48 protein-coding genes and 1 pseudogene (2 of these 49 only partly in view) are annotated in these 57,671 nt (G+C 54.7%); 22 read left to right on the plus strand and 27 right to left on the minus strand.

Translation table 11 applies throughout. The features are described 5' to 3' along the window. Positions 1–14, minus strand: partial view of an ADP-glyceromanno-heptose 6-epimerase gene (gene rfaD / locus LRM19_RS13525; RefSeq protein WP_008502707.1) — the 5' end (the start) only. The gene continues 919 nt to the left of window position 1, outside the view; the window shows 14 of its 933 coding nt (coding positions 1–14); the start codon lies at positions 12–14; its stop codon lies beyond the left edge, outside the window. Between the two features lie 215 nt (positions 15–229). Between rfaD and kbl the strand changes: the two genes are divergently transcribed. Continuing rightward, positions 230–1,426 carry a glycine C-acetyltransferase gene (kbl, locus tag LRM19_RS13530; RefSeq protein WP_024906617.1) on the plus strand — a complete coding sequence of 399 codons (1,197 nt, stop codon included), beginning with the start codon at positions 230–232 and terminating at the stop codon, positions 1,424–1,426. Positions 1,427–1,435: 9 nt separating this feature from the next. Then, entirely contained in the window at positions 1,436–2,464 is a 1,029-nt protein-coding gene (tdh, locus tag LRM19_RS13535) for an L-threonine 3-dehydrogenase (RefSeq protein WP_111964308.1), read from the plus strand. 27 nt (positions 2,465–2,491) lie between these two features. Here the strand turns inward: tdh and LRM19_RS13540 are convergent, their stop codons facing one another. Together LRM19_RS13540 and LRM19_RS13545 are read right to left on the minus strand one after the other, a co-directional pair. After that, entirely contained in the window at positions 2,492–3,406 is a 915-nt protein-coding gene (locus tag LRM19_RS13540) for a hypothetical protein (RefSeq protein ID WP_115876699.1), read from the minus strand. Positions 3,407–3,421: 15 nt separating this feature from the next. After that, positions 3,422–4,627: a glycosyltransferase gene (locus LRM19_RS13545; protein WP_271369145.1), complete on the minus strand. Its 1,206-nt coding sequence runs from the start codon at positions 4,625–4,627 to the stop codon at positions 3,422–3,424. A 205-nt stretch (positions 4,628–4,832) separates the two neighbouring features. Between LRM19_RS13545 and LRM19_RS13550 the strand changes: the two genes are divergently transcribed. After that, a complete protein-coding gene (locus tag LRM19_RS13550) occupies positions 4,833–5,633 on the plus strand; it encodes a glycosyltransferase family 2 protein (protein ID WP_271369146.1) in 801 nt (266 codons plus the stop codon). Between the two features lie 3 nt (positions 5,634–5,636). Here the strand turns inward: LRM19_RS13550 and LRM19_RS13555 are convergent, their stop codons facing one another. Genes LRM19_RS13555 through gpmM form a run of 3 tightly spaced genes read right to left on the minus strand, consistent with a single transcriptional unit; the run spans position 5,637 to position 9,410 of the window. Next, positions 5,637–6,569 (minus strand): divergent polysaccharide deacetylase family protein, encoded by a 933-nt coding sequence (locus LRM19_RS13555; RefSeq protein WP_115876696.1) that lies wholly within the window; start codon positions 6,567–6,569, stop codon positions 5,637–5,639. A gap of 3 nt (positions 6,570–6,572) precedes the next feature. Beyond that, complete coding sequence (gene envC / locus LRM19_RS13560) at positions 6,573–7,832, minus strand: murein hydrolase activator EnvC (protein WP_240741467.1); 1,260 nt, start codon at positions 7,830–7,832, stop codon at positions 6,573–6,575. A 33-nt stretch (positions 7,833–7,865) separates the two neighbouring features. Beyond that, positions 7,866–9,410 (minus strand): 2,3-bisphosphoglycerate-independent phosphoglycerate mutase, encoded by a 1,545-nt coding sequence (gene gpmM / locus LRM19_RS13565; RefSeq protein ID WP_271369147.1) that lies wholly within the window; start codon positions 9,408–9,410, stop codon positions 7,866–7,868. Between the two features lie 246 nt (positions 9,411–9,656). Here gpmM and LRM19_RS13570 point away from each other — a divergent pair, with 246 nt between their 5' ends. The 5 genes from LRM19_RS13570 to cysE all read left to right on the plus strand — a co-directional run bounded on the left by LRM19_RS13570 (position 9,657) and on the right by cysE (position 12,766). Next, entirely contained in the window at positions 9,657–10,088 is a 432-nt protein-coding gene (locus LRM19_RS13570) for a rhodanese-like domain-containing protein (protein ID WP_023309913.1), read from the plus strand. A gap of 11 nt (positions 10,089–10,099) precedes the next feature. Further along, positions 10,100–10,351: a glutaredoxin 3 gene (grxC, locus tag LRM19_RS13575; RefSeq protein ID WP_023309914.1), complete on the plus strand. Its 252-nt coding sequence runs from the start codon at positions 10,100–10,102 to the stop codon at positions 10,349–10,351. A 32-nt stretch (positions 10,352–10,383) separates the two neighbouring features. Further along, positions 10,384–10,851: a protein-export chaperone SecB gene (secB, locus tag LRM19_RS13580; RefSeq protein ID WP_003860835.1), complete on the plus strand. Its 468-nt coding sequence runs from the start codon at positions 10,384–10,386 to the stop codon at positions 10,849–10,851. Continuing rightward, a complete protein-coding gene (gene gpsA, locus LRM19_RS13585) occupies positions 10,851–11,870 on the plus strand; it encodes an NAD(P)H-dependent glycerol-3-phosphate dehydrogenase (protein WP_115876693.1) in 1,020 nt (339 codons plus the stop codon). Before secB ends, gpsA begins: the two co-directional genes overlap by 1 nt. Positions 11,871–11,944: 74 nt before the next feature. Further along, positions 11,945–12,766, plus strand: coding sequence for a serine O-acetyltransferase (cysE, locus tag LRM19_RS13590; RefSeq protein WP_008502718.1), 822 nt, complete (start codon positions 11,945–11,947; stop codon positions 12,764–12,766). On the opposite strand, the gene trmL is transcribed toward cysE, so the two are convergent. The 10 genes from trmL to LRM19_RS13640 form a co-directional block, all read right to left on the minus strand. Then, on the minus strand, positions 12,763–13,236 hold the full coding sequence (trmL, locus tag LRM19_RS13595) for a tRNA (uridine(34)/cytosine(34)/5-carboxymethylaminomethyluridine(34)-2'-O)-methyltransferase TrmL (protein ID WP_127729143.1): 474 nt from the start codon (positions 13,234–13,236) through the stop codon (positions 12,763–12,765). The two genes, cysE and trmL, sit on opposite strands and share 4 nt — an antisense overlap. A 45-nt stretch (positions 13,237–13,281) precedes the next feature. After that, entirely contained in the window at positions 13,282–14,622 is a 1,341-nt protein-coding gene (locus LRM19_RS13600) for an MFS transporter (RefSeq protein ID WP_136195900.1), read from the minus strand. Between the two features lie 184 nt (positions 14,623–14,806). Continuing rightward, entirely contained in the window at positions 14,807–15,994 is a 1,188-nt protein-coding gene (gene lldD / locus LRM19_RS13605) for a quinone-dependent L-lactate dehydrogenase (protein WP_023334042.1), read from the minus strand. Further along, positions 15,991–16,764 (minus strand): transcriptional regulator LldR, encoded by a 774-nt coding sequence (gene lldR, locus LRM19_RS13610; RefSeq protein WP_023294814.1) that lies wholly within the window; start codon positions 16,762–16,764, stop codon positions 15,991–15,993. Before lldR ends, lldD begins: the two co-directional genes overlap by 4 nt. Beyond that, positions 16,761–18,416, minus strand: coding sequence for an L-lactate permease (gene lldP, locus LRM19_RS13615; RefSeq protein ID WP_032644436.1), 1,656 nt, complete (start codon positions 18,414–18,416; stop codon positions 16,761–16,763). The genes lldR and lldP overlap by 4 nt, the downstream gene beginning before the upstream one ends. 279 nt (positions 18,417–18,695) lie before the next feature. Further along, complete coding sequence (locus LRM19_RS13620; RefSeq protein WP_271369148.1) at positions 18,696–24,260, minus strand: DUF3320 domain-containing protein; 5,565 nt, start codon at positions 24,258–24,260, stop codon at positions 18,696–18,698. A 265-nt stretch (positions 24,261–24,525) separates the two neighbouring features. Further along, positions 24,526–24,888, minus strand: a complete 363-nt coding sequence (locus LRM19_RS13625) for a YibL family ribosome-associated protein (RefSeq protein ID WP_008502724.1) — start codon at positions 24,886–24,888, stop codon at positions 24,526–24,528. Between the two features lie 58 nt (positions 24,889–24,946). Next, complete coding sequence (gene mtlR / locus LRM19_RS13630; protein ID WP_115876689.1) at positions 24,947–25,537, minus strand: mannitol operon repressor MtlR; 591 nt, start codon at positions 25,535–25,537, stop codon at positions 24,947–24,949. Further along, positions 25,534–26,682: a mannitol-1-phosphate 5-dehydrogenase gene (gene mtlD / locus LRM19_RS13635; protein ID WP_115876688.1), complete on the minus strand. Its 1,149-nt coding sequence runs from the start codon at positions 26,680–26,682 to the stop codon at positions 25,534–25,536. The genes mtlR and mtlD overlap by 4 nt, the downstream gene beginning before the upstream one ends. 99 nt (positions 26,683–26,781) lie before the next feature. Then, positions 26,782–28,689, minus strand: a complete 1,908-nt coding sequence (locus tag LRM19_RS13640) for a PTS mannitol transporter subunit IICBA (protein WP_045337118.1) — start codon at positions 28,687–28,689, stop codon at positions 26,782–26,784. Between the two features lie 657 nt (positions 28,690–29,346). Between LRM19_RS13640 and LRM19_RS13645 the strand changes: the two genes are divergently transcribed. The 6 genes from LRM19_RS13645 (at position 29,347) to aldB (ending at position 36,499) form a co-directional block, all read left to right on the plus strand. Then, positions 29,347–29,703 carry a DUF3302 domain-containing protein gene (locus LRM19_RS13645; protein WP_024906600.1) on the plus strand — a complete coding sequence of 119 codons (357 nt, stop codon included), beginning with the start codon at positions 29,347–29,349 and terminating at the stop codon, positions 29,701–29,703. A 2-nt stretch (positions 29,704–29,705) separates the two neighbouring features. Further along, positions 29,706–30,842 (plus strand): HlyD family secretion protein, encoded by a 1,137-nt coding sequence (locus LRM19_RS13650; RefSeq protein ID WP_115876687.1) that lies wholly within the window; start codon positions 29,706–29,708, stop codon positions 30,840–30,842. A gap of 90 nt (positions 30,843–30,932) precedes the next feature. Further along, on the plus strand, positions 30,933–31,541 hold the full coding sequence (locus LRM19_RS13655; protein WP_271369149.1) for a glutathione S-transferase: 609 nt from the start codon (positions 30,933–30,935) through the stop codon (positions 31,539–31,541). 103 nt (positions 31,542–31,644) lie between these two features. Next, positions 31,645–33,030, plus strand: coding sequence for an L-seryl-tRNA(Sec) selenium transferase (selA, locus tag LRM19_RS13660; protein ID WP_271369150.1), 1,386 nt, complete (start codon positions 31,645–31,647; stop codon positions 33,028–33,030). After that, on the plus strand, positions 33,027–34,874 hold the full coding sequence (gene selB, locus LRM19_RS13665; protein ID WP_271369151.1) for a selenocysteine-specific translation elongation factor: 1,848 nt from the start codon (positions 33,027–33,029) through the stop codon (positions 34,872–34,874). The genes selA and selB overlap by 4 nt, the downstream gene beginning before the upstream one ends. An 86-nt stretch (positions 34,875–34,960) precedes the next feature. After that, positions 34,961–36,499: an aldehyde dehydrogenase AldB gene (gene aldB / locus LRM19_RS13670; protein ID WP_111964324.1), complete on the plus strand. Its 1,539-nt coding sequence runs from the start codon at positions 34,961–34,963 to the stop codon at positions 36,497–36,499. On the opposite strand, the gene LRM19_RS13675 is transcribed toward aldB, so the two are convergent. Beyond that, complete coding sequence (locus LRM19_RS13675; protein WP_111964325.1) at positions 36,496–37,461, minus strand: LysR family transcriptional regulator; 966 nt, start codon at positions 37,459–37,461, stop codon at positions 36,496–36,498. The genes aldB and LRM19_RS13675 overlap by 4 nt on opposite strands. A 117-nt stretch (positions 37,462–37,578) precedes the next feature. Here LRM19_RS13675 and LRM19_RS13680 point away from each other — a divergent pair, with 117 nt between their 5' ends. From LRM19_RS13680 to LRM19_RS13690, 3 genes and pseudogenes are all read left to right on the plus strand, one after another. Next, positions 37,579–38,319, plus strand: coding sequence for a MipA/OmpV family protein (locus tag LRM19_RS13680; RefSeq protein ID WP_133293532.1), 741 nt, complete (start codon positions 37,579–37,581; stop codon positions 38,317–38,319). Positions 38,320–38,403: 84 nt separating this feature from the next. Next, a pseudogene (locus LRM19_RS13685) lies at positions 38,404–38,591 on the plus strand (IclR family transcriptional regulator domain-containing protein); the annotation flags it as partial. 3 nt (positions 38,592–38,594) lie between these two features. After that, positions 38,595–39,050, plus strand: coding sequence for a 4Fe-4S dicluster domain-containing protein (locus tag LRM19_RS13690; RefSeq protein ID WP_271369152.1), 456 nt, complete (start codon positions 38,595–38,597; stop codon positions 39,048–39,050). On the opposite strand, the gene LRM19_RS13695 is transcribed toward LRM19_RS13690, so the two are convergent. The 5 genes from LRM19_RS13695 to LRM19_RS13715 all read right to left on the minus strand — a co-directional run bounded on the left by LRM19_RS13695 (position 39,034) and on the right by LRM19_RS13715 (position 45,799). Next, entirely contained in the window at positions 39,034–40,752 is a 1,719-nt protein-coding gene (locus tag LRM19_RS13695) for a ShlB/FhaC/HecB family hemolysin secretion/activation protein (protein WP_271369153.1), read from the minus strand. The genes LRM19_RS13690 and LRM19_RS13695 overlap by 17 nt on opposite strands. A gap of 90 nt (positions 40,753–40,842) precedes the next feature. Next, the gene (locus tag LRM19_RS13700) at positions 40,843–41,679 is read right to left on the minus strand and encodes a collagen-like triple helix repeat-containing protein (RefSeq protein WP_271369154.1); all 837 of its coding nucleotides are present in this window, start codon (positions 41,677–41,679) and stop codon (positions 40,843–40,845) included. 29 nt (positions 41,680–41,708) lie between these two features. After that, positions 41,709–42,011 carry a hypothetical protein gene (locus LRM19_RS13705; RefSeq protein ID WP_115876677.1) on the minus strand — a complete coding sequence of 101 codons (303 nt, stop codon included), beginning with the start codon at positions 42,009–42,011 and terminating at the stop codon, positions 41,709–41,711. 317 nt (positions 42,012–42,328) lie between these two features. Beyond that, on the minus strand, positions 42,329–43,585 hold the full coding sequence (gene avtA, locus LRM19_RS13710; protein ID WP_271369155.1) for a valine--pyruvate transaminase: 1,257 nt from the start codon (positions 43,583–43,585) through the stop codon (positions 42,329–42,331). A 183-nt stretch (positions 43,586–43,768) separates the two neighbouring features. Further along, positions 43,769–45,799, minus strand: a complete 2,031-nt coding sequence (locus LRM19_RS13715) for an alpha-amylase (protein WP_271369156.1) — start codon at positions 45,797–45,799, stop codon at positions 43,769–43,771. Positions 45,800–46,113: 314 nt separating this feature from the next. Between LRM19_RS13715 and LRM19_RS13720 the strand changes: the two genes are divergently transcribed. Continuing rightward, complete coding sequence (locus LRM19_RS13720; RefSeq protein ID WP_111964332.1) at positions 46,114–46,938, plus strand: protein bax; 825 nt, start codon at positions 46,114–46,116, stop codon at positions 46,936–46,938. Between the two features lie 39 nt (positions 46,939–46,977). On the opposite strand, the gene xylR is transcribed toward LRM19_RS13720, so the two are convergent. The 4 genes from xylR to xylF all read right to left on the minus strand — a co-directional run bounded on the left by xylR (position 46,978) and on the right by xylF (position 51,955). After that, positions 46,978–48,156, minus strand: coding sequence for a D-xylose utilization transcriptional activator XylR (gene xylR, locus LRM19_RS13725; RefSeq protein ID WP_021242460.1), 1,179 nt, complete (start codon positions 48,154–48,156; stop codon positions 46,978–46,980). Between the two features lie 33 nt (positions 48,157–48,189). Next, entirely contained in the window at positions 48,190–49,371 is a 1,182-nt protein-coding gene (gene xylH / locus LRM19_RS13730) for a xylose ABC transporter permease XylH (RefSeq protein ID WP_133293538.1), read from the minus strand. Then, a complete protein-coding gene (locus LRM19_RS13735) occupies positions 49,349–50,890 on the minus strand; it encodes a xylose ABC transporter ATP-binding protein (RefSeq protein ID WP_115876672.1) in 1,542 nt (513 codons plus the stop codon). Before LRM19_RS13735 ends, xylH begins: the two co-directional genes overlap by 23 nt. A 72-nt stretch (positions 50,891–50,962) precedes the next feature. Then, positions 50,963–51,955 (minus strand): D-xylose ABC transporter substrate-binding protein, encoded by a 993-nt coding sequence (xylF, locus tag LRM19_RS13740; protein ID WP_111964335.1) that lies wholly within the window; start codon positions 51,953–51,955, stop codon positions 50,963–50,965. 371 nt (positions 51,956–52,326) lie between these two features. Here xylF and xylA point away from each other — a divergent pair, with 371 nt between their 5' ends. The 4 genes from xylA to LRM19_RS13760 all read left to right on the plus strand — a co-directional run bounded on the left by xylA (position 52,327) and on the right by LRM19_RS13760 (position 56,728). Then, on the plus strand, positions 52,327–53,649 hold the full coding sequence (xylA, locus tag LRM19_RS13745) for a xylose isomerase (protein WP_271369174.1): 1,323 nt from the start codon (positions 52,327–52,329) through the stop codon (positions 53,647–53,649). A 61-nt stretch (positions 53,650–53,710) separates the two neighbouring features. Further along, positions 53,711–55,165 (plus strand): xylulokinase, encoded by a 1,455-nt coding sequence (gene xylB, locus LRM19_RS13750; protein ID WP_271369157.1) that lies wholly within the window; start codon positions 53,711–53,713, stop codon positions 55,163–55,165. Between the two features lie 103 nt (positions 55,166–55,268). Next, positions 55,269–55,808 (plus strand): isochorismatase family protein, encoded by a 540-nt coding sequence (locus LRM19_RS13755; protein WP_115876670.1) that lies wholly within the window; start codon positions 55,269–55,271, stop codon positions 55,806–55,808. Beyond that, positions 55,808–56,728, plus strand: a complete 921-nt coding sequence (locus tag LRM19_RS13760) for a GlxA family transcriptional regulator (RefSeq protein ID WP_271369158.1) — start codon at positions 55,808–55,810, stop codon at positions 56,726–56,728. Before LRM19_RS13755 ends, LRM19_RS13760 begins: the two co-directional genes overlap by 1 nt. On the opposite strand, the gene LRM19_RS13765 is transcribed toward LRM19_RS13760, so the two are convergent. Then, on the minus strand, positions 56,721–57,671 hold the 3' portion of the coding sequence (locus tag LRM19_RS13765; RefSeq protein WP_271369159.1) for an acyltransferase. Its footprint extends 45 nt past the window's final position; the window shows 951 of its 996 coding nt (coding positions 46–996); its start codon lies off the right edge, out of view; its stop codon occupies positions 56,721–56,723. The genes LRM19_RS13760 and LRM19_RS13765 overlap by 8 nt on opposite strands.

Here is a 57,671-nt window from a genome sequence, read left to right on the forward strand (position 1 = left end):
GTAACGATGATCATAACTGTAACCTTTGAAGTGTGGAGCCCGGGGACAATCCCGGACGCTAATGTCTCTATCATATCATTAGTATGGCTGCCCTTCAGCCATTCACCTTCACAGCGCAGGGGTACGCGTGATTTATGCTGCAAAAACGACAAGAGATGACGTGTCATCTCGTCATGAACTATAGGTTTGGGTAATATGTCCCGAAATTTGCCGAGTCTGGAGAATTGCAATGCGTGGTGATTTTTACAAACAGTTAAACAGCGACCTCGACACCGCACGTGCGGAAGGGTTGTTCAAGGAAGAGCGTATTATCACGTCTGCCCAGCAGGCGGACATCACCGTTGCCGACGGCAGCCATGTGATCAACTTTTGTGCGAACAACTACTTAGGTCTCGCAAATCACCCTGAGCTGATTGCCGCTGCAAAAAACGGCATGGACACCCACGGTTTCGGCATGGCCTCCGTACGCTTTATCTGCGGTACGCAGGACAGCCACAAACAGCTTGAGCAAAAGCTGGCGAGCTTCCTCGGAATGGAAGACGCGATTCTTTACTCCTCCTGCTTTGACGCCAACGGCGGTCTGTTTGAGACCCTGCTCGGTGCAGAAGATGCGATTATCTCCGACGCCCTGAACCACGCTTCCATCATCGACGGCGTACGCCTGTGTAAAGCGAAGCGTTTCCGCTACGCCAACAACGATATGGTTGAGCTGGAAGCGCGCCTGAAAGAGGCTCGTGAAGCGGGTGCTCGCCACGTGCTGATCGCCACCGACGGCGTGTTCTCCATGGACGGCGTGATCGCCAACCTGAAGGGCGTGTGCGACCTGGCGGATAAATACGACGCGCTGGTGATGGTCGATGACTCTCATGCGGTCGGTTTTGTCGGCGAAAACGGCCGCGGTTCCCACGAATACTGTGACGTGATGGGCCGCGTGGACATCATCACCGGCACGCTGGGCAAAGCGCTCGGCGGCGCGTCCGGCGGCTATACCGCCGCGCGTAAAGAGGTGGTCGAGTGGCTGCGTCAGCGCTCCCGTCCGTATCTGTTCTCCAACTCCCTGGCGCCGGCGATTGTTGCCGCCTCCATTAAAGTGCTGGAGATGGTGGAGTCCGGCGCTGAGCTGCGCGACCGCCTGTGGTCCAACGCCCGTCTGTTCCGTGAAAAAATGAGCGCCGCAGGGTTTACCCTGGCCGGTGCCGACCATGCGATCATCCCGGTGATGCTCGGCGATGCGGTCGTCGCGCAGCAATTTGCCCGCGAACTGCAGAAAGAAGGGATTTACGTCACCGGGTTCTTCTTCCCGGTGGTGCCAAAAGGTCAGGCGCGTATCCGCACCCAGATGTCTGCGGCGCATACGCCTGAACAAATTGAACGTGCGGTAGAAGCCTTTACCCGCATTGGTAAACAGCTGGGCGTAATTGCCTGAGGACGTGTGATGAAAGCGTTATCCAAACTGAAAGCGGAAGAAGGGATTTGGATGACCGACGTGCCGGAGCCGGAAGTCGGTCATAACGATCTGCTGATCAAAATTCGTAAAACGGCCATCTGTGGTACTGACGTTCACATCTATAACTGGGACCAGTGGTCGCAGAAAACCATCCCGGTACCGATGGTTGTCGGTCACGAATATGTCGGCGAAGTGGTGGGTATCGGCCAGGAAGTAAAAGGCTTCAAAATTGGCGACCGCGTCTCCGGTGAAGGCCATATTACCTGCGGCCACTGCCGTAACTGCCGCGGCGGGCGTACTCACCTGTGCCGTAATACCATCGGCGTGGGCGTGAACCGTCCGGGCTGCTTCGCGGAATATCTGGTGATCCCGGCCTTTAACGCGTTCAAAATCCCGGACAATATTTCTGACGATCTGGCCTCCATCTTCGACCCGTTTGGCAATGCGGTGCACACGGCGCTCTCTTTCGACCTGGTTGGTGAAGACGTGCTGGTCTCCGGCGCGGGCCCAATTGGCATTATGGCGGCAGCCGTGGCGAAGCACGTGGGTGCGCGCAACGTTGTGATCACCGATGTAAACGAATACCGTCTGTCGCTGGCGCGCAAAATGGGCGTCACCCGTGCGGTGGATGTCTCGAAAGAGAGCCTGAGCGACGTGATGGAAGAGCTGGGCATGACCGAGGGCTTTGACGTGGGTCTGGAGATGTCCGGCGCGCCACCGGCGTTTCGCACCATGCTCGACACCATGAACCACGGCGGTCGTATTGCGATGCTGGGTATTCCGCCATCGGATATGTCTATCGACTGGAACAAGGTCATCTTCAAGGGGCTGTTCATTAAGGGCATCTATGGCCGCGAAATGTTCGAGACCTGGTACAAGATGGCGGCGCTGATCCAGTCCGGTCTGGATCTGTCCCCGATTATCACGCACCGTTTCTCCATCGATGAGTTCCAGCAGGGCTTTGACGCGATGCGTTCCGGCCAGTCAGGGAAAGTGATCCTGAGCTGGGATAAGTAATCAAAAAGGGGCCTGAGGCCCCTTTTTTTATTGATTCTTTTTCTCTTCGTCCGTCAGGTAGCGCACCTTGCGGGTGTAGTCCTGACCTTTGAACAGCAGTTTGTTATCCGGTGATTCAAGATACTTTTGCCATTCTGAGAGAGGGAAACCGCCGTGCGCGCCAATCACCTCTTTCGGGACTACGGCTTCCTGCCCGCCGATCTTCTTGGAGACCGGCCAGTTCATCCAGTCACCCAGGTTAACCGTTTTTAAATCCAGCATGTCCAGCAGCGCGGCGAGCGGCAGCTGATCGGTCGGCGGCTGCGTGTCGTCCATCAGTTCCCAGGTATCCTGGAACAGCGTCAGCCACAGCGGGCAGATACGGCGCCAGGTTTTTTTAGTTGCCGCAAGAAACGCGCCGTTAACATGATCGACCAGATAAGGGCGCACCGTCTCCTTGTAATACGCCGGCACTTTCTCCGCAGGCGCACCGTCCAGCTTGGCAATCATTTTACCCTGACGGAAGCTGGAGTAGATGTGCATATCGGCCATGTTGATCTCTGGCATCTTCAGCAAATTGAGATCGGAATCGATCATCAATATCCCTTCACCGCGAGCCTGTAGCGGGGCGTTAAGCTTCACCAGACGGCTGAGGTAGATCTGCTTATAGCGGTAACTTTCCTCACGAACGGGAAGGTTAAGCGTCACTACGCGGGTTTTAGGCGGCAGTATCCCAAAGGCAGATTCGGGTTGATCGCTGACGATGACGATTTCGCTCACCCCGGTGGCATAACGTTCCGCGAAGGTGGCAGAGAGTAATGCTTCTTCGACGAAATCTGCGCCGGTACACGGAATCACAATAGAGTCCACCGCAGCAAGCGCGCCCGTCATGGGAAGAGAGCTGTAAGGAATGTTGTGTCGCCCGGTGATATGACGATAGCGAGCATTAAGAAATTTAAACATAGTTATCTCGTTTGGTCAGCGCGCGCCAAGCACGGCTTCGACACCGCTGACGTAGTTTTCAATGGCGTAGTTATTACAGACGTTCTGGTAAGCAGCTGCCGCCAGTCGAGCCCGCAGTTCCGCGTCTGCCCAGATATTGTCCAGATGCTGTGCAAGTTGTGGAACATCGCTCCAGGGGAAGAGCAGACCTGTCGAATCATGGTCAATCAATTCTGCCGTGCCGGTCACCTGAGAGCCAATCACGGGGATATTGAGAAGCATCGCTTCCAGCACCACGCGCGGTAGCCCTTCGCTTTTTGAGGCGAGGATAAAGGCGTCAAACGTAGCGAGGTAATCAAACGGGGTGTTCTGAAAACCGGTGAAGATGACGTGATGTTCAATGCCCAGCGCTCGGGCCTGTTCCGCTAAAGCGCGGCGTTCGGCACCTTCGCCGACCAGCACCATTTTCCATTTCGCCTGCGGATGCTTCTCGCTGAACTGTGCCAGCGCCTCCAGCGTGTGGTGGTTGGCTTTGCGAGGGATTAACGACCCGATACTGCCGAACACAAACGTGTCGTCATCAATATTCAGGCGCTGGCGCATCGCACGCCGGTCAGGTAAAGGCTGGTGGATGTCGATGGCATTATTGACCGTCGTACACAGTTCGGGCCGGACGCCATGCTGAAGTAACACGCGTTCAACGCCGTGCGAGACGGCGATGATTTTTGTGGCATGGGCATTAACCAGCTTTACCAGAGGTGGGGTCAAAACAGGTTCAATGCGGCAGTGTTGGATCACCCGCGCCTGCAGGTTCGCCGCCGCCAGATAGCCTTCTTCATTTGAGCCAGGCTGGTTATTCATATAGAGCGTATCGAAACCGCCCTGCGAGAAAAGAGTTTCGATCTTGCTGACGTTAGGCCTGATGCGCCACATAATATCCACGTGACGCGTTAATGCCTTGCGGGCGCTGCGCGAGAAAAACAGCAGGCTACGTCCCGCTTCCTTCAGCAATTTGGCCCAGACCGGCTGCTGGCGTTGAGGGATAACGATGAGTGGGATCCCGATGCCGTTGAGCACCTGGCCAATCGTCTCACCTTCAGCACGACTATAATCACTGTAAAAACAACAGGTAATATCGAATTTATCGCGATTGATTCGCTTCAGGAGCTCAAGCATACTGTTGGTGCCTCCCCCCCATTCTTTACCCGTATCCAGGAGGAGAATTTTACTTTTGTGCGGCATGTCTGAATCCGTGTGCTACCCTTCATCTTACAGCATTATAAAGAATCTGTTGAAATAAAATAGATTTTTCTATTTTATTGCGCTTCAGGATTAGAGAAAATTTCAAGCGCGTTTATTTTAAAAGTGTGATTCAGGACTTTAACCATCTCTACTCATTTATATAGTATTAATAATATTAATTTAGGCTGCTATTGAGAGTGGGAAAATGTTTAAAATAACGGTCTGCTTATTAACGTTTAATTCTGAGAGATTGTTGCATGATGTTATTCCGCCTCTTTCAAAAATAGCGGATGAAGTCGTTGTGGTTGATTCAGGTAGTACGGACAAAACACGATATATTTGTGAAAGCTTTGGACTGCTCCCGGTCTATAAAAAATTTGTCTGGCATGGCGAGCAGATGAACCATGCCATATCCTTAGCCAGCAATGACTGGGTCCTGTGCATCGACAGCGACGAAATTCTTGATCAGGAAACGGTTAATGCCGTTTTAACGTTAAAAGCAGGCGATGAGCCAGACCCGGGAATGGCATGGCAAATATGCCGCCACTGGTTTGTTCTGGGTGAGGAAGTCCGGACGATTTATCCCGTTTCATCCCCTGATTATCCTGTGCGTCTTTTTAACCGTAACCAGTCCCGGTTTAATAACCGACCGGTAGACGATCAGGTCGAAGGTTTTCTCCGTTGTGAACGTATTCCGGGTTATGTAAAACATGATACGTTTCCCACGCTGCACGAGCTTTTTAATAAATTAAATTGTTATACAACCCGCCTGGTTCAACATCAAAAAATACGGCCCTCTGTTGGGCGCGGCGTAATCAGCGCCATCGGTGCTTTTTTCAAATGGTATCTTTTTAGCGGCGCCTGGCGTAAGGGCAAAGTGGGGGTGGCAACGGGACTGTATGCCACAGCCTATAGCTTTTTGAAGTATTTCAAATCCTGGTATCAGCATCAGGAAAAAAAAGAGTCCGTTGCTAACGAGCAGACGGACTCTCAGATTGCGAAATAAGCGTCAGGCTTTCTTACCCCATCCCTGCCACTGCTGCTGGACGTATTTCACCAGCGTACTGTTACTGATGCTGTCTCCGATGACGGAGAAGAAGCGGGTCGCATAGACCGGTTCAAGCGGCTGCTTCGGTACACAGCGCTTCACGCCGCGGAACGGATTACGCGGCGCTGTCGGGACGGGCTGCGCAGAATTCGGTGTAGAGGTATCCACCTGCGGCTCATTCAGTAGATCGCTCGGCCGTACCAGCGTGATATCGGAAGGCAAGGTCGGCAGCATCTGCTGCAGGACGCGAACGGTAGACGGGTGCGGGTGACCGATGGCGATGGCTGAGCCATTGCGGCGGGCCAGCTGTACCGCGCGATTAAACTGCATGCGGATATCGGCTTCGTTCTGGGTATCATCCAGGAACACCTTGCGCTTAATCACCTTTACGCCCGTTCCCTGAGCGGCACGCATCGCCTGGCTGTTGCCGATGGTCATGCTGTCGAGGAAGTAGAGGTTGTAACGCTCCAGCGCCTGCATCACTTTGAGCATCCCGTACAGGCTTGACGTCATCGCGCTGCCCATATGGTTGTTCAGCCCTACGGCATACGGCACTTTGTTGTAGGCGTCACGGATGATGCGCTCGATTTCCTCGCTGCTCATGTCCGGGCGCAGGGTATCTTTTTCCAGCGGCTGCTTGCTGAGAGGTGCCATTGGCAGATGGATCAGCACCTGATGGCCGCTGCTGTGTGCTTTGGTCGCCATCTCACGCGCGTGGGGCGCATTTGGAAGGACGGCGACAGAGATGGCCGACGGCATCGCCAGCACCTGATTTTCATAGTGCGGACGATAACCGAAGTCATCAATCACGATAGCGAGTTTACCTGCGTATACCGGTGCAGCCAGCGCCAGCGCGCTGACGACGGAGAAAACCATTCGACGAAATTGAAGCAAAACTTATCTTCCCAACCACGGCTGTGGATTGACCGCCTGACCCTGGCGACGAATTTCGAAATAGAGTGACGGGCGGCCCTGACCGCCACTGCTGCCCACAAGGGCGATGGGTTGGCCGGCGCGCACCTGCGTGCCGACGCTGACCAGCGCGCTCTGGTTGTAGCCGTAAAGGCTCATATCACCTTTACCGTGTTCGACCACCACAACCAGTCCGTAACCCTGCAGCCAGTCGGCCAGAATCACGCGGCCATCGGCGATGGCTTTCACTTCGCTACCTTCAGACGCACCGATAACGATCCCTTTCCAACGTAGCTCACCCTGCAGCTGTTCGCCATAGCGATGCAGAATTGAACCACGAACGGGCCAGAAAGCCTGGCCGCGAGGAGAACCCAAACCGCCGGTACGCGACATCAGGGAACGTTCGCTCTCGCTTGGCTTGTAGGTGGTGCCTTTGCGGGACGCTTCCTGCTGCTTGTCGCGAACGGCCTGCGCCTCGCGCGCTTCTTTTTCGGCACGCGCTTTCGCCGCGGCTTCCGCACGGGCGATGCTGTTACGCAGTTTTGATTCGTTGGCGCGCATTTCGCTGAGCTGGCTCTGTCCTTCCTGAATAGAGGATTCAAGGCCGGAAAGGGTTTTCTTACGCTCGTTGCGCGCCTGCTCGAGCTTTGCCTGCTGGGCCTGCTGATCGTAGAGCAGCGTCTGCTGCTGGCTCTGCTTCTCTTCCAGCTCGGCTTTTTGCGTGGAAACTTCTTCGCGCGTCTGTCTCAGCTGCGCGATAGTCTCCTGGCGCGCCTGGTTGAGATAGCCAAAGTAGGCCTGCAGGCGCTGGCCGCGCTGGCTCTCTTCGCCGCTGAGGATCAGCTGGAGTCCGGTATGTTCACCCTGGCGGAATGCGGCATCAAGCTGTGCGGCAAGATTGCGCTCCTGCGCATCGCGCTGGCGTTCCAGTTTGGCAATCGACGCGTTCATCTCGTCGATCTGCTTGTTCAACAGGGCGAGGGTGTTTTGCGTTTCACGCAGTTTACGCGCGGCGGCGGAGATCGCCTCTTCCTGTTGCTTTAGCTGGGCAAGAAGTGCGGATCGCTGCTGTTGCTGCTGGCGTACCGCACGCTCTTTGGCGGCGATATCGGCCTGAATGGATTTCAGCTGGTCGCGGTCATCCGCGTGGGCGGATGCGGCGCACAGCAATACGCCAGCGCTGAGTGCGCTGGCGTAAAACAGAGGTCTGACTGATAACCTAAGCGGCTTCACGACCCATGTGATTGAAAAAATCGCCTTTCCCCTCATGGGGAGCGATTATTCCACGATGAACAGCGGCTTACCAGTCATCTCTTCAGGGATCGGCATACCCATCAGCGACAACATGGTTGGCGCGATGTCAGAAAGCTTGCCACCCTCCACTGCTTTCAGTGATTTATCACCCACATAAATCAGCGGAACGGGCAGGTTGGTGTGGGCGGTATGCGCCTGGCCAGTCGCCGGGTCGCGCATCTGTTCAGCGTTACCGTGATCTGCGGTGATCAGCAGCTGGCCGCCAACGGATTCAACAGCTTTCGCAACCTGATCAACGCAGTGATCCAGCGCTTCAACCGCTTTCACTGCCGCTTCCATCACCCCGGTATGACCCACCATGTCGCCGTTCGGGTAGTTACAGATGATGGTGTCGTATTTACCGCTCTCGATGGCCGCAACCAGTTTTTCCGTCAATTCTGCAGAGCTCATTTCTGGCTGCAGATCGTAGGTGGCGACTTTCGGTGAGTTGATCAGAATGCGGTCTTCGCCTTTGAACGGCTCTTCAACGCCGCCGTTAAAGAAGAAGGTCACGTGCGCGTATTTTTCAGTTTCGGAAATACGCAGCTGCGTTTTGTCGTTCTTCGCCATCCACTCACCGAAGGTGTTTGCCAGCGAGGCCGGTGGGTATGCGCACGGCGCTTTGATGTCTGCCGCATATTCGGTCAGCTGGATGAAGTCGATGTTTACCACTTTCTTGCGGGCAAAACCGTCGAAGTCGCTGTTGACGAAAGCACGGGTGATTTCGCGCGCGCGGTCAGCGCGGAAGTTCATGAAGATCAGCACGTCGCCATCTTCCATGGCGGCGTCGGCCTGACCTTCAGCGCGAATGACGGACGCTTTGACGAATTCGTCGTTTTCATCACGAGCATAAGCTGCTTCCAGCGCTTCAACGGCGGTCGCGAACTGGAATTCACCTTTTGCCAGGGTCAACAGGTCATAGGCCTGTTCAACGCGATCCCAGCGGTTGTCGCGGTCCATGGCGTAGTAACGGCCAATAATGGATGCTACGCGGCCTTTACCCAGCGCGGCGAATTTGTCTTCGAAGGCTTGCAGAGAGCCTTTTGCGCTGCGTGGTGGCGTATCGCGACCGTCCAGGAAGGCGTGCAGATAGATTTTTTCTGCACCGCGTTCAGCGGCCAGTTCAACCATCGCCATGATGTGATCTTCGTGGCTGTGCACGCCGCCAGCAGAGAGCAGGCCCATAATGTGTACGGCCTTGCCAGCGGCAACGGCTTTATCGACCGCGCCAGACAGCGTTGGGTTGGAGAAGAAGGTGCGTTCTTTGATTTCAACGTCCAGACGCGTCAGGTCCTGATACACAATACGCCCGGCGCCCAGGTTTACGTGACCGACTTCGGAGTTGCCCATCTGGCGGTCCGGCAGGCCCACTTCCAGGCCAGACGCGTCAATCAGCGTATGCGGACGTTTTGCCCACAGGGCATCCATGACCGGGGTTTTGGCGTTGAAAATAGCGTTATCCTGGCTATCTTCACGGTAGCCATAACCATCCAGAATCACCAGTACCATAGGTTTTTTAGAAACCGACATTGCGACAACCTCATGCTCAAGAGTCAAAATTTGCGTAATTTTACTACAGCTGAATCGATCAAATAGCCGCAGAAGATCAAAGAAAGCGCAGTGGCAAGGTGCCCTCCAGACCATTTTGAGGCATTTTTTTAGGTGGCATGCCGCAGAAAATGGATTAGGTTATGGTCGCTGGCTGTATTTGCCAGAACGCACAGGTATACTCCTGTCCTGGTTTTTTTATCAATTAGTCGGGAGTAGTTACCCTCCATGCAAGAAATTATGCAATTCGTTAGCCGCCATCCGGTTCTGAGCATCGCGTGGATTGGCCTGCTGGCTGCTGTGCTGTTCACCACATTTAAGAGCCTGACGTCTAAGATTAAGGTTATCACCCGTGGTGAAGCGACGCGTCTGATTAACAAAGAAGATGCCGTCGTTGTCGATCTGCGTCAGCGTGACGATTTCCGTAAAGGTCACATTGCGGGCGCAATCAACCTGTTGCCAGCTGAAATCAAAGCGAACAACGTCGGTGAGCTTGAAAAACACAAAGCCCAGCCGATTATCGTTGTCGATGCGACCGGCATGCAGGCACAAGAATCTGCCAGCGCGCTTCATAAAGCAGGCTTCGAAAACGTAACTGTGCTGAAAGAAGGTATTTCCGGCTGGAGCGGGGAAAATCTTCCTTTGGTGCGCGGTAAATAAGGAGTTCAGTCATGGCCAATATTGAGATCTATACCAAAGCGACGTGTCCGTTCTGCCATCGTGCGAAAGCGCTGCTGAACAGCAAGGGCGTCACGTTCCAGGAACTGCCGATCGACGGTGACGCGATTAAACGCGAAGAGATGATCAAACGTAGTGGTCGCACGACGGTTCCGCAGATTTTTATTGATGCGCAGCACATTGGCGGCTGTGATGACTTGTATGCGCTCGACGCCCGTGGTGGACTCGATCCGCTGCTGAGCTAAGAGACTTTAGGACAATTAAAAAGGGTATTTCCATGTCAGAACAAAACAACACCGAAATGACTTTCCAGATCCAGCGTATCTACACCAAGGACGTCTCTTTCGAAGCGCCAAATGCGCCACACGTTTTCCAGAAAGATTGGCAGCCAGAGGTTAAACTTGATCTGGATACCGCATCTACCCAACTGGCAGATGACGTGTATGAAGTCGTGCTGCGTGTGACCGTTACCGCATCCCTGGGCGAAGAAACTGCATTCCTGTGTGAAGTACAGCAGGGCGGCATCTTCTCTATCGGCGGTATCGAAGGCAACCAGATGGCACATTGCCTGGGTGCGTACTGCCCGAACATTCTGTTCCCGTATGCGCGTGAATGCATCACCAGCCTGGTTTCTCGCGGTACATTCCCGCAACTGAACCTTGCGCCAGTTAACTTTGATGCGCTGTTCATGAACTATCTGCAGCAGCAGGCTGGCGAAGGTGCTGAACAACATCAGGATGCCTGATGAGCACTGTTAATGCGTCAATGACTGTGATCGGTGCCGGCTCATACGGCACCGCTCTTGCCATCACGCTGGCAAGAAATGGTCACGATGTGGTCCTCTGGGGCCACGACCCAAAACATATCGCAACGCTGCAGCGCGACCGCTGTAACGTGGCGTTTCTCCCGGACGTTCCGTTCCCTGACTCCCTGCACCTTGAAAGCGACCTTGCGACCGCGCTGGCGGCCAGCCGCAACATTCTGATTGTGGTTCCGAGCCATGTCTTTGGCGACGTGCTGCGTCAGATTAAGCCGCTGATGCGCCCGGATGCGCGCATTGTCTGGGCGACTAAAGGACTGGAAGCCGAAACCGGACGCCTGCTGCAGGACGTTGCCCGTGAAGCGCTGGGTGATGAGATCCCGCTGGCGGTCATCTCCGGCCCGACCTTTGCCAAAGAGCTGGCCGCTGGCCTGCCGACGGCGATTTCGCTGGCCTCAACCGATCGGGCCTTCTCAGACGATCTTCAACAGCTGCTGCACTGCGGCAAGAGCTTCCGCGTCTACAGCAACCCCGATTTTATCGGCGTGCAGTTGGGCGGAGCGGTGAAGAACGTGATTGCGATTGGTGCCGGGATGTCCGACGGCATTGGTTTTGGTGCCAACGCGCGTACGGCGCTGATCACCCGCGGTCTGACCGAGATGTCCCGCCTGGGCGAAGCGCTGGGTGCCGATCCGGCCACCTTTATGGGAATGGCTGGCCTGGGCGACCTGGTGCTGACCTGTACCGACAACCAGTCTCGTAACCGCCGTTTTGGCATGATGCTCGGACAGGGCAGCAATGTGAAAGACGCGCAGGAGAAGATTGGTCAGGTGGTGGAAGGCTACCGCAATACCAAAGAAGTCCGCGAGTTGGCGCACCGTTTCGGTGTCGAAATGCCAATAACCGAGGAAATTTATCAGGTATTATATTGCGGAAAAAATGCGCGCGAGGCAGCATTGACCTTATTAGGTCGTGCGCGCAAGGACGAGCGCAGCAGTAACTAGTCGGAACCGTTGTCACCTGAATGACCCAGCCAGCGCAGAACTGGCTGGTCATTAACTATCGTCTGGAGTAAGCAATGCCGTGTGAAGAACTGGATATCGTCTGGAACAACATTAAAGCCGAAGCCCGGGCGCTGGCCGACTGTGAGCCTATGCTGGCCAGTTTCTACCACGCAACGCTACTCAAGCACGAAAACCTCGGCAGCGCGCTCAGCTATATGCTCGCCAACAAGTTGGCATCCTCAATAATGCCTGCTATCGCTATCCGTGAAGTGGTGGAAGAGGCTTACGCCGCTGACCCGGAAATGATCGCCTCTGCCGCCTGTGATATCCAGGCGGTGCGCACGCGTGACCCGGCGGTCGATAAATATTCTACGCCGCTGCTGTACCTGAAAGGCTTCCACGCTCTGCAGGCGTACCGCATTGGCCACTGGCTGTGGAATGAAGGCCGCCGCGCGCTGGCGATCTTCCTGCAAAACCAGGTTTCCGTGACGTTTCAGGTTGATATTCACCCGGCGGCTAAGATTGGCCGTGGGATCATGCTCGACCACGCCACCGGGATTGTTGTCGGGGAAACGGCAGTGATTGAAGACGACGTCTCGATCCTGCAGTCGGTTACCCTGGGCGGTACCGGCAAAACCAGCGGCGATCGCCATCCGAAAATTCGTGAAGGGGTGATGATAGGCGCGGGTGCCAAAATTCTTGGCAATATCGAAGTCGGACGCGGCGCGAAGATCGGCGCAGGTTCCGTGGTGCTCCAGCCTGTGCCACCGCATACTACCGCCGCTGGCGTACCGGCGCGCATCGTCGGTAAACCAGACAGCGACAAGCCGTCCATGGACATGGATCAGCACTTCAACGGCATTCACCATACCTTCGAGTATGGCGACGGCATTTAACTTCTGAGAATGGCGCCCGGATATTCCAGCTGGCGCCATGCTTCATACACCACCACCGACACCGCGTTCGACAGGTTCATGCTGCGGCTGTCCGGCATCATCGGAATGCGGATTTTCTGCTCAGCGGGCAGGGCATCCAGAATCGTGGCCGGCAGGCCGCGGGTTTCCGGGCCAAACATCAGATAGTCACCTGCCTTATAGCTCACGGCGCTGTGCGCCGGCGTGCCTTTGGTGGTCAGGGCGAACATGCGCTGCGGCTGCTCGGCTTCCAGAAACGCGGCGTAATCGTGGTGGCGAATAACGGCGGTAAATTCATGATAATCCAGCCCTGCGCGACGCAGACGTTTGTCGTCCCACGTAAAGCCCATTGGCTCAATGATGTGCAGACGAAAACCGGTGTTGGCGCACAGGCGGATAATATTGCCGGTATTCGGCGGAATTTCTGGTTCGAATAAAACGATGTTAAGCATGCTGCCCCCTTAATTGCGGGGGCAGAATAGCAGAAAAGAGAGGAACTACGCGACGCCGGGTTCCTGCGAGCGGCTGTACAGCATTTTGTAGACGGTTGCCGCCGCGGCCACCAGAGCGGGCACGCTGAGGATCATTAAGATACTGTCTGCCTGCCACTGCATCGAAAGAAGCTGGGCGCTGGTCATGGTTCCCGCCACGCCGCCAAAGCGGCCGATCCCCTGCATCCAGGCGATGCCCGTCGCGCGGCACTCGGTAGGGTAAAAGGTGGCGGCCAGGGTTTGCATGCCCGACTGCGCGCCGTTCATTGCGATCCCCATCAGGAAGATCAGCCCGCCAAACAGGGCGATATGATTATGCTCCATGCCGAGTAGCAGGATCAGCCCCATCGTCAGGATAAACCCGCCCGCGACCACCTTGTGCGCTTCCCAGCGGTCCATCATCCAGCCCGCGAGCAGGATCCCGGCCGTGCCGCCGAAGGTGAACAGCGAAGTGAGCCAGGCGGATTCAGCCAGGGCATAACCCATTCCCTGCATCAGCGTCGGCATCCAGCTCAGCAGGACGTAGTAAATCACCAGCCCCATAAAATAGGTCACCCACAGCATCAGGGTGCCGGGCAGCCAGGGCATGGAAAACAGCTGCGACACGCTCCCTTTTTTAGACGCAACTTTCTCCTCCGCCAGGAAAAAGCCCGTGACGCTATCCAGCGTGCTGCGGGCGAACCGGCTGGCGATGCGGCGGACCTGCATGACATCTCTTCCGCGCTGCACCAGAAACTTCACCGACTCCGGCAACAGCAGCGCCAGCAGCAGCGTTAAAATCAGCGGTGCAATTGCGCCGGTCAGCAGCACGCTTCGCCAGCCGTGGTGGGGAATCAGCCAGGACGAGATCGCGCCGCCGCCCGCCGCACCCAGAGGGAAGCCGCAGTACATGGTGTTAATCGCCATGGCGCGACAGCGCTGGGGGGCAAACTCGGAGATAAGCGTAATGGCGTTGGGCATCGCAGCACCGAGCCCGAGCCCCGTCAGGAAGCGCCACAGCGTCAGGGTATTCAGACTTTGCGCCCAGGCCGTCCCCAGGCTCGCCAGGCCGAAGAACAGGCACGAAAAGACCAGCACGCGCTTGCGCCCCATCCGGTCCGATACCGGACCGGCGATCAGCGCACCCAGCGACAGCCCCAGCAGCGCCGCGCTCAGCACCGGCCCCAGATCCTGTTTATGGATCCCCCATTCTGCCGACAGCGTAGGGGCGATGTAGCCCATCGCCGCCGTATCAAAGCCATCGATCGCCAGAACCAGAAAGCCCAGCACAATGAGCAACCAGTGAAATCCTGAAAAGCGACTTTCATCGATCACCTGCTGAATATCCACCTTACCTGAATACGCCATACGCTCCCCTCTGATGTGATGTTGTTTTTGTGTTCTTGTATTTGCTTGTCTATACAATTGCGGACGGCAGGTGGATGTCAAATTTTCTTATCCAATATGTTATCTGGATGTTATTTTCGGCATAAAAAAGCGCCCGAGGGGGAGATCGGACGCATGAGAAAGAGGTGTTAACGAGGGGAAGAATTTAAGCCGCGTTTCCCTGAGCAAGGGGAGCCAGCGCCGCCGGTAATTTGCTTAACTCCTGCACCAGGGAATCCTTACTGATTTCGCTAATGGTTTTCGCACCGGTCAGCGTCATCGCCACCTTCATCTCTTTTTCGATCAGGTTGAGCAGATTCGCCACGCCTGCCTGACCGGCCGTCGCCAGGGCGTACAGATACGCGCGTCCAAGCAGCACGCTGTCGGCACCCAGCGCAATCATGCGCACCACGTCCAGCCCGTTGCGGATCCCGCTGTCGGCCAGGATGGCAATATCGCCCTTCACCGCATCGGCTATCGCCGGCAGGGCGCGTGCGGAGGAGAGCACCCCGTCAAGCTGGCGTCCCCCATGATTAGAGACCACAATCCCGTCTGCGCCAAAGCGCACCGCATCGCGGGCATCTTCCGGGTCGAGGATCCCCTTGATCACCATCGGGCCATCCCAGAATTCGCGGATCCACTCCAGGTCTTTCCAGGAGATGGACGGATCGAAGTTGTTCGCCAGCCAGCCGATGTAATCCTCCAGCCCGGTGGGTTTACCCAGATACGCCGAGATATTCCCCAGATCGTGTGGACGACCGTTCAGGCCGACGTCCCACGCCCACTGTGGATGCGTTACCGCCTGCCAGTAGCGGCGGAGCGCCGCATTTGGGCCGCTCATGCCGGAGTGCGCATCGCGGTAGCGCGCGCCGGGGGTCGGCATATCAACGGTAAAGACCAGCGTGGAGCAGCCCGCCGCTTTGGCGCGCTCGAGCGCGTTACGCATAAAGCCGCGATCGCGCAGGACGTACAGCTGGAACCACATCGGGCGTTTGATGGTTGGGGCGACCTCTTCAATCGGACAAACCGAGACGGTAGAGAGGGTAAACGGAATACCTTTGGCATCCGCTGCAGCGGCGGCCTGCACTTCGCCACGGCGGGCATACATACCGCACAGGCCTACGGGCGCGAGCGCGACGGGCATGGAAAGCGTTTCGTTGAACAGTTTCGTCTCAAGGCTCAGGTCAGACATATTCTTCAGCACGCGCTGGCGCAGCGCCACCTCCGACAGGTCTTCCACGTTGCGGCGCAGGGTGTATTCGGCATACGCCCCGCCGTCGATGTAGTGGAACAGGAACGGGGGCAAAATGCGCTGCGCCGCGGCGCGATAGTCACTGGCTGCTGAAATAATCATGCTTTGTTCTCCCTGGAAATATCACTGTCGCCTGGCAGACGGGTAATACGCGCCTGTCGGGCCTGGTCTTCATCGAATCGTTTGATGGTGGTATGCACGAAGCCCAGATGCGCCATCATCGCTTTGCGCGCGGCCTCGGCATCACCGGCAAGAATGGCGTTGAGCACCGCCTCGTGCTGTTCGGTCAGTTGGGCAAACACCGGCGGAACCAGATACATGCGCTGGCGGCTCTGCTTCACGGAGGATTGCAGCAGGTCGAAAAACCCGCGCATGGTCTGGAGCAGCACCACGTTGTGCGACGCCTCGGCAATCGCAAGGTGAAAACGGACGTCCGCCTGGGAGGCGATATCCGGGTCGCTGCTTTGCGTGGCCTCAAAGCAGGCGATGAGTTTCTCTTTGTCGGCGTCGGTTGCCCTCATGGCCGCGTGCCAGGCGGTACTGGTTTCGATGGCGTGACGCGCTTCAAGGATGTCGAAGCTGTAGTCCGGGTCGTTCTCCATCAGCGTTTTCAGCGGCTGAACGATGTTTTGCTCGGACCAGTCGTCATGCTGCCAGCGCACAAAGGTGCCGCCGCCGCGACGGCTTACCAGTACCCCTTCGCTGACCAGCGTCGCCAGCGCCTCGCGCAGTGAATTGCGCGACACGCCAAGCTGGGCGGCGAGCTGGCGTTCGGCGGGCAACTTCATGCCCGCTTCCAGCTGTTGTTCTTCAATCAGCGCCCGCACGCGAGAGGCAATCTCGTCGGACAGGCGTCTGGGCATCACTATCATGGGATCATCCAGGTTAAGACATAGGCCTGCAGGGTGGTGATCACCCCGACCATGCAGGTGAATATCAGGCTGTGTTTCACGGTAAAGCGGAACAGATCCGACTCTTTACCGACCAGTCCCACCGCCGCACAGGCAATGGCGATGGATTGCGGGGAGATCATTTTCCCGGTCACGCCGCCCGTCGTGTTCGCGGCCACCAGCAGGACGTCCGACACGCCAATCTGCTGGGCCGCCGTGGCCTGCAGCGCGGCAAACAGGGCGTTAGACGAGGTATCGGACCCGGTCAGGAATACCCCCAGCCAGCCGAGGAACGGCGAGAAGAAGGTGAAGGCGTGGCTGGTATGGGCCAGCGCGAGCGCCAGCGTCGATGACAGTCCGGAGTAGTTCGAGATAAACGCGAACGCCAGCACCATGCCGATGGAGTAAATCGGCAGCATCAGCTCTTTAACGGTCGCCGCAAAGGTCTGCACCGCAGCCGCAGGCTTCATGCGCAGCCACACCACGGAAAGAATAGCGGCAAACAGGATGGCGGTCCCGGTGGCGGAGAACCAGTCGAATTTATAGACCGCGGCATACGGCGTGGCGGCGTGCACTACCGGCGGCATACGGGCGACCATCTTGTCGAGGAACGGCACGGAGATATTAATCACCATGTCGTACAGCGCGCCGCCAGGGGCGAACAGGGCTTTAAACGGCGGGATGCTCCACAGCGTGACCGTGGCGGTCAGGAACAGGAACGGTGACCAGGCGCGAATCACCTGTCCTGCGGTGTAGCCGGTGCGGGCCAGCGTTTGATCGACCTGCGAGGCGCCCATGTCGGCGAAGCGGAAAATACGGACCGGCTGCCAGCGTTTCAGGAACAGCGTCAGGCAGACCAGAGAAACCAGCGAAGAGATGATGTCCGGCAGCTCCGGGCCAAGGAAGTTCGAGCTGAGGTACTGGGCGATAGCGAACGAACCGCCCGCCACCATCACCGCAGGCCAGGTCTCCTTCACGCCGCGCCAGCCGTCCATAATCGCCATGATCCAAAACAAGACGATAATGGTCAGGAACGGCAGCTGGCGGCCAACCATCTGGCCGATCTCGAAGCTGTCCAGCCCGGTGACCTGCCCGGCCACCAGAATCGGAATACCCATCGCGCCAAACGCCACCGGCGCGGTGTTCACAATCAGGCACAGGCCCGCGGCATAGAGCGGGTTAAAGCCCAGACCCACCAGCAGCGCGGCGGTGATCGCCACCGGTGCGCCAAAACCTGCCGCGCCTTCCAGAAACGCCCCGAAGGAGAAGCCAACAATCAGCATCTGCAGGCGCTGGTCAGGCGTGATGGAGAGAATCGACGAGCGGATAATGTCGAACTGCCCGGTTTTCACCGAGATTTTATAGACAAAGACCGCCGCGATGATGATCCACGCAATCGGCCACAGGCCGTAGAAGAAACCGTAGACGACGGAGGCCAGCGCGCGATCGACCGGCATTTTGTAGAAGAACAACGCCACCAACAGGGCGATGGCAACGGTATACGTCGCGGCGAGGTAGCCCTTCAGCTTTAGCTTAATCAGCGCAAAGAAGAAGAACAGAATCGGAAGCGATGCGATCAGGCTCGACAGCCAGATATTTCCAGCCGGGTCGTAGTTTTGTTGCCAGAGGCTCATGCAGGTCTCCTGGGGACCAGACAGCCTGCGCTGCGGGTGAGTCTCCGCTCAACTCTGCGTCACAGGTTGTGTAAAAGTGGTCCTGCCAATGTTGTGTTGTAGGGTTAATGACAATGAATGGTTAACCAATTGTTATGGTCAGGCAATGAGTTTGTGAGCGGAAATAATGGAATTGTGAACCAGGGAAGAAAGAACAGGGGGATTGGTTGGGCCAATTTGAGGCAGGGGCTCCACAGTATGATGGTGGGCCCCGCAGAAGAGTTAATCGAATTTCAGGAATTAGACAGCATTTTGAATAGAAGCTGTCTCCCCGATGACTATCAAACCATCTTGTTGCTTAAGACGGTTATCTTTAATCTCCAGCTCAATAACATCGGAGATCACTTTTCGAAGAACACTACTGGTTGATTTAAAACCAAGCATCCTTGAGACAGATGTAATGATTTCATCTTCAGTTGCTCCAAGGCTTGCGCTAACGATGTCAAATATACCCGAAGCGATTTCTATAGGTGCGATCAGTTCTGGTTTACGCAAGCTTGCAGACAAGACGTTCTGTCTGTTGCGGAGTCGAATAGTTACTTCCTTGTGTATGAAAAATTCATGTTCCTTATAAATATTACCTTTCCTGCAGGCAATTTGAGCAGCATGACTAACAACGCTTTCTATCCGTGCACCAGCCCGTTGTAATCCCCATGCGGAGCGAAGACGAGTTATTACCTCGTTAATATGGATAGGAGATTCTGTGAAGACTATTTTTTCAACCATGTCAGCAAGTATGCCGGTTGGTGTTTCATGTAAAGCATATGAAAGATTGGCTTCGGGCTGTGCTTCTTCATAACTTACAGACTGGCCATTAGCGGAATCAGTTCTATCAAAACCAACCTCAATAACGTCTTCTCGTTCAACTGCCACGATATCAATAGGAACAGCTCGGGAACGCCCGTATGTATGTTCTGCTCTGCTATTCAGTTCTGCTTTTGCATTATCAATAGCATCAATAACTTTTTGCAATTGTTCCTCTGGTCTTTGGAACCAATCCGTACTCCAGATTCGGTGTATTATCCAACCATGATCTTCAAGTACGGCCTGACGTAAACGATCACGCTCTCGGGCAGACCGAGAGGAATGATAAGCACTGCCATCACATTCAATCCCGAGAAGATAACGTCCCGGTAATTCAGGATCGGCAATTGCTAGATCGATAAAGAAGCCAGCAATTCCTACTTGCGGGTGTACTTGATAGCCTCGGTTCTGAAGTGCTGAGGCGACTTGTTCTTCAAATACGCTATCCATCGGACGCCCGGAAACTTTGGACATTGATAAGCGTCCTGTACGGGCATATTGAAGGAATAGTTTGAATGCTATGACGCCAACACCTTTCGCTCGCTCAAGATCAATATCTTCATCGGTGATCGATGCAAAAACCTCACATCGACGTTTTGCACGGCTAATCAGCACATTCAGCCGTCGCTCACCACCTTGCGAACCCAGAGGGCCAAATCGCATTGCCAGATAGCCTTGTTTATTACGCGCATACCCTACAGAGATCATGATGACATCACGTTCATCACCTTGGATATTTTCCAGGTTTTTAATGAAGAATGGCTCTCCTGGATGGGAATTAAAGAAATCCTCATATTGAGGATTTAAACGGCGAAGAACCTCTAATTCATCCTGAATAGCCTTACGTTGTGAAACCGAGAATGTTGCGACTCCCAGTGACAATTCGGGATTCTGCTGTACATGCTCAAGAATTGCGGTAGCAATTCTTTTTGCCTCAATAGGGTTGGAATTACCTGCACCTGATTCGAAAACACCGTTTTCAACATAATGGAATCGCAAGCCCATACCCGCCTCTTCAGTGTATGGGCTTGGTACTATAAACAATTTGTTTTCGTAGAACTGACTATTAGAAACCGCAATAAGCGACTGGTGTCGACTACGGTAATGCCAGCGGAGCATTCGCTGTGGCAAGCCTCTGGCAACAAACAATCCAAGTATGCTTTCGATATCTGCTACTTGCGTCGAATCTTCATCCCCATCATCGTTACTGGCTTCAGTCATACGAGAGAAGAAACTGGTTGGCGGCAATTGCCTTTCGTCCCCGACAACAACAACTTGCTGACAGCGCGCAATTGCACCTATGGCATCGACAGGCTGAATCTGGCTGGCTTCGTCCATAACGAGCAAATCAAATTTTTGCTTACCTGGGATCAAGAATTGTGCGACAGAGAGTGGGCTCATCATCATGACCGGTTTGATTGCCTGAATTGCCGGGCCCGCTTTAAGCATCAATTGGCGAATAGGCATATGGCCTCTTTTCCTCGCCATTTCGGCACGCAGGACTCCAACCGGACCTGCCGCTCCGATTTTTGAAGGAATACGACGATGGTGTGCCCGAGCGACCTCGATACTTGAGCTCTTTATACGGCGTAAATCCATTTCGGCAAAGTACTGCACTTTTCGGTTATGAAGTTCACCGTCGAAGCGGGAAAGAGACGGTGTCTCTTTAGCCATTAAACTGAACAGCGATTCATAGTAGGTATATTCGACCGAGCTATAACAAGTTGATAATGGTAAGCGCCCATCCTCAAGCCGTTCTACAACTTCTGAGAGTCCCAAATTATTTGCCTGGTTGCGCCGGTGTTGCCAGGCAACCCATTTAGACAGTTGTTCGGCATTTTCAGTCCAGGAGGTTAGTTTTAGCAGGACACTATCGATACGTAAATGCTGATTATCCAAATGGAAGAATTCGTCGGTGGACGATTCGAGTTCGTTGGCCAGATTTTCAAGTTCGTTAATGATAGAGACACGTGTCGCTGAAAGCTGATTAGCGGAGTTCAGTAACTCACCAGGATCGTTTACTGTCGCGCATATGAAGCGTAAGTCACCGTGTTTTTCAATCCATGTACAATCGCTAACGATATTTTGCCAGTTGGACAGTGTACCTCGCCATGCACTACCCAATGCTGCGCTTCCCAATTCGTATTGGGATTCGATGGCCTTCTTTTGATATTGCAATGCGATAATCTTCTTGACCAGCGCCAGACGTTCACCAGGGCGATCTGCCGGATCTTTAAACACCTGTTGTGATGTTGAATCTATACGACTAAGTTTTTGAGCCATAGCTTCAACATAGCTTAATGGAACACGCTTAATAGAATAATGATTATCAAACCAGGATTCTGCAGTTGCGCCAAAAGCCTTCCAAAGTTGTTTCAGTTCAATATCGGCTTGATTAAGAAGCAGCTCCAGTTTCTGGCTAAAGTGCCTCAACGTTTCACGATCAGACAGTTGGCTCGCCAGTAAACGTGCTTCTGAACCAACATCTTTAAGCGTTGCCATCCATTCTACTAATGCCTTCAGAGCACTGCTGTCACTGTTTTCACCACGCCAATGTGAGCCAAACGCACTGTCCCCAAACTCGCTAGCGTTGGCGATGTTTTTTCGTAGCGCTTGCGCCTGAATAACCTTATCCAAAAGCTCAATTTGCTGCTGAATAGGTTGATTTGTATTTCGAATGAGGGAGTGAGCAAGTGCACGTGAACGACGCCATTCGCTGTTCAGTATTTTGAACATCCCAGTATGTATCGCAAGGTTATGACGAATTTGTGTGAGTTCGGTATCCCATATGGTCTCCGAAACATGGGGATCGATTTTCTGACGCAAAGAATGTAAATCAGCGATTGAATTGACCAACTCTCTGGCTTGTTCGACACCATGCTCCCATACGGAAGCGACAAAAGCTTGCGGGCTCGCATCGGGGGCATCAGCTACGCGTATGCTGAGTTCAATCAGATTATTGATTTCCTGAGATGAACGATACAGAGATTCAGTACCTAGCTCTTTCGTCAGATGGGCCACTGTTAATTGAATTTGCGGTAATAGTGGTAGTAATGCTCTGGCAGCTGAGAAGGCATCTGGCAAAAGATCCTCTGGGACTGTTTGCAGTTCATCTCGGAATTCAAGTAGAGGGGTATCAAACTGTTCATCATGAAGCTGGTCTTTGATTTCCTCGAAATTATTTTGATACGTTGTACCCTGCTCAATTAGACCTTTTATTTCGTAAAGAGAGTTAGACCAGACAGGATTAACTAGTGCAGCTTCCTCTAACTCAGGTGCTTGATTTATGAGGTTAGCAATCTGAAAAATTTTGTCCGCCTCGTTGAAAAGTACTGGTTCAGGTGTTATTCCAACTCGTACAGCTAAAGTCGCTATAGTGTTTTGAAAGTCATGTACTTTGTGTAACAACGTAGTAATTTTTGGCATCAGGCGATCGAGTTCACCCGGTAAAACGGATTCTCGTTTGACACCATTCCAGGGATGATTATGGGGTAGCCCAATACTCTCAATTCGTTCAATAAGCTCTTTAACGAGATCCAGTCGTTTTATCAGATCGTTATTACTCCATTCATCGAAGCCATGAAGAATGAAGTCCGTAGGTGTTTGTTCATTTTGACGCAATCTTACCAATTGCCCAATCACCTGATAAGGGCTCAAACCCGAAGGTGTATAGACTTTGTGGAGGCGCGCTGGGTGGGCATTCAGGGAGTCACGAGCTTCGGTTAAGTTCTCAATTAATTCATCAGGAAATTCACCGCGGGGCGAACCTAAATCCCATACTCGCTTCAACTCCTCGAGTAAAAGTCGTTTATTGGCCTTGTTGCTATGAAGTTCTAAACAGGCATCACCGACTCCTGTTTGGTCGAGACGGCGTTTGACGACTTCAAGAGCTGCCATTTTTTCTGCAACAAAAAGTACTGTTTTTCCATCCGCGATAGCCGACGCAATAATATTGGCTATTGTCTGTGACTTACCCGTGCCAGGAGGTCCCTGTATGACAAGGTTTTTACCTCTCCTTACTTCATGGATCGCCAGCGTTTGAGAGCTATCGCTATCCATAATATGAAGCATATCTTTAGGCGTGATAAGTTGGTCTATAGAGCTGTCTTCTGAAAGTAGTCCATCGCTTTCATCAAACCCTTCTTCCATGAGGGCGCGAATAAGATATTTTGATGTAATAGCTTCATCATCGGGCCAGTTTGCAGGATCGAGATCTCGATACATCAAAAATTTAGAAAATGAGAACAAACCAAGGATGATGTCATTTGTTATAACTTCCCAGCCTGTTTTCAAAGCTATTGATTGCTGTACAGCTTCAAAGTAACTACTTATGTTAATTTCATCATCATCAGATTGCATCACAGGTAATGTGATCTGATGTACGCGTTCAAGGAATGCTTCCAAAGAGAGGTTAGGCATGATGTCTTCTGAACGTGCTTTTAGTTTAAATCTTTCTCCAGCACTACCGCGTTCCAGACTTACTGGCACTAGTATCAGAGGAGCATAACGGACATTCTCTTTATTGGCGGGATCTACCCACTTCAATGTGCCCAGTGCCAGGAAAAGAATGTTTGCGCCTTGCTCCTCTTCAAGCGTTTTGGAGTCGTGGTACAAATCAAGTAATCGAGTTTGCAACCCTTTAGGGGTTAAACGAGTCTGCAGTTTAGTATCAAGATGCTGCGATTTGATTTCGGTGTTTTTTTCATCAAATTGATAAATAAAAGCTTTTTCGTCTGAAAGACCATCTTCAGTCTCCTGGTCGTCTTCTTTACCTGATTTACCATGCAAAAATGTGAACGTTTTTTTTTCATTAAACAGAAGGTTGTAGACCAGTTCAGAACGCTCATCAATCACTTCCAGGAAACGTGTATTCTTCGATCGCGGAATGTTTAGTAAGCGGTTTCTTGCCCCCAAATCCAGAAGTTCAGCCCTGGCTTTTTCAAGTTTTTGTTCTAAAGAAAGGGCGCTGTTTTGAAAGGTAGAGCTCTCAGTAGAATTCATAAAATTTATAACCTAATGCAATGACATACCATCATGCCAAAGAAATATTTTATATTTCAATGACGTGCCGTGTGTATTAGTTAGATCGAAAGAAATGAATGTCCACTTTACTCTCAAGAATGAGAATTGTGAACCTGCAGATTTTACTATTGCTTGTTTAGATTTACGGGAAGTAATCCTGTAGTTTTGGACAATAAAAAACCCAATACATTCTTCTGATGAATATATTGGGCTGGCTTGTATTAAATTTTACTTAGATTAAGTATCAGAACGCGGTCTTACAAAAGCCCGTCATCTCTTTCAGGCCCATTTCGCGGCCAAGCTCGGTCATCGGGTGTACCACCACCAGACCGCGGACGCTTTTCTTCAGCTTGCCCATGTCGGCCTGTTCTTTTTTGGTGATCGCGCGGCGGTGCGGCATGTTCATCAGCTTCTGCGCTTCTTTGCTCAGCTTCTGGCCTTTGACTTCGCGCAGGCGCTCGATTTCCGCTTCCAGCTTCGCGGTCTCTTTCTCAAGCTCGGCGTATTTCTCGGCGGAATCGACCAGCGACAGGCCAGCCATCTGGTGGCGGATCAGATCCAGGCGGTCGCTCAGGCGTTTAATTTCGTTCTTTTCGACTTCTTTCATGACAAATAACTCTGAAAACGGGGAATTTACAGGGAAGGATACACCAATGTGAGCAGGCTTACTTCTGAAACGCTTTTTTTAAGCTGATTCGGGAAATCAGCTCAGTCAGGGAGAGAACCATCGTGGAACGGACAACCTGTTGATAACGCAGCTTTTGCATCGCGTAAAGCTCAGGGTCGCTGTTATCAAAATGGGGAGCAGGGGGCAGCGCGGTAACGCAGTGCAGCTCGCCGAAGGGCCCCAGAATCTCATCGTCGGTAAAGGTATACTCGTTACCGTCATGATTGAGCTCTTCGCGCAGCGCCATTAGCAGCTCCGCATCTTCATACTCTTGTCGGTTGAGCACGCCAAGACCATAAATCAGCTTCAGACGCACGGATAGATCGCCCAGCGGTCCGTCTCCGTCCAGTAACGGTTCTACAGCATATTTTACCGCGTAGTCGTCTTTGCGAAACACCTGAAGCACCAGGATATTCACCGCCTCGGTTAACAGCTCGACGGCGGCAATCAGGAAACTTCGTACGGTTTTGCCAGCATTCAGACGCTCAAGCACACGATTTTCAAAGGCCTGGGTTTGTTCCATTATTGCCTGCATATCTGACAATCTGTAATCAGGGCGCAGGATTACCTGCGCCGCATTCTGCATCATTTGGTTGCGTTGTATGCGTTGACCGCCTCCGCAACCACGTCGCTGTTGGCGTCCAGACCGGAAATCTGCGCCAGCGCAGCCTGCGCGCCTTTATCATCAATCAGCTGAGCCAGCTCAATCGCCTGTGGGTCCTGCTCGCTGCGGTAGTGCATCGCTGCGGCAATCCCTTTCACCAGGTTGGCATGTGGCAGGCCGTATTCCAGCGTGCCCAGCAGCGGCTTAATCAGGCGATCGCCCGCGCTCAGCTTGCGCAGCGGCTGGCGGCCCACGCGCTCAACGTCATCTTTCAGATACGGGTTTTCAAAGCGACCGAGGATTTTCTGGATGTATGCTGCGTGTTTCTCAGTATCAAAACCGTAGCGTTTGATCAGCACCGCGCCGCTCTCTTCCATTGCCCCTTTTACCACCGCGCGGATCTTCTCATCGAGGATCGCGTCACGAATGGTCTGATGACCGGCCAATTTTCCGAGGTACGCGGTTATAGCATGCCCGGTGTTCAGCGTGAAGAGCTTGCGTTCGACAAATGCCATCAGGTTATCGGTTAATTCCATTCCCGGAATGGTCGGCAGCGCGCCTTTAAACTGGGTTTTATCGACGATCCACTCGCTGAAGGTTTCTACGGTCACTTCCAGCGGGTCGTTGGTCGCGGATTCGGAAGGCGGAACGATGCGGTCCACGGCGGAATCCACAAAACCCACGTGCGCTTCAACCCAGGCTTTGTCTTCGTCTGCCACCGCGTTAAGAACGTGGCCTTTCAGCTGCGTAGTGCCGCGCACCATGTTTTCACAGGCGATGATGTTCAGCGGGGTGTCGATGCCCTGCGCTTTACGTTTTGCCAGGCCTTTTGCAACCGCAGGGGCGATGCGCTCAAGGACGACCGGACCCACGGCGGTGGTGACCAGATCGACGCTGGCGATCAGGTCAATAACGTCTTCACCGATGCTGCTGACCGCGTTGACGCCGGATACCGTCTCAACCTGCTCGTTTTCGCCCACCACATGGACCTGATAGCTATGACGGGCATTCAGGGCATCCAGGACAACCTGATTCACATCGGCGAATGTCAGAGTAATGCCCGCGTCAGCAAGCAGTTTACCGATAAAACCACGACCGATATTACCTGCGCCAAAATGTAATGCTTTCATAGTGTTAACCTTCATCAATGTTTTTACCCGAGAGGGCTGGGGTGAGGAACGTTTTCCCCCTCACCCTAGCCCTCTCCCCGGAGGGAGAGGGAAGAGAACTTATTTGTTCAGCAGAGCCAGCACTTCTTCCACGCTGGTGGTGTTGGCCAGACGCTCAATGACGGACTCATCGTCCAGCGCGTTGGTCAGGCTGGTAATCACCTGAATGTGCTCGTTGTTGCGAGCGGCGATACCAATTACCAGACGGGCGATGTCGTCTTCTTCTTCACCGAAGCGCACGCCCTGCGGATACTGACAGAATACGACGCCGGTTTTCAGGACGCGATCTTTCGCTTCAACCGTTCCGTGCGGCACCGCGATGGATTCGCCCAGGTAGGTTGGCGTCAGTTTTTCACGTTCCAGCATCGCGTCGACATATTCAGGCTGAACGTAGCCGCCTTTCACCAGCTGCTCACCGGCAAAGCGAATCGCGTCTTCTTTGGTGGCCGCGGTACGACCGAGGAAAATATTCTCCGCACCCAGCTTAAACAGGTGTGCATTGCTCTCATCAAAGCTGTCCTGCAGGCTGGAGCGCACTTTCACTTCGTTGTCTTCGTGACGCTGCGCGGCCACCAGACGTTCGGTCAGGCTGGTGTACAGGCCGCTGTCAAGGAAGTTGGTCAGCGAAATGTGCTGTGCCTGTGGTACCTGACGCATGGCGCGTTCGGTCAGATCGCGGTGCGTGATAACCAGGTCAACATCCGGCGGCAGGCTGTTAATGGCGCTGTTGGTCACGGAGATGTTGGTCAGGCCCGCATCCTGCACTTTCTTACGCAGCACGCCTGCACCCATCGCGCTGGAACCCATACCGGCGTCGCAGGCAACGATGATTTTACGCACGTGGCTCAGGTCGTTAGAGACATCACCGGCTGCCAGTGGCGTCGCGCCTTTGGATTCGGCTTTCATGTCGTGCATACGACGGGTTGCGGCTTCGATGTCATCATCTTCTTTCACCTTGCTGGTTTTCAGCAGGATAGAAGAGACCACGAAGGAGACGGCCATTGCCGCAAAAATAGCCGCGAGGTTCGCGAAGTAAGCGCCTTTTGGCGTCATTGCCAGTACCGCCAGGATAGAACCCGGAGAAGCTGGAGAAACCAGACCGCCGCCCAGCACGCTCAGGGTGAACACGCCGGTCATACCGCCGAGGATAACGGCCAGGATCAGACGTGGGTTCATCAGCACGTACGGGAAGTAAATTTCGTGTATACCGCCCAGGAAGTGGATGATCGCCGCACCGCCAGCAGACTGTTTTGCGCTACCACGGCCGAAGAAGATGTACGCCAGCAGAACGCCCATACCCGGACCCGGGTTGGCTTCAATCAGGAAGAAGATAGACTTGCCGAGATCGTGAGACTGCTGAATACCCAGCGGCGAGAAGATACCGTGGTTGATGGCGTTGTTAAGGAACAGGATTTTCGCCGGTTCAACGAAGATAGACGCCAGCGGCAGCATTTCGTGCGCCACCATGAAGTTAACGCCTGCCGCCAGAATTTTAGACAGCACTTCAACCGCAGGGCCAATGCCGAGGAACGCCAGAATGGCGAGGATCATCCCGATGATGCCCGCAGAGAAGTTGTTCACCAGCATTTCGAAGCCGGATTTGATCTTACCATCAACCCAGACGTCGAATTTCTTAATCGCCCAGCCGCCCAGAGGACCGGCAATCATCGCACCGAGGAACATCGGCATATCCGCACCGACGATAACACCCATGGTTGTGATGGCACCCACTACGCCACCACGGTCACCGCCCACCAGACGACCCCCGGTGAAACCGATGAGCAGCGGCAGGAGATAGGTAATCATTGGGCCAACAAGTTTCGCCAGCGTTTCGTTAGGCAACCACCCTGTCGGAATGAACAATGCGGTGATGATACCCCACGCGATAAACGCGCCGATATTTGGCATCACCATGTTGCTGAGGAAACGACCAAAGCTTTGAACTTTGATCTTGAAATCGGATGACATAAAACACCCCTTCTTCTGTTTACGCTAAGGCTTATGGCCCGAGGTTTATTGTTAATGAGGCGGCAGAGGTAGCCGGGCCCTGTTCTGATGCTGTGAAATCTGGCACTGAATCGTTCAACTGTCCAGACAGTGAAAATTTATGTGATTCATGTCACGTAAATGTAGGGGGTAAGGATATCTATGAGGTGATCTGAATCACAAAAACGATGGGCAAAAAAAATACGATGGCGAGAAAAAAAGCAAAATACACCATTTTGTGTGATTGTTGTCACATTTTGTTCTGGCGTGTTTGTTTCTGGATTGTGACTGATTTCACAAAATATTTTTATGCAGATTTCTCCGGCTGTGATCGACGGCAAACTCTGCTTCGCGTTTCAGCGCCAGGATGATATGGCACGACACGATAAGCCAAAAAACCACTTTTGATGTGTGGTATGGCGAAAAGTTAAAAGGTGGATTACGCTCATATTGTAAGGTTAAGTCTATTATTATTCAGGATATATTTTGACACGCTTATAAACTTGCATGGAGATATTATAAAAACCCATACTCCCCGGCTCGGAAATAATAAGCACAACCCCGTGTTTATAAAAAATTAATTAGGTTGCGTACCGTTTTATTAATTTAATGAGTTGACGTTGTTTAAGTGAGGAGAATATGTTTCTCAACTATTTTGCGCTGGGCGTATTGATTTTTGTATTTCTGGTTCTCTTTTATGGAATCATCGCTATCCATGACATCCCTTATAATATGGCCAAAAAGCGTAACCACCCGCATGCCGATGCCATTCATACGGCAGGCTGGATTAGCCTGTTTACGCTTCATGCCATCTGGCCATTCCTGTGGATTTGGGCCACGCTGTACCGTGAAGATCGCGGCTGGGGTATGCAAAACCACATCACAAAGCCTGATGAGGTTCCGGGCATGGATGCGCTGGCCAAACGCGTGGCCGAATTAGAACAAAAGCTGGCCGCGGTAAAGCCTGCTGCTGATAAGAACACGCTGGAGCGCTAATCATGGATCTGTTGATTATTTTGACCTACGTGGCATTTGCCTGGGCCATCTTTAAAATATTCCGAATTCCGGTCAACCAGTGGACGCTTGCCACCGCAACATTAGGCGGCGTATTTATTGTTGCCGGACTTATTCTGTTAATGAACTATAACCACCCGTATACCTTTACGGCGCAAAAAGCGGTTATTTCTATTCCAATCACGCCGCAGGTGACCGGTGTGGTCAGCGAAGTGACCGATAAAAATAACCAGCTAATTAAAAAAGGCGAAGTGTTATTTAAACTGGATCCAGGCCGCTATCAGGCGCGGGTCGACAGGCTTCAGGCCGACCTGGTGACCGCGACGCACAATATCGATAATCTGAAGGCGCAGCTGGCGGAAGCCGTTGCCAATACCACGCGCGTCTCCGCTGAACGCGATCGCCTCTATAAAGATTATCAGCGCTACCTGAAAGGCAGCCAGGCGAAGGTGAATCCGTTCTCTGAAAGCGATATCGACAACGCGCGGCAGAACTATCTGGCGCAGGATGCGCTGGTGAAAGGCTCCGTGGCTGAACAGGTACAGATCCAAAGCCAGTTAGACAGCATGGTGAACGGCGAGCAGTCGCAGATTGCGTCGTTACGCGCCCAGCTTGCCGAAGCCAAATACAACCTGGACCAGACCGTGGTGCGTGCGCCGAGCGATGGTTACATCACCCAGGTGCTGATACGTCCGGGGACCTATGCCGCCGCGCTGCCGCTGCGTCCGGTGATGGTCTTTATCCCAGAACAGAAGCGTCAGATTGTGGCCCAGTTCCGCCAGAACTCGCTGCTGCGTCTGAAGCCGGGCGATGAAGCGGAAGTGGTGTTTAACGCGCTGCCGGGCCAGGTGTTCTCCGGGAAGCTCACCAGTATTCTGCCGGTGGTGCCGGGGGGAACCTATCAGGCGCAGGGCGCGCTGCAGTCGCTGACGGTGGTGCCTGGAACGGACGGCGTTCAGGCACTTATTGAGCTGGAACCCAACGCCGAAGTCGATGCCCTGCCGGACGGTATCTATGCCCAGGTGGCGGTCTATTCGGACCACTTCGCCCACGTCTCGGTTATGCGTAAAGTACTGCTGCGTATGACCAGCTGGATGCACTACCTCTACCTCGATCACTAATCCTTCCAGGGCAGGAATGCGACATGCAGACCTGCCCTTTTTTCATCGCTTGATCCATACTGACTTTTTTCCGGCATCAAGGATCAGGCAATGAAACTCATCGGCAGCTATACCAGTCCCTTCGTGCGAAAAATCTCGATTCTCCTACTGGAGAAGGGGATTGAATTTGAATTCGTGAATGAACAGCCCTACAACGCGGAAAACGGCGTCGCGCAGTACAACCCGCTGGGAAAAGTGCCAGCGCTGGTCACGGACGAGGGCGAATACTGGTTTGATTCCCCGATTATTGCGGAGTATATCGAGCTGCTGGGCGTTGCCCCGGCAATGCTGCCGGCTGACCCAAAAGCGGCGCTGGCGGTGAAGCAAATTGAAGCCCTGGCCGACGGTATTATGGATGCGGCATTAACCTCCGTACGGGAACAGGCAAGGCCCGCTGCCCAGCAGTCGGAAACGGAACTGTTACGCCAGCGGGAAAAAATCAGCCGCAGCCTGGACAGGTGCGAACAGCTTATCCGGGAGGGAAAGATCGACACCGACAGCCTGAACCTGGCAACTATCGCCATCGCCTGCGCGATTGGCTATCTCAACTTCCGCCACGTCTCCCCGGGCTGGTGCGTCGACCGTCCGCTGCTGGTGAAGCTTGCAGACACGCTGTTTAGCCGCGAGAGCTTTGCCCGTACAGAACCGCCAAAGGCTTGACGCGGGTTATAACACTTCGGCGTCGGAGGCGGTACAATCCCTCTACATGTTAACTCCCTCTCCCGTCGGGAGGGGGGAAGATATTTATTCGCCAGGCGCTTTCATGACTACTCATCGTTCGCTGTACAGCCAGATCCCCGCTACCGACCGTCTCCTTCGCGAGCCCCGCATTCATGCTGTTGTTGAGCGCTTCGGCCATACCGCGACGGTGGAAATGTTACGCCTGCTTCAGGACGAAGCCCGCTGCGCGATTCAGGCAGAAAACGCCTTGCCCGACTGGTGCAGTGCGTGGGAGCAGGAAGTTGAACAGCGGCTGGATGAGAAGGCGCAAAGCGCGTTACGCCCGGTGATTAACCTGACCGGTACCGTACTGCATACCAACCTCGGGCGAGCCCAGCAGGCGGAAGAGGCCGTTGCCGCCGTCGTGCAGGCCATGCAAGCGCCTGTAACGCTGGAGTACGATCTGGACGGCGCCGGACGCGGGCACCGCGACCGCGCGCTGGCGGAGCTGCTGTGCCAGCTGACCGGCGCGGAAGATGCCTGCATTGTGAATAACAACGCCGCAGCGGTGCTGCTGATGCTGGCGGCCACCGCCAGCGGCAAAGAGGTAGTGGTGTCCCGCGGCGAGCTGGTGGAGATTGGCGGGGCATTTCGTATTCCGGACGTGATGCGCCAGGCGGGCTGCACGCTGCATGAAGTGGGCACCACCAACCGTACCCATGCGAAAGACTATCGCGCGGCAGTGAATGAAAATACTGCCCTGCTGATGAAGGTCCACACCAGCAATTATCATATTGAAGGCTTCACCAAAACGGTTGAAGAGGCGGAGCTGGCGGCGATTGGGCGCGAACTGAACATACCGGTGATTGCCGATCTCGGCAGCGGCTCGCTGGTGGATCTAAGCCTGTACGGGCTGCCAAAAGAGCCGATGCCGCAGGAGATGATTGCGGCGGGCGTTAGCCTGGTCAGCTTTTCCGGCGACAAACTGCTGGGCGGGCCGCAGGCCGGGATTATCGTCGGCAAGCGCGAGCTGATTGCGCAGCTGCAGCAGCATCCGCTCAAGCGCGCCCTGCGCGCCGATAAAATGACGCTTGCCGCGCTGGAGGCGACGCTGCGGCTCTATCTCCATCCGGAAAAACTGGCTGAGCGCCTGCCCACGCTGCGCCTGTTAAGCCGCGATGCCGCCTCGATTCGCGCCCAGGCCGAATTACTGCTGCCGCGCGTCGCTCCTCACTACCCCGATTTTGACGTTCGCATTGAGCCCTGCCAGTCGCAGATTGGCAGCGGTTCGTTGCCGGTGGACAGGCTGCCGAGTGAAGCGCTGACGTTCACCCCGCGCGACGGGCGCGGCAGCCACCTTGAAGCCCTGTCGTCGCGCTGGCGTAATTTGTCGACGCCGGTGATCGGGCGGATTTACGATGGCCGGATGTGGCTGGATCTGCGCTGCCTTGAAGATGAAGAGCGATTTCTGGAGATGTTGTTGAAATGATTATTGCCACCGCCGGTCACGTTGACCACGGAAAAACCACGTTACTGCAGGCCATTACCGGCGTAAACGCCGACCGCCTGCCGGAAGAGAAAAAGCGCGGCATGACCATCGATCTGGGCTATGCCTACTGGCCCCAGCCTGATGGCCGCGTGCTGGGCTTTATTGATGTGCCGGGGCATGAAAAGTTTCTGTCCAACATGCTGGCGGGCGTGGGCGGCATCGATCATGCCCTGCTGGTGGTGGCCTGCGATGACGGCGTGATGGCGCAAACCCTCGAGCACCTGGCGATCCTGCAGCTGACCGGTAACCCGCAGCTGACCGTGGCGCTGACCAAAGCCGATCGCGTGGATGACGCACGCGTCAGCGAGGTGCGCGAAACGGTACAGGCGACCTTGCGGGAGTATGGTTTTTCCGATGCACCGCTATTTGTCACCGTGGCGACGGAAGGGCGCGGTATCGACGAACTTCGCCACCACTTACAGCAGCTTTCATCACGCGACCACGCCAGCCATCATCGTTTCCGCCTGGCGATCGACCGGGCGTTTACCGTAAAAGGCGCGGGGCTGGTGGTGACTGGTACGGCGCTGAGCGGCGAAGTGAACGTCGGTGATACGCTCTGGCTGACGGGCGTGAACAAACCGATGCGCGTGCGCGGGCTGCACGCACAAAACCAGCCCGCAGACCGCGCCCACGCCGGGCAGCGGATCGCGCTGAACATTGCCGGGGATGCGGAAAAAGAGCAGCTTAATCGCGGCGACTGGCTGCTGGCCGATGCTCCGCTGGAACCGTCTGAACGCGTCATCGTCTCCCTGCAGGCAAACGTGCCCCTGACCCAATGGCAGCCGCTGCATATTCACCACGCGGCCAGCCATATCACCGGGCGCGTGTCGCTGCTGGAAAACGATCTTGCCGAACTGGTATTCGATTCACCGCTCTGGCTGGCAGACAACGATCGTCTGGTTCTGCGTGATATTTCTGCAAGGGAAACGCTGGCCGGGGCGCGCGTGGTGGCGCTGAATCCACCGCGACGCGGCAAGCGCAAACCTGAATATCTGCAGTGGCTGGCCGCGCTGGCGCAGGCCAGCGATGATAACGCCGCGCTGCGGGTGCACCTCGATCGCGGGGCGGTGAGCCTGCGTGATTTTGCATGGGCACGCCAGCTGAGCGAAGAAGGGTTACGCCTGCTGGCCCAGCAGCCGGGCTTTATACAGGCCGGAGACAGCCTGCTCAATGCCCCGGTTGCTGCGCAATGGCAGCGTAAGATACTGAACACGCTTGCGACTTACCACGAACAGCATCAGGACGAGCCAGGCCCGGGCCGTGAGCGTCTGCGACGCATGGCGCTGCCGATGGAAGACGATGCGCTGGTGCTGCTGCTGATTGAAAACATGCGCGAAAGCGGGGTGATTAAAAGCCACCACGGCTGGCTGCACCTGCCGGATCACAAGGCCGGGTTCACCGCAGATCAGGAGGCGATATGGCAAAAAGTAGCCCCGCTGTTTGGCGATGAGCCGTGGTGGGTTCGCGATCTGGCTCGCGAAACCAACACCGACGAACAGCTAATGCGCCAGGTATTGCGCCATGCGGCGCAGCAGGGGCTAATAGTCGCGATCGTGAAAGATCGTTATTACCGTAACGATCGTATTGTGGCGTTTGCCAACCTGATCCGCGAGCTGGATCAGGCGCGCGGCTCGACCTGCGCAGCGGATTTCCGCGATCGGCTGAACGTGGGGCGCAAGCTGGCGATCCAGATCCTGGAATACTTCAACCGCATCGGCTTTACCCGCCGTCGCGGTAACGATCATTTATTACGCGATTCGTTATTATTTCCTGAAACTCCGTGACCCCCGTCGTAAACGCCGTTATCGGTTGGCGAGAAAATCGCCAGCCGGAACTACCCTTGTTGTACACCAACAGCAAGGAGACGGTCATGACAAACAATCCTCCCTCATCGCGTATCCAGCCCGGCGAGTATGGTTTTCCCCTCAAGCTGAAGCCTCGTTATGACAACTTTATTGGCGGCGACTGGGTAGCTCCCGTCGACGGCGAATACTATTCCAACCTTACTCCCGTTACCGGCCAGCCGCTGTGCGAAATTGCCAGCTCCGGCAAGCGTGATATCGACCTGGCGCTGGATGCGGCGCACAAAGCGAAAGAAAAATGGGCTCACACCTCCGTGCAGGACCGGGCGGCGATCCTGTTCAAAATCGCCGATCGGATGGAGCAGAATCTGGAGCTGCTGGCGACGGCTGAAACCTGGGATAACGGCAAGCCGATACGGGAAACGATGGCGGCAGACGTGCCGCTGGCCATTGACCACTTCCGCTATTTTGCTTCCTGCATTCGCGCTCAGGAGGGAGGAATAAGCGAGGTAGACAGCGATACCGTGGCGTATCACTTCCACGAACCGCTGGGCGTCGTCGGGCAAATCATACCGTGGAACTTCCCGCTGCTGATGGCGAGCTGGAAAATGGCGCCCGCGCTGGCGGCGGGAAACTGCATCGTGCTGAAACCGGCGCGTCTGACCCCGCTCTCGGTGCTGCTGCTGATGGAAATCGTTGGCGATCTTTTGCCGCCGGGCGTGATTAACGTGGTTAACGGTGCGGGCGGTGAGATAGGGGAATATCTGGCTACCTCAAAACGGATCGCCAAAGTGGCGTTTACCGGATCGACGGAGGTGGGCCAGCAGATCATGCAGTACGCCACGCAGAACATCATTCCGGTGACCCTGGAGCTGGGCGGGAAATCCCCGAACATCTTCTTCGCAGACGTGATGGAGGAAGAGGATGCCTTCTTCGATAAAGCCCTGGAAGGGTTTGCGCTGTTTGCGTTTAACCAGGGCGAAGTCTGCACTTGCCCAAGCCGTGCGCTGGTACAAGAGTCCATCTACGAGCGCTTTATGGAGCGGGCGATTCGGCGCGTTGAGTCTATCCGCAGCGGTAACCCGCTTGATAACGCCACGCAGATGGGGGCGCAGGTCTCGCATGGACAGCTGGAAACTATCCTCAACTACATTGATATCGGCAAGAAAGAGGGGGCGGATATTCTCACCGGTGGGCGTCGTAAGGTACTCGGTGGGGATCTGCAGGACGGGTATTATCTGGAGCCGACGATCCTGTTCGGTCAAAACAACATGCGCGTCTTCCAGGAAGAAATTTTCGGACCGGTACTGGCCGTGACCACCTTCAAAACGATGGAGGAGGCGCTGGAGATTGCCAACGACACGCCGTATGGCCTGGGAGCAGGCGTCTGGAGCCGCAACGGTAATCTGGCCTATAAAATGGGCAGAGGCATTCAGGCCGGGCGCGTATGGACCAACTGCTACCACGCCTATCCTGCGCACGCGGCATTTGGCGGTTATAAGCAATCGGGCATCGGGCGTGAAACCCACAAGATGATGCTGGAGCATTATCAGCAGACGAAATGTTTGCTGGTCAGCTACTCCGATAAGCCGCTGGGGCTGTTTTAATCACCCAGCTCAGGCCGTCCATGCACGGCCTGAGCAATTTGCTGGCGCAGGCAGTTCAGAACGCCATCCAGTACGTATTGCACGCGCCAGGGCTGGTATTCGCGTTTGCGGAAGATGGCCGTCAGATCGAGCCACCACTCTTCCTGATGCGGGAAGCAGGGGACCAGCATTCCTTGCGTTAATTCTTTTTTCAGACTTTCTTTTGGTGCAAAAACAATCCCAAGATTATTTCTTGCCAGCTCCAGAGCCGTCTGAGTATTGTCGCAAATATAATTACCGGTCACCCGGTAGTCATGCACGTCATCGCTGCCGTGCACTCGGAAACGCCAGATGTTGGCATCATCAACCAGCATGGAGTCAATGAGAATACAGGAGTGATTAATTAAATCTTCCGGTCCCGTTAAGGGGTGTTTATTTAAATACTCCACGGTTGCGAAGGCCGTAACGGAATATTGTGTCAGAACGCTGGCAACCAGACTTTCGTCTTTAGGCTGCGCATAAGTAATTAAAATGTCGCAGTCATCCGGAAAGGAAACGCCTTCTGAAAATTCATTCCGGTCCAGATTGTAGGTTTTCAAAGAAATGCGAATGTCACCGATGTCTTCTATCTGATGGATCACGTGTCGCGCGAGGTAGGTCACGATGCCGGTTGGGGCATAGATCGTCACTTTTCCGCGCTTTTCGTGCTTATAATCCGCAATGAAATTCACAAGCTGGCTGTTCTTATCCAGTGTTGCATTAACGTAAGGGAGCAACGCTTCACCAAACTGGGTCAGGGCAAGCTGGCGCGTGGTGCGCTCAAAAACCTTGAGTCCAACCCGCGTTTCAAAATCAGACAGATATTTACTGACGTTGGCCTGCGCCATACCCAGCAGGGCGGCGGCATCACCAATGCTGTGGGTGGCTGCAATGACGGAGATAATTTTTAATTCGCGTGGTTTTAGCTGTAATGTACTCATCATGCACACCCATCTATATGATTTTATATATAATATTATATAAACCGCAGCGTTGCATTGGCAATTTTGTAACCATTATTATGCGCCTCGCTTGTTTGGCATTTAAATGGATTACATAGAATGACTATTAAATACAATTTACTCATCGCGGCCACGTTATTTGCATCAACGTCTGCCATGGCTGGTGATTTTTCACTTGGAGCGGGGGCTGTATTTAATGAGTCTCCTTACAAAGGTTATAACGAAAATACTACCGCAGTACCGTTAATTAGCTACGAAGGCGATCGCTTTTATGTTCGCCAGACCACGGGTGGATGGATCCTGTGGAAAGACGCAAAAAATGAACTCAGCCTGACCGCAACGTGGATGCCGCTGCATTTCGATCCTGATGACAACGACGACCATCAGATGAAGCAGCTTGATGAGCGTAAAGCATCTGCGTTCCTCGGTGGGGCGTACTACCGTCACGAAAGCTGGGGGTCGCTGAAAGTGGCCGTTTCTGGCGATGCGATGGATGAAAGCGGCGGCGTGGTGGGCGAGGTATCGTACTTCCGTCCGATCAAAATGGAGCGCCTGACCCTGACACCTTCTGTTGGTGTTTTCTACAGCGACGAAAGCTATAACGACTATTACTACGGCGTATCCGGCAGCGAGTCTCGCCGCTCCGGACTGGATAAATACACCGCTGGCGACAGTTGGACGCCATACGTTGGCCTGGCGGCTAAATATCAGTTAACCCAGAATCTGTACCTCAACGCCAGCGCGGTTTACACCGTGTTGCCTGACGACGTGAAGAACAGCCCGATGATCGACCGCGATGACAGCTTCGCGCTGATGACCGGCCTGACCTGGCGTTTCTGATGCGGTAAAGCCGGGGGCAGGTTCGCCTTACCCGGCCTACGATCGTGCCTGTCGAGCAGTTCCTGCTGCATATCCGGGATCTGAATCGGCCAGCATATGCCTCTCTATTGCTCCGCAATGGGCAAGATCTACATGGCGTTGAGATCCAACCTTTGACGCGGAACACCATCACTGAACTGAGCGCCATGTATGATGAACTGGTGTTTGATATCCACGGCCGCGTTCCGTATGCGATCTCAAAAGAGCTGGATTTTAACGTACGAGAGGCGTAACAGATGAACCGATTTATCATGGCGGATGCGGAAAAATGCATCGGGTGCCGCACCTGTGAAGTGGCCTGTGCGGTTGCGCATCAGGATGACTTCACCGCAGAGGCTTTTACCTCTCGCCTGCGGGTTGTGAAGGGGGATACATATACTACGGCGGTGGGTTGCCATCAGTGCGAGGACGCACCCTGTGCCAATGTCTGCCCAACCCATGCCATTTGCCTTATGGCGGGCGCCTGGCTTGTTGAGCAGACGCGCTGTATTGGCTGCAAGAGCTGTATGGTCGCCTGTCCGTTTGGGGCGATGCAGGTGCGTCTGGATGGGGGTAAGGCACAAGCGCTGAAATGTGATTTGTGCCTGCATCGCGAAGGCGGACCGGCCTGCGTGGAGGCCTGTCCAACCCACGCGCTGCGCTGTGTTGATCCTGCCAGTCTTCGGGCTGAAAAGCTTACTGCATTTTATTGAAATTCCAGGTAAACGTCAGGCTGTAGCGCCAGTCTCTGTTGCGACTGTCTGTCGAAACATCCCCGACGGGTCTTGCCGCCTCAACCGTGATGCTATAGTGGCGGGTATCGCCTACCATCACGCCTGCCGCCACTGACCCGAGCCGCTGATGAGGCAAGCCGGAGGTGTTAAACCAGGTTTGCGCGGTATCGGCCAGGATGTAGGGCTGGATAGTGGCAAGCCAGGTGCTCTCTTTTCGCATCTGGATATAGCGCAGTTCTACCTGCCCGCCGTAGCCGTAGTCACCGCTTGCTTCACTGTCCTGATATCCTCGTCCAAAGCGCTGGGCACCGAAGCTAACGCGTTCGGGCTCGGGCAGCGTGTTGTTTGACCAGTCTCCCTCCCAGGAGGTTGATAGCCGCCATTTATCGGCAAACAGCCAGGCTGCGTCCAGATAGCTTTTCGTGAGCGTAAAATTAATATCGGGCCTGGGGGCCGAGACGATATCGGCACCCATCGCATCAATACCCTGACGAACGTTGAGTCGGCCGCTGATGCTGGCGGTTGTGAATTGATGTGCACCGTTGATGCCGACTTCCAGGGCGGGATAACGCGCGTGCTGATTGACGGAGTCAAGGCTATAGGTTTTGCCCTGCAGTCTGGCCTGCAGAGCATAATCATCCTGGCGGTCGGTGTAATCAAAACCGCTGGTCAGATTAATTTGTGATTTTTGCGTCAGCAGCAGGGGATAGCCAAACGTCACGCCGCCGTTGTATTGCGTTGTTTTTTGCTTCGAATCGACGCTGATATTATTCGGCAAAGAGAGCAGGGGAGAAAAATCTCGCGGCTCTTCATGGTAATAGCTGCCTTTGAGCTGCATCGTCAGCCCTTCATCGTTTAAAAACTGCTGCCAGTTGAGCCCGACATAGTTTTTTCGCGTGTTGCTATCTAACGGCACAAGCGTGGCCACGCCAAGCTGATCGCCATAGCTTGTCATGTTGCTGAGCGTGCCGTTCAGCATCATTAAATCTTGCCCTTTACGGGTATCGATCGTCGAGGCGATATTCCAGCTCCGCTCCTGGTTGCCGGTGATTTGCATCGCCGCCGCGCCATAGATATTGGTTGGCAGCTGCGCGTTAGCCGTAACCGGAACGTTCGGGGTGCGCGTCATCAGCTGGCTGTAGCGATCGAACGTATCCTGAGACAGCGGTTTTTCCGCCATGATTTTTTCGGACAGACGTTTAAGACGTTCAGCGATGTGGGGGTTATTACTGGTGATGTCGCTATGAGCGACATAGCCTTCAACCAGAACAATTTTAATATTGCCCTGCTGGAAATTATTATCGGGCAGCCAGGCATAGGAGAGCGGAAAACCGTCAGCCTTGTAGCGCGCCGTAATATCGTTTACCAGCCCCGTGAGCGTTTTTAGCGGCACGGTTTTTCCGGCGTAAGGTCTGAAGGGCTGAAGTAATTCCTTCAAGGGATAACGCGTGCCGCCAATAAACTGAATGTGATTAATGGTAATGGGCGTTTCAGGCGTCAGCGTTGACTTCGGTTTTTCTATTTTGACGGTCGGCTGTTGAACGGCTTCAGTCTGTTCGGGGGCAACGTTACGAGAAACTTGCGCCGGGTTATCGGGGTTAATAATAGAGGGCAGAGTATCGGCGCGGGCCATGCTCAGCACAACCAGCCCCGTCAGCGAAAAAAGGAAGTGGTGTTTCATCGCGCAATCCCTGTTCGTCATCCCCGGTTGGGGTAAGTGTCGCTGAATAAAGCGCCCCTTAACCAGGGGCGCAGACAGGCAATAAAAGGATTACTGTTTTGGCGTCAGTAGGCTCGACGTTAGCGTGTTGAGCCCGTTAATCGGGTTTGACGTAGATGTGTTTTGGGTTGTGCCTGCATTGGCCGTTACACCCGCAGTCAGCGTATTGAGGGTGGTATTGACCGTTGTGCTCAGGCTATTGTTTGTGGCTGTCACATTGGCATCGGCCGTCAGAGATCCTGTGCCGCTGCCTCCGGTGGTTGATGTGGGTTTCACTAGCGTACCGCTATCCGTGACCGTCTGGCCGACATTTTGAACGACCTGACCGACACCGCTAAGCCCGCTATTGCTGCTGCTAATGTTGGTCCCTACGCCGCTGACGGTGCCACCCACCTGGGTTAGCAGACCGTTGACCGGTGTGCCGAGACCCGTTGTGGTGCCTACGGTTTGCGTCACGCCTTGTACTCCGCCCAGCGTCTTGTTAGCCAGGGTCGTGGTATCGGTTGTTACCTGAGTGACTGCAGGGCTGCTTACCGTGTTGGTGAGACCCGTGCCGGTGTTACTGACCAGTTGCCCGGTACTGTTTACCACGCTACCCGTCAGGCCCGTTACGCCGCTGACCGATGCTCCGGAAGTGGAACTCGCCAGGCCCGTACCTACCGTTGAAACGGTATTGCCGAGGGAGGTGACCGACGTGGTCACGCCTTTAACCGTTGTACCCACACCGTTCGGGTTGTTTGGATCGCCAACGCCAGTCGTGACGCCTGTCCCCACGGTGGACACGGCACTGCCAACACCGCTGACGGTGGTTGAAACGGTTGATGTGACGGGATTATTTGTTGGAAGCTGGCTTCCGAGGCCATCCACAGTGGATCCGACGCTGGTCACGGTTTTACCAGCATCACCCAGTATCGTATTTACGCCTGCGGTAGTTGTTCCTCCACTGCCCCCTGAGCCTGAGCCTGAGCCCGATCCTGAACCAGAACCCGTTCCGCCACCAGCGCCTGTCCCGGTACCTGAACCCGTTCCGGTGCCCGATCCGTTGCTGCCCGAACCGCCATTGCTCGCGGTTGTGCCACTTCCATCATCTGAGCCGCTGCTGCTTCCCGTTGCAGGGTTATTTTTGGCTGTTGAGTGAGATCCGCCACCGCTTCCACTACAGGCAGAAAGAGAGAACGCGAGCAGTACCGCAACAGCAATAGCGCTGATGCGACTAACATTATTAGGTAGCATATGAATACTCCACGCAAAAGAACGCCGAGCGGCGTATTAGTGAGTATATGCAGTATTTTTAAATATGCATGAAAGTGGCTGAAGAAGGTATTTTTCTTCGGTGTAGGTGGTTATTTAAAATAACAATAAGTTAGGGTGTTTAATCGGTGCTTAATTATTGAGAGAGTAGTTAGTGGGCGTAAATTAAAGGAGTATTCCTAAGAAAACTCAATGGGGATGATAAATGAAACGCTACAGGATATATCCTTATTGTAAGATTCAGATCACGGAAAAATAAGGCTCTTCATTTGAAGAGCCTAATTATTTAACAATTGCCTTCGAGCCAGGCTTTTTCGATTTCTTCGGCGAGAATTTTAACCCCCGCTTCGATTTTTTCCGGGTCGGGGACGTAGTTCATGCGCATGCACTGATGGGTATGCGGCCATGGCTTATCCAGTCCCGGGAAGAAATAATCGCCCGGAACCATCAGCACGCCGCGCTTTTTAAGGCGCTGGTAGAGCAGTTCGGTAGTGATAGGCAAATCCTTAAACCACAGCCACAGGAAAATCGCTCCTTCAGGCTTGTGGATCAGGCAGCGTTCTTCCGGCAAATAGCGGCGAATTGTCGCGATTGTTTCCTGAACGCGCAGGTAGTAGAAAGGCTTAATCACGTCATTCGACAGACGCAGCAGGTCCTTGCGTTTGATCATCTCGCACATCATCGCCGGGCCAATGCCGCCCGGTGAAAGGCTGATAATACCGTTCATATTGGTAATGGCGGTGATGATTTTCTCATTGGCGATGATGATGCCGCAGCGGCTGCCCGGCAGTCCCAGCTTAGAGAGGCTCATGCACAGGACAATGTTCGGGTTCCACAGCGGACGTGCTTCGCTGAAGATAATGCCCGGGAACGGTACGCCGTAGGCGTTATCGATTACCAGTGGAATGCCGTGCTGATTTGCCAGTGCATCCAGCTTCATCAGTTCGTCATCGGTGATCACATTGCCCGTTGGGTTAGTCGGGCGCGATACGCAGATCATGCCCGTCTCTTCACCAATATGCAGGTGTTCAAAATCGACGTGATATTTGAACTGGCCTTCCGGCAGCAGCTCGATGTTCGGGCGCGCGGAGACGAACAGATCCTCTTCCAGGCCGGAATCGGCATAGCCGATATACTCCGGCGCCAGCGGGAACAGCACTTTTTTGGTGGTGCCGTCGGCGCGACGCCCTGCGAACAGGTTAAACAAGTAGAAAAATGCGCTCTGGCTGCCGTTTGTCAGTGCAATATTCTGTGGTTCGATATCCCAGCCCAGCTCGTCACGCAGCATTTCGGCGAGGAGTGCCAGCAGTTCGGTTTTACCCTGCGGGCCGTCGTAATTGCAAAGCGCATCGGTTGCTTTGCCGCTTTCCAGCATCTGAGCGAGCAGCGTCTGGAAATAGGTCGTCATCTCCGGAATTTGAGCCGGGTTTCCGCCGCCGAGCATGATTGCGCCCGGTGTGCGCAGCCCGTCGTTGAGGTCCTCCATCAGGCGAGTAATGCCTGAATGGCGGGTAAATTTGTCGCCGAAAAGTGAAAACGTCATAGCAGGTGATCTGTCGAGCTTATTTTGAAAGTGGGTAACCATAACGCTAGCACCGTGTTGGTGCAAATCGGGTGGTGTGGTCGGATTTGTTGTTTTATAGGGCGGGAGTGGGTTTGTGTAGTGAATAGTTCTGGAGCTCCTCCCCTCTCCCCATGGGGAGAGGGTTAGGGTGAGGGGTATGATCTACTGATTCCCCGCCCAGACGACCATCACCTTATCGCCATCATGTTCACGTACGAAGCCATACCCCTCTTTCAGCGACAGCGTGGTTTGTTTGCCTTCACCAATCGCCGGGTGGCGGGCGCGGAACTGACCCAGCGTTTGCCAGTGGGCGACGGTTAAGGCCTGCTTGCCCGTAACGTCCTGCCAGTTCATATCCGAACGGGTGCCCTGCAGCGGGTCGGAGCCTGCTGGCCCGAATGGACGCTCAGACTCATCCCCGTAATAGATTTGCACGCTGCCCGGCGCCAGCAGGAGCAGCTCCGCCGCGCGCTGGCCCCCTTCGCGGAATAGACGCGTATCGTGTGATGAGAGATAGCTCAGCACGTTGAAGTTTTGCAGCTTCTCCGCCATCTGCTGCCAGGTGAGATCCATATCGGCCAGACAATCCACCGCTTTTGCCGCCTGTTCCTGATAATCAAAGTTGATCATCGCATCGAAGCCGTGGCGGTAATAATCGCTCTGCATGACGCCGTGGCCCCAGGATTCCCCGGTCATCCAGAACGGTGCGTTGTCGAGCTTTTTGTCCGGGTGAGCGCCTTTCCAGGCGGCCAGCGCCTGGCTTGCCTGGTCTTTCAGCTGTTTCCAGGCCGCAAGCTCAACGTGTTTCGCCGTATCCACCCGAAAACCGTCGATGCCGTAGTCACGTACCCACTGGCTGAGCCAGTGGGTCAGGTAGTCGCGCGGGGTATAGCCCGGAATCGCTTTCGCGTGGGTATCGGGCTTGTGTTGATAGAAATTGGGCAACCCGGAAGGGAAGGTGGATTCCGTTTTCAGATCGGGTAAAAACGCCAGCGACATTGTTAAATCATCAAAACCGGGGTTGTCGTAATCGCCAATGTCGGTGCGGATCCACTTTTTACCCCACCATTTTTCCCATGCGGCTTTATCGCCGAAGTTGATGTAGTCGTTAAAGCTGTGCCAGCTTTGTCCCGCGCCCGGCTTCCAGTCCGTCCAGCGTTCTCCCAGCGTCTTTTTCAGCTCGTCACCCTGCAGGTACAGGGCTCCAAACTGATACTCCTGCATGTCTGCAAGCGTGGCATAGCCAGCGTGGTTCATAACGATATCGAACAGAATGCGGATCCCGCGCTTGTGCGCTTCGTCGACAAGATGGCGTAAATCATCTTCGGTGCCCATGTTGGCGTCGAGTTTTGTCCAGTCCTGGGTGTAGTAGCCGTGATAGGCGTAGTGAGGAAAATCTCCTTTGGTGCCACCGCCGACCCAGCCGTGGATCTGCTCAAGCGGGGAGCTTATCCAGAGCGCGTTCACTCCCAGCTGCTGTAAATAATCGAGCTTGCCGGCGAGCCCCTTGAGGTCGCCACCGTGGAAAGTGCCAATTTCCTGCATGCCGTCTTTATGGCGACCGTAGCTGTTGTCGTTACCCGGGTCACCATTCGCATAGCGGTCGGTCAGCACAAAATAGACGGTGGCATTTTGCCAGCTAAACGGCGCAGGCCTGTCGGTTTCGGCGCGCTCAAGCAGCAGCAGGCCGTTACTGTTGACGGCTGGCTGCAGAGTGATGTTTCCATTTTGCACCGTCGCCGTCTGTTTACTGTAGTAGTCGCGCACGACGGAGCCTTCCGGGAAGGTATGGCTGACGTCCAGCGTCAGCGGCTTACCGTCCCACTTCGGACACTGACGGATGACGTTTGCAACCGGCTGTTCTGCGGCGCTCTGAATCGTCAGCAGCAGGGTGGGCGTGCCGGAGCGGGTATCAATCCGCATCTGGTATTCACCGCCGCGGAAAAGGCGCCACTGCGGCGGCGTGCCGTCACAGGGCTTGAGCGACAGCATCTCATTGAGTTTTATCGCACCTGTAGGCTGCCAGCACGTCTTGTCAAAACTCAGCGTAAGAGGACGCGTACCCTTCGCAAGCTTTGCCTGGCTGGTGAAGACCCCGGTGCCTTCGGCGCTAAATGCGCTAAACCCTGGCGATGACCAGTCGGCATGCGCCAGTGCGGGTAACATCAGAAAGGCTAATGCGGTACGTTTCATTCCTTTTTCCTGTCGCGGCATTTTTGACCAGTGTGCCATCAGGCGAGGGGCAAAAACTCATCCCCAGTCGGTTTCCGCCAGGAGGATGCGTGAGGATGAGTGATCTCGCGCAAAATTAGGCAGTTATCTGCGATAGCGCACACAGTTTTTGTGGAATGATGTTTTTATGAGCAAGTTTCAGGTGACATAGTTTCGGAATTGGACTATTTCTATACGTGCTCTTGAAGTCTATTTTTGATATGATTTGAGATTCCGCTCTCAAATTTGTGAAAAAAATAAGGTGTTAGGATGATTACATCCGACCAGGAGACCTAATGATATCGACTCCCATTCGACGATATGGGGCTGCGATACTCATGTTACTCACCACGGCATTTTCGGGTGAGGTGCTTGCGAAGACGCACACGGATACAACGAGTAAGAAAGCCCACGTAATAAAGACGACAAGTAGTAAGGTTAGCAGTAAACAAGAGTATTCTCGCAATAGTGCAAAGAGTAGTTCACTTCCTGATTTGCGAAAATACCCTTCCGGAACACCAAGGAAAAAAGCGTTTCTCCGGACGGTAATGCCTTACATCACGAGTCAAAATGCCGCGATTACTGCGGATCGTAACTGGCTGATTTCCAAACAGTACGATAGCCGCTGGTCGCCATCCGAGCGCGCGCGTCTGAAGGATATCACGAAGCGCTACAAGCTGAGCTGGAACGGTAACACGCGTCGTGTGCCGTGGAACGCTCTCCTTGAGCGTGTGGATATCATCCCAGGCAGTATGGTTGCGACCATGGCTGCAGCCGAAAGCGGCTGGGGGACTTCTAAGCTTGCGCGTAGCAACAACAACCTTTTCGGCATGAAATGCGTGAAAGGCCGTTGTACTAATGCGCCGGGCAAGGTGAAAGGCTATTCGCAGTTTGAATCCGTGAAAGATTCCGTTAGCGCCTACGTGGTGAATCTGAACACGCACCCGGCCTACTCATCGTTCCGGAAATCACGCGCTCAGCTGCGTAAAGCGGACCAGGAAGTGACGGCCAGTACGATGATCCACAAGCTGAAAGGGTATTCGACGAAGGGACAGAGCTATAACAACTATCTGTTTGCTATGTACCAGGATAACCAGCGCTTAATCGCCGCCCATATGTAATCTCAAAAAAACGCCTTCCACCGGAAGGCGTTTTCTTTTCTAGATCAGCACCTCGCTGTGGCGATCCCGATACTCTTTCGGCGTGGTGTCATACTCTTTGCGAAACACCGAATAAAAATATTGCAGCGACGGGTAACCGCACATCTGCGAGATTTCGTTGATCGACAGCGATGTGGAGATGAGCAGGCTGCGTGCTTTCTCCAGCTTTTCAGCATGGATGACGGCATGAATAGTTTCGCCCACCTCTTCTTTAAAACGCTTCTCCAGATTCGAACGCGAAATACCCACCGAATCCAGCACCTGATCCACCTTAATCCCTTTGCAGGCGTGGTTGCGAATATAGTGCATGGCCTGAATGACGGCCGGGTCGCTTAAGGAGCGATAATCGGTTGAACGACGTTCTACGACGCGAACAGGAGGCACCAGCAGGCGCTGAAGCGGCAGAGATTCTTTATCGAGCAGGCGATGCAGCAGCTTCGCCGCCTGATAGCCCATCTGACGAGTGCCCTGGGCAACGGAGGAAAGCGCCACGCGGGACAGATAGCGGGTCAGTTCTTCATTATCAATGCCAATCACGCACAGCTTTTCGGGCACCGGAATATGTAAGTGTTCGCAGACCTGCAGCACGTGGCGCGCACGCGCGTCCGTCACGGCAATGATACCGGTTTGCGGCGGCAGCGTTTGCAGCCAGTCAGCGAGGCGGTTTTGCGCGTGCTGCCAGTTTTCCGGCGCGGTTTCCAGCCCCTGATAGACCACGCCGCGATACTTCTCCTGCGCGACCAGCTGGCAAAACGCGTGTTCACGCTCAACGGCCCAGCGCTTGCCGCTGGTGGCGGGTAGGCCGTAAAACGCAAAGCGGTGGACGCCTTTCTCTTTTAAATGGAGAAACGCGGCCTCGACCAGGGCATGGTTATCGGTGGCAATATAGTGAACCGGAGGATAGTGTTCGGGCGAATGGTAGGAGCCGCCGACGCCCACAATCGGAACGTCGACGTCGGTCAGCAGCTGTTCGATGACGGGGTCGTCATAGTCGGCGATAACGCCATCGCCCAGCCAGTCTTTGATGTTCTCCAGACGGGTGCGGAAATCTTCTTCAATAAAAATATCCCATTCGGATTGCGACGCCTGCAAATATTCACCCACGCCTTCTACCACCTGGCGGTCGTAGGCTTTGTTGGCATTGAATAACAACGTAATGCGGTGACGCTTTTCAAACATGGCTCACTTCCTAATTAAGTCACAATACCGTTATCAGGCCCGTCGCTTGGTGGCCGAATCCATCCAGACTGCCAGTAAAAGAATTGCCCCCTTGACGATATACTGCCAAAACGTCGGGACGTCCATCATACTCATCCCGTTATCCAGCGACGCCATAATAAATGCCCCCATGACCGCGCCTGCCACGCTACCGATACCCCCTGCGAGGCTGGTACCGCCAATGACGCAGGCGGCGATAGCATCCAGCTCGGCGATGTTACCGGCGGAGGGAGAGCCGGCGCCCAGTCTTGAGCTGAGGATCAGCCCGGCGATAGCGACCATCAGGCCGTTAATGGCGAAGACCGCGAGTTTGGTGCGTTCGACGTTAATACCCGAAAGCCGAGCAGCCTCAAGGTTGCCGCCAATGGCATAAATACGGCGGCCAAACGCGGTGCGCGTCGCCATAAACATACCGCCCAACAGTAAAAGTGCCAGCAGCAGGACGGGTGTCGGGACACCGCGGTAGTCGTTTAAAAGCCAGATGGCGCCCAGCACAATGACCGCCGTGAGCGCCTGACGCCCCACCACCGACGTTGACGCCGGAGAAGCGAGACCCAACGCCTGACGGCGCATGCGTCCACGCCACTGCCATGCGACAAACGCCAGCAATCCCACCACGCCGATGGAAAAGCCCACGCTATCTGAGAGGTAACTCTGGCCAATCTGCGACATGGCTGCACTGGTCGGGGAGACGGTGGTGCCGTTAGTGATGCCGATTAAGATCCCGCGGAAGGCCAGCATCCCCGCCAGGGTGACAATGAACGACGGCACTTTACGATAGGCTACCCACCAGCCGTTCCAGGCTCCCAGAACCAGACCCAGCACCAGCGTGACCGCTACGGTCAGCGGCAGAGGCCAGCCGAGCCATACGTCAAAAATCGCCGCCACGCCGCCGAGAAGTCCCATCATCGACCCGACCGACAGATCGATCTCCGCGGAGATAATCACGAACACCATGCCCACGGCCAGGATGCCGGTGATGGCGGTCTGGCGGAGCAGGTTGGAGACGTTTCGCGCGCTTAAGTACGAGCCATCGGTCATCCAGGTAAAGAACAGCATGATGACGATAATGGCCGCGATCATTACGAAGACCTGCAGGTTCAGCGCTTTTAGCCCTGCGAACGCACCGGGCGTCGGAACGGCGACTTTGATCTCAGACGGATTGCTTTTCGACATGACGTTCGCTCCTTAAAGCGGCTTCCATCACCTGCTCCTGCGTCAGGTTCTGGTTAATCAGGTTGGCTTTCAGTTTCCCCTCATGCATGACCAGCACGCGGTCGCTCAGACCGAGCACTTCGGGTAACTCAGACGAAATGACAATGACGGCAATCCCTTGCTGTACAAGCTGATTAATCAGTTTGTAGATTTCATATTTGGCACCGATATCAATCCCGCGCGTCGGTTCATCAAGGATTAATATGCGTGGATTAAGCAGCAGGCAGCGCGCCAGAATGGCTTTTTGCTGGTTGCCGCCGCTCAGGCGACCAATCGCCAGTTCCGGAGAGGATGTTTTGACCTTCAGACGGGCGAGTGACTGGAGGATGCACTGTTGCTCTGCGGCATCGTCCAGGCTGCTCAGCGCGCCGGAGAAGCGATCGAGCGCCGCCAGCGTAATGTTTTTCCCCACCGCCATGACCGGCACGATGCCGTCTTTTTTACGATCTTCCGGCACCATGGCAATGCCGCGGGCGATCGCCTGCTGGCAGTTGTCAATTTTCACCGGCTGACCGTCGATATAAATCGTGCCCTCCCAGCGCCCCGGCCACACGCCAAAGAGACACTGTACGGCCTCCGTGCGGCCGGCGCCGACTAACCCAGCAATACCAAGAATTTCGCCGCTGTGCAGAGAAAACGAGACGTTATTGACGCGCCTGATATGGCGGTTAACGGGGTGCCACGCGGTCAGGTTTTCCACGCGCAGCACTTCATCACCTTTGGTGTGAGGCTCATTCGGGTAGAGCGCCGTCAGCTCGCGCCCTACCATCATGGTGATGATGTCATCTTCGCTCATCCCGGCGGCTTCACGCGTGCCGATGTGCTGCCCGTCGCGGATCACGCAGATGGTATCCGAAATGGCTTTAACCTCGTTCAGCTTGTGTGAAATGTAGATGCAGGCGATGCCGTGGTTTTGCAGATCGCGGATGATATTGAGCAGAACCGCGGTTTCCTGTTCGGTGAGCGAGGCTGTAGGCTCATCAAGGATCAGCAGCCTGACCTGTTTATTGAGCGCTTTCGCTATTTCGACCAGCTGCTGTTGCCCAAGGCCCAGGTCGCCCACGCGGGTATCCGGTGAAATGCTGAGGCTCACCTGCGCCAGCAGCTTTTCACAGCGGAGCGTCATGGTGTCGTAATCCAGCACGCCGTGGCGGGAAATTTCGGCCCCGAGGAAAATGTTCTCCAGCACGGTGAGATGCTTCACCAGCGCCAGCTCCTGGTGGATGATGGCGATGCCTTTACGTTCGGTATCACGAATGTGTGTCGCCTGGATAACTTCACCGGCAAAGACGATTTCGCCTTCGTAGCTGCCGTGCGGGTAGATCCCGCACAGCACTTTCATCAGCGTCGACTTGCCCGAGCCGTTCTCGCCACACAGCGAAACCACTTCGCCGGGGTTCAACCGGAGGCTGACGTTATCGACGGCTTTCACCGTGCCGAAGCGCTTGGTGATGCTTTTCATTTCAAGTAAATAAGGCATAACTGCTCCACATAACCCGAGGGAAGAACAGTACAACGTGATGCGCCCCCGCAAAGCAGGGGACGCGCCGGATTACAGTTCGCTCTTCTTGTGGAAGCCGTCTTTAATGACGGTGGCGTCAATGTTCTCTTTATTGACTTCAATAGGGGTGAGCAGGCGAGCCGGAACGTCTTTCAGCCCGTTATTTAGCGTTGCGTCTGCTTTAGGCTGCTTGCCATTGCCCAGTTCCACGGCGATTTCCGCCGCCGTATTGGCAAGCTCGGTAATCGGTTTGTAGACCGTCATGGTTTGGGTGCCTGCGATGATGCGTTTTACGCCAGCCAGATCGGCATCCTGTCCTGAAATGGCGACTTTACCGGCCAGCCCCTGTGCACTCAGGGCCTGGATAGCACCGCCTGCGGTGGCATCGTTGGAGGCCACAACCGCATCAATTTTGTTGTTGTTGGCCGTCAGCGCGTTTTCCATAATCTTCAGCGCGTTTTCTGGCAGCCAGCCGTCGGCCCACTGATCGCCGACCACTTTAATTTTCCCGTTGTCGATGTACGGCTTAAGGACTTTCATTTGCCCTTCGCGGAACAGCTTGGCGTTGTTATCCACCGGCGAGCCGCCCATCAGGAAATAATTGCCCTGAGGCACTTTGTCGATCAGGCTTTGCGCCTGTAATTCCCCGACTTTTTCATTGTCGAACGAAATATAATAATCAATGTCCGCATTATTAATCATGCGGTCATAGGCCAGGACTTTAATGCCTTCCTGTTTGGCTTCTTTCACCACGTTACTTAATACCTGGCCGTTATAGGGGATAATGACCAGCACATCGACGCCACGGTTAATCATATTCTCAATCTGCGACATTTGTGTTTCTTCGTTGCCGTTAGCCGACTGAACAAACACGCTGGCGCCGAGGGATTCTGCTTTTTTAACAAAAATATCGCGATCTTTTTGCCAGCGCTCCAGGCGCAGGTCGTCAATCGCCATGCCAATTTTGACCTCTTTGGCATGTCCTGCAAAGCTTGCAAGGAGGAGCGTAGTGCAGAGCGTTAGAGTCAGGTTCTTTATCTTCATAATTATTAGGCCTTTTTGTAGGGGTATATGTTGCTGAGATAAAAGAAACATTCACTGCTGGGACGCAGCAAATTTTTAACGCGGAAAGGCGGGCTGGCAATTACAGATTTTTATCTTCGCATTATGATATTTGGTTTATTTCTGAATTTATGACCGCGATCGGATTTTAAAATACGTAACGTCTTAATTACATTTGATTCTGGAATATGCGCCGAAAAATAGTTTGTCTGCGCATTATTTTGCGAGCCAGCGCACAGTTGTGCATTCTCTCAATAGCAGTGTGAAATAACGTAATTGAGCAACCCAAAATGTCTATTCACTATTACTCCTGTATCAACGACTCGCCGCATACCCTGATTATGGAGCTCAATATGCAAGCTTATTTCGACCAACTCGATCGTGTTCGTTACGAAGGCCCGAAAACGACCAATCCTTTAGCATTTCGTCACTACAACCCGGATGAGCTGGTGCTGGGTAAGCGCATGGAAGATCATCTGCGCTTTGCCGCCTGTTACTGGCATACCTTCTGCTGGAATGGCGCCGATATGTTCGGCGTGGGCTCCTTTGATCGCCCATGGCAGCAGCCGGGTGAGGCCATCGAACTGGCAAAGCGCAAAGCCGACGTTGCGTTTGAGTTCTTCCACAAACTGAACGTGCCGTACTACTGCTTCCATGACGTCGATGTGTCGCCGGAAGGCGCATCGCTGAAAGAGTATCTGAACAACTTTGCACAGATGGTGGATGTACTGGCAGCAAAACAGCAGCAAAGCGGCGTAAAGCTGCTCTGGGGCACGGCAAACTGCTTCACTAACCCACGCTACGGCGCGGGTGCGGCAACCAACCCGGAACCGGAAGTGTTTAGCTGGGCGGCCACGCAGGTTGTGACGGCAATGAACGCCACGCATCAGCTGGGTGGCGAGAACTATGTCCTGTGGGGTGGCCGTGAAGGCTATGAAACCCTGCTCAACACCGATCTGCGTCAGGAGCGCGAGCAGATTGGCCGCTTTATGCAGATGGTTGTCGACCACAAGCACAAAATTGGCTTCCGCGGCACGCTGCTGATTGAGCCGAAGCCGCAGGAGCCGACGAAGCATCAGTATGACTACGACGTGGCGACGGTGTATGGCTTCCTGAAGCAGTTTGGTCTGGAAAAAGAGATCAAAGTGAACATTGAGGCCAACCACGCCACGCTGGCGGGCCACTCTTTCCACCACGAGATCGCGTCTGCGATTGCGCTGGGCATCTTTGGCTCGGTCGATGCTAACCGCGGCGACGCGCAGCTGGGCTGGGACACAGACCAGTTCCCGAACAGCGTGGAAGAGAACGCGCTGGTGATGTACGAAATCATCAAAGCGGGTGGTTTCACTACCGGCGGCCTGAACTTTGACGCCAAAGTGCGTCGCCAGAGCACCGACAAATACGATTTGTTCTACGGCCACATTGGCGCGATGGACACCATGGCGCTGGCGCTGAAAGTGGCGGCACGTATGATTGAAGACGGCGAGCTGGATAAACGCGTGGCGAAGCGCTACAGCGGCTGGAACAGTGAGCTGGGCCAGCAAATTTTGAAAGGGCAGTTATCGCTTGCGGACATCGCGAAGTACGCTGAACAACATCAGCTGGCGCCGCAGCACCAGAGCGGGCACCAGGAACTGCTGGAAAATCTGGTCAACCACTACCTGTTCGATAAATAACAGCATCCAGGCCCGGTACGCGGAAGCGCCACCGGGCATTTCTGTCAAAGGAGTCACCGCAATGTATATCGGGATCGATCTGGGCACATCGGGTGTGAAAGCCATCCTGTTAAGCGAGCAGGGCGAGGTGTTAGCAACGCAGACAGAAAAGCTGCAGGTTTCACGTCCGCATCCGCTGTGGTCGGAACAGGACCCGGAGCAGTGGTGGCAGGCAACGGATCGTGCAATCAAAGCTTTAGGCGAGCAGCATAGCCTGCGCGACGTTAAAGCGCTGGGGATTGCCGGGCAAATGCACGGCGCTACGCTGCTGGACAGCGAGCATCGCGTGTTGCGACCCGCCATTCTCTGGAACGATGGCCGCTGTGCAGAAGAGTGCGCGCTTCTTGAGGCGCATGTACCCACGTCTCGTGAAATTACCGGCAACCTGATGATGCCCGGCTTTACTGCGCCCAAACTGCTGTGGGTGCAGCGACACGAGCCGGAGATTTTCCGTCAGGTGGCGAAAGTTCTGCTGCCGAAAGACTATCTGCGCTTTCGTATGACGGGCGATTTTGCTTCCGACATGTCCGATGCCGCAGGCACGATGTGGCTCGACGTGGCGAAACGCGACTGGAGCGAGGCGATGCTGGATGCTTGCCATCTCACCCGGGAACACATGCCCGCGCTGTTCGAAGGTAGCGAGGTAACAGGCACGTTGCTGCCGTACGTTGCGGAACGCTGGAATATGCCTGCCGTGCCGGTGGTTGCCGGGGGTGGTGACAATGCCGCGGGTGCCGTGGGCGTCGGCATGGTTGAGGCGGGTCAGGCGATGCTGTCGCTGGGAACGTCTGGCGTCTATTTTGCCGTGAGTGACGGCTATCGCAGCAATCCCGAAAGCGCGGTGCACAGTTTCTGTCATGCACTTCCTGGGAAATGGCATTTGATGTCGGTGATGCTGAGTGCAGCGTCGTGCCTGGACTGGGCGGCGAAATTGACCGGGATGGCCGATGTTCCTGCGTTGATTGCCGCAGCACAGCAGGCGGATGAAAATGCCGGTACCGTCTGGTTTTTACCGTATCTTTCCGGCGAACGTACGCCGCACAACAACCCGGAAGCGAAAGGGGTGTTTTTTGGCTTAACCCATCAGCATGGTCCGGCAGAACTGGCGCGTGCAGTTCTGGAAGGGGTGGGCTATGCGCTGGCCGACGGGATGGACGTGGTGCACGACTGCGGCCTGAAACCGACGAGCGTCACCCTGATTGGAGGAGGTGCGCGAAGCCCTTACTGGCGACAAATGCTGTCGGATATCAGCGGGTTGCAGCTGGATTTCCGCACGGGAGGGGATGTTGGCCCCGCGCTCGGCGCCGCGCGTCTGGCGCAGATAGCCATTCATCCGGAACAACCGCTTTCACAACTGCTGCCGCAGCTTACCCTTGAGCAGGCGCATTTCCCGAACGCGGTAAACCATGCGCGGTACGCGGAAAGGCGCGCGGTATTCCGTAAAATCTACCAGCAGCTGCTGCCGCTGATGTCGTAAATACGCTTGTCCGGGAGAGGCACGAGGATGTCCTTTTTTGGTCTGTGCGTGCCTTCCTTTCCTTGCCAGTATGGTGTTACACCCACCGGCGAGGAGATCCACCATGTCACGCATTGCACTCATCAATATTGATACTCAGCAGTCGTTCCATCATCGCAATTACTGGCAGGAGGACGACATTCCTGCCTTTCAGCAGGCGATGCTGGGGCTGATTGAAGGCTGCCAGGCGCGCAATATTCCGGTCGTTGATATTTTTCATGTGGATGAAGACGGTCCTTTCACCCTGGAAAGCGGCTATGTCAAACCGATGGCCTTTTTACGTCATCAGCCGGATGTGGTTTTTCAGAAACACGTCCATAATGCCTTCACGGATACCGGGCTTGACCGCTGGCTGCGCGAGCGTGATATCAACCAGCTGATTATCTGCGGCATTCGCACTGAACAATGCTGTGAAACCACCGCCCGGGTGGCATCCGATCTGGGTTATGCTGTGACCTTTGTAAGCGAGGCGACGCTGACGTTTCCCATGACGTACAAAGGGATAACCCTTAGCGCAGCGGAAATTCGCCACCGTACCGAAACGGTACTGTCCGGGCGTTTTGCCGAAATTAAAACGGTAGCGGAGACGCTGGAGTCACTGTAATGAGCATCGACGTCTGGTTCGTCATGTTGCCCGGGGTGCTGTCATTAGATATGACGGGCCCGGCAGAGACCTTTGTGCTGGCTGGCGACGCGTTTCGTCTGCATTACATTGGCCCGCAACCTGACGTTCCGACATCGATAGGTCTGACGATGAGCGGCATTCAGCCGCTGCCGGAACGTCTTCCAGAGGGGAGCCTGCTGGTATTGCCCGGCGTGAGTGACTCCCGCGCTCAGTTTTCGACGCCGCAGGCGTTACGGATACAGCACTGGCTGATGCGCCTGCAGCCGGCCATTCAGCGCCGGGATATCACGGTGATGTGCGTCTGTTCAGGGGCGCTGCTGGCGGCGAAATCGGGTCTGCTGAACAACCGGCAGTGTACAACCCACCATGACGTTATCAGCCGTTTACGCACCGCAGCCCCCTCGGCGACGATTAAAGAAAACCGCATCTTTGTGCAGGATGAGAACATCTGGACCAGCGCGGGGATCACGTCGGGGATCGATCTGGCGCTGCATATGATTAACCGCCTGTGCGGTCCCGAAAAGGCGCTGAGTGTGGCGCGTGAGATGGTGGTCTGGTTCCGCCGTTCCGGTGACGATCCCCAGCTATCCCCGTGGCTGCGCTACCGCAATCATCTTCATCCGGCGATCCATCGGGCGCAGGATGCGCTCACCGCCGAGCCGCAAAAAGCGTGGCGCTTACCTGACATCGCCGCGCTGGCGCACGTCAGCCCGCGCCATCTCACCCGGCTTTTCCAGACTCATTTAGGCATTAGCGTTCGCGATTATCTGGAGCAGCTGCGTCTGGCGGTGGCGGAACAGTGGCTATTGCAGGGGCGCGGCGTGGAGCAGGCTTCGCTGGCGGCAGGGTTTTCCTCCCCGCGCCAGTACCATCGCGCCCGGCAGCGCAGCGTTAGCTGACGAAGCGGCGAACGTCTATTTTTTGCAGCAGCATCGACAGCAGCAGGCTGATCGCCAGGGTCGCGGCAAAAATCCAGACCATATCCAGTACCGGCCAGCTTTTTAGCTCAACGCCTCTCGTGCGCAGCGCGTGGATCACCAGCGCGTGAAAACCGTAAATCCCGAGAGAGTGTCGTGAAATGACGCTCAGTACGGGAAGGGGACGCGCATTCAGGGTGTTTTTGGCGAGCGTGAGCAGCGATACGGCACAGATAAAGACCATCGGCCCGCAGTAGAGATACCAGGTATCGGCAAAATTGCCGCGCCACTGCAGCTCGTACAGCGTCCCACGTGAAATCACCGCCACGCCAGCGATAAACAGCGCCCCGCAGAGCCAGTTCAGCCCGCGTTTTTGCGTGTCCATCATCCCGATGGCGCGCCCCAGCATGCCGTAAAGCACGTAGTAAAAGGTATCGCCGTTGATATAGAGGTTCACCGGCAGCCACTCAAACCCGTCGATTTTCTGCGAAACCGTATTCGGGTTGGCGATGATGCCAATCACCACCATCAAGGCCAGGAGCATTTTCCCGCTGACGTTTTTCACCTGAATGAGCGGGGAGACCAGATAGATCACGATAATGGCGAAGAAGAACCACAGGTGGTAGAACACCGGTTTTTGCAGCACGTATTTCAGCGATAGTCCGGCGTTTATTGAGGTAAATAGGGTGATATAGAGCAGGGCAACGGCGCTGTAAAACCCCAGGCAGGCCGCGATGCGGATGAAGTGCCTTGGCTGCGCGCTGCGCTCGCCAAAAAAGAGAAAGCCGGAAATCATAAAGAACAGCGGCACGCTGACGCGTGACGCAGAGTTGAGAATATTGGCGATATCCCAGTTAACGGGGCTGATGCTGTGGGCATTCGTGACGTACCAGGTCGTCGTGTGGATCATGACCACCATCAGACA

It is taken from the genome of Enterobacter sp. PI-10 (genome assembly GCF_027947695.1).
GTDB lineage: Bacteria > Pseudomonadota > Gammaproteobacteria > Enterobacterales > Enterobacteriaceae > Enterobacter > Enterobacter vonholyi.

Bases quoted from the DNA above. Each gene is read 5' to 3' on its own strand.
- LRM19_RS13720 (WP_111964332.1), top strand. From the start codon at position 46,114: ATGATATCGACTCCCATTCGACGATATGGGGCTGCGATACTCATGTTA.
- LRM19_RS13540 (WP_115876699.1), bottom strand. From the start codon at position 3,406: ATGTTTAAATTTCTTAATGCTCGCTATCGTCATATCACCGGGCGACAC.
- xylR (WP_021242460.1), bottom strand. From the start codon at position 48,156: ATGTTTGAAAAGCGTCACCGCATTACGTTGTTATTCAATGCCAACAAA.
- LRM19_RS13570 (WP_023309913.1), top strand. From the start codon at position 9,657: ATGCAAGAAATTATGCAATTCGTTAGCCGCCATCCGGTTCTGAGCATC.
- LRM19_RS13640 (WP_045337118.1), bottom strand. From the start codon at position 28,689: ATGTCATCCGATTTCAAGATCAAAGTTCAAAGCTTTGGTCGTTTCCTC.
- LRM19_RS13705 (WP_115876677.1), bottom strand. From the start codon at position 42,011: ATGTTAGTCGCATCAGCGCTATTGCTGTTGCGGTACTGCTCGCGTTCT.
- LRM19_RS13675 (WP_111964325.1), bottom strand. From the start codon at position 37,461: ATGATGAGTACATTACAGCTAAAACCACGCGAATTAAAAATTATCTCC.
- gpmM (WP_271369147.1), bottom strand. From the start codon at position 9,410: ATGTCGGTTTCTAAAAAACCTATGGTACTGGTGATTCTGGATGGTTAT.
- xylB (WP_271369157.1), top strand. From the start codon at position 53,711: ATGTATATCGGGATCGATCTGGGCACATCGGGTGTGAAAGCCATCCTG.
- lldR (WP_023294814.1), bottom strand. From the start codon at position 16,764: ATGATAGTGATGCCCAGACGCCTGTCCGACGAGATTGCCTCTCGCGTG.
- LRM19_RS13680 (WP_133293532.1), top strand. From the start codon at position 37,579: ATGACTATTAAATACAATTTACTCATCGCGGCCACGTTATTTGCATCA.
- LRM19_RS13545 (WP_271369145.1), bottom strand. From the start codon at position 4,627: ATGCCGCACAAAAGTAAAATTCTCCTCCTGGATACGGGTAAAGAATGG.
- lldP (WP_032644436.1), bottom strand. From the start codon at position 18,416: ATGAGCCTCTGGCAACAAAACTACGACCCGGCTGGAAATATCTGGCTG.
- grxC (WP_023309914.1), top strand. From the start codon at position 10,100: ATGGCCAATATTGAGATCTATACCAAAGCGACGTGTCCGTTCTGCCAT.
- LRM19_RS13755 (WP_115876670.1), top strand. From the start codon at position 55,269: ATGTCACGCATTGCACTCATCAATATTGATACTCAGCAGTCGTTCCAT.
- xylF (WP_111964335.1), bottom strand. From the start codon at position 51,955: ATGAAGATAAAGAACCTGACTCTAACGCTCTGCACTACGCTCCTCCTT.
- xylA (WP_271369174.1), top strand. From the start codon at position 52,327: ATGCAAGCTTATTTCGACCAACTCGATCGTGTTCGTTACGAAGGCCCG.
- LRM19_RS13550 (WP_271369146.1), top strand. From the start codon at position 4,833: ATGTTTAAAATAACGGTCTGCTTATTAACGTTTAATTCTGAGAGATTG.
- LRM19_RS13600 (WP_136195900.1), bottom strand. From the start codon at position 14,622: ATGGCGTATTCAGGTAAGGTGGATATTCAGCAGGTGATCGATGAAAGT.
- avtA (WP_271369155.1), bottom strand. From the start codon at position 43,585: ATGACGTTTTCACTTTTCGGCGACAAATTTACCCGCCATTCAGGCATT.
- LRM19_RS13625 (WP_008502724.1), bottom strand. From the start codon at position 24,888: ATGAAAGAAGTCGAAAAGAACGAAATTAAACGCCTGAGCGACCGCCTG.
- LRM19_RS13690 (WP_271369152.1), top strand. From the start codon at position 38,595: ATGAACCGATTTATCATGGCGGATGCGGAAAAATGCATCGGGTGCCGC.
- LRM19_RS13760 (WP_271369158.1), top strand. From the start codon at position 55,808: ATGAGCATCGACGTCTGGTTCGTCATGTTGCCCGGGGTGCTGTCATTA.
- tdh (WP_111964308.1), top strand. From the start codon at position 1,436: ATGAAAGCGTTATCCAAACTGAAAGCGGAAGAAGGGATTTGGATGACC.
- selB (WP_271369151.1), top strand. From the start codon at position 33,027: ATGATTATTGCCACCGCCGGTCACGTTGACCACGGAAAAACCACGTTA.
- LRM19_RS13650 (WP_115876687.1), top strand. From the start codon at position 29,706: ATGGATCTGTTGATTATTTTGACCTACGTGGCATTTGCCTGGGCCATC.
- cysE (WP_008502718.1), top strand. From the start codon at position 11,945: ATGCCGTGTGAAGAACTGGATATCGTCTGGAACAACATTAAAGCCGAA.
- LRM19_RS13715 (WP_271369156.1), bottom strand. From the start codon at position 45,799: ATGAAACGTACCGCATTAGCCTTTCTGATGTTACCCGCACTGGCGCAT.
- gpsA (WP_115876693.1), top strand. From the start codon at position 10,851: ATGAGCACTGTTAATGCGTCAATGACTGTGATCGGTGCCGGCTCATAC.
- aldB (WP_111964324.1), top strand. From the start codon at position 34,961: ATGACAAACAATCCTCCCTCATCGCGTATCCAGCCCGGCGAGTATGGT.
- secB (WP_003860835.1), top strand. From the start codon at position 10,384: ATGTCAGAACAAAACAACACCGAAATGACTTTCCAGATCCAGCGTATC.
- LRM19_RS13655 (WP_271369149.1), top strand. From the start codon at position 30,933: ATGAAACTCATCGGCAGCTATACCAGTCCCTTCGTGCGAAAAATCTCG.
- selA (WP_271369150.1), top strand. From the start codon at position 31,645: ATGACTACTCATCGTTCGCTGTACAGCCAGATCCCCGCTACCGACCGT.
- mtlD (WP_115876688.1), bottom strand. From the start codon at position 26,682: ATGAAAGCATTACATTTTGGCGCAGGTAATATCGGTCGTGGTTTTATC.
- xylH (WP_133293538.1), bottom strand. From the start codon at position 49,371: ATGTCGAAAAGCAATCCGTCTGAGATCAAAGTCGCCGTTCCGACGCCC.
- LRM19_RS13735 (WP_115876672.1), bottom strand. From the start codon at position 50,890: ATGCCTTATTTACTTGAAATGAAAAGCATCACCAAGCGCTTCGGCACG.
- mtlR (WP_115876689.1), bottom strand. From the start codon at position 25,537: ATGATGCAGAATGCGGCGCAGGTAATCCTGCGCCCTGATTACAGATTG.
- LRM19_RS13645 (WP_024906600.1), top strand. From the start codon at position 29,347: ATGTTTCTCAACTATTTTGCGCTGGGCGTATTGATTTTTGTATTTCTG.
- LRM19_RS13695 (WP_271369153.1), bottom strand. From the start codon at position 40,752: ATGAAACACCACTTCCTTTTTTCGCTGACGGGGCTGGTTGTGCTGAGC.
- kbl (WP_024906617.1), top strand. From the start codon at position 230: ATGCGTGGTGATTTTTACAAACAGTTAAACAGCGACCTCGACACCGCA.
- LRM19_RS13620 (WP_271369148.1), bottom strand. From the start codon at position 24,260: ATGAATTCTACTGAGAGCTCTACCTTTCAAAACAGCGCCCTTTCTTTA.
- lldD (WP_023334042.1), bottom strand. From the start codon at position 15,994: ATGATTATTTCAGCAGCCAGTGACTATCGCGCCGCGGCGCAGCGCATT.
- trmL (WP_127729143.1), bottom strand. From the start codon at position 13,236: ATGCTTAACATCGTTTTATTCGAACCAGAAATTCCGCCGAATACCGGC.